General features: G+C 51.0%; 52 protein-coding genes, 1 tRNA gene and 1 pseudogene (1 of these 54 running past the window's edge). 29 read left to right on the forward strand and 25 right to left on the reverse strand.

What is annotated here, in order from left to right:
* Positions 1 to 138: 138 nt before the first annotated feature.
* The 6 genes from EDD77_RS11370 to EDD77_RS11395 all read right to left on the reverse strand — a co-directional run bounded on the left by EDD77_RS11370 (position 139) and on the right by EDD77_RS11395 (position 4,688).
* Positions 139 to 411, reverse strand: coding sequence for a DUF6110 family protein (locus EDD77_RS11370; RefSeq protein WP_058964341.1), 273 nt, complete (start codon positions 409 to 411; stop codon positions 139 to 141).
* Positions 412 to 582: 171 nt separating this feature from the next.
* Positions 583 to 1,503 carry a helix-turn-helix domain-containing protein gene (locus EDD77_RS11375; RefSeq protein ID WP_058964342.1) on the reverse strand — a complete coding sequence of 307 codons (921 nt, stop codon included), beginning with the start codon at positions 1,501 to 1,503 and terminating at the stop codon, positions 583 to 585.
* Positions 1,504 to 1,545: 42 nt separating this feature from the next.
* Positions 1,546 to 1,911: a metal-dependent transcriptional regulator gene (locus EDD77_RS11380; RefSeq protein ID WP_058964343.1), complete on the reverse strand. Its 366-nt coding sequence runs from the start codon at positions 1,909 to 1,911 to the stop codon at positions 1,546 to 1,548.
* Between the two features lie 267 nt (positions 1,912 to 2,178).
* A complete protein-coding gene (locus tag EDD77_RS11385; RefSeq protein ID WP_132587392.1) occupies positions 2,179 to 2,355 on the reverse strand; it encodes a FeoB-associated Cys-rich membrane protein in 177 nt (58 codons plus the stop codon).
* The gene (feoB, locus tag EDD77_RS11390; protein WP_058964344.1) at positions 2,355 to 4,361 is read right to left on the reverse strand and encodes a ferrous iron transporter B; all 2,007 of its coding nucleotides are present in this window, start codon (positions 4,359 to 4,361) and stop codon (positions 2,355 to 2,357) included. Before feoB ends, EDD77_RS11385 begins: the two co-directional genes overlap by 1 nt.
* A 114-nt stretch (positions 4,362 to 4,475) precedes the next feature.
* Complete coding sequence (locus EDD77_RS11395) at positions 4,476 to 4,688, reverse strand: FeoA family protein (protein WP_058964345.1); 213 nt, start codon at positions 4,686 to 4,688, stop codon at positions 4,476 to 4,478.
* A gap of 256 nt (positions 4,689 to 4,944) precedes the next feature.
* Here EDD77_RS11395 and EDD77_RS11400 point away from each other — a divergent pair, with 256 nt between their 5' ends.
* The 3 genes from EDD77_RS11400 to EDD77_RS18525 all read left to right on the forward strand — a co-directional run bounded on the left by EDD77_RS11400 (position 4,945) and on the right by EDD77_RS18525 (position 6,023).
* Complete coding sequence (locus tag EDD77_RS11400; RefSeq protein ID WP_058964346.1) at positions 4,945 to 5,331, forward strand: metal-dependent transcriptional regulator; 387 nt, start codon at positions 4,945 to 4,947, stop codon at positions 5,329 to 5,331.
* A gap of 102 nt (positions 5,332 to 5,433) precedes the next feature.
* Positions 5,434 to 5,790, forward strand: coding sequence for an SAM-dependent methyltransferase (locus EDD77_RS18520; protein ID WP_242868385.1), 357 nt, complete (start codon positions 5,434 to 5,436; stop codon positions 5,788 to 5,790).
* Complete coding sequence (locus EDD77_RS18525; protein ID WP_058964348.1) at positions 5,787 to 6,023, forward strand: hypothetical protein; 237 nt, start codon at positions 5,787 to 5,789, stop codon at positions 6,021 to 6,023. The genes EDD77_RS18520 and EDD77_RS18525 overlap by 4 nt, the downstream gene beginning before the upstream one ends.
* Positions 6,024 to 6,473: 450 nt before the next feature.
* Here EDD77_RS18525 and EDD77_RS11410 read toward each other — a convergent pair whose 3' ends face one another.
* Both EDD77_RS11410 and EDD77_RS11415 read right to left on the reverse strand, forming a co-directional pair.
* Positions 6,474 to 8,345, reverse strand: a complete 1,872-nt coding sequence (locus EDD77_RS11410; protein ID WP_058964349.1) for a heavy metal translocating P-type ATPase — start codon at positions 8,343 to 8,345, stop codon at positions 6,474 to 6,476.
* 110 nt (positions 8,346 to 8,455) lie between these two features.
* Positions 8,456 to 8,731, reverse strand: a complete 276-nt coding sequence (locus EDD77_RS11415) for a metal-sensing transcriptional repressor (protein WP_058964350.1) — start codon at positions 8,729 to 8,731, stop codon at positions 8,456 to 8,458.
* A 263-nt stretch (positions 8,732 to 8,994) separates the two neighbouring features.
* Between EDD77_RS11415 and zupT the strand changes: the two genes are divergently transcribed.
* Positions 8,995 to 9,798 carry a zinc transporter ZupT gene (gene zupT / locus EDD77_RS11420; RefSeq protein ID WP_058964351.1) on the forward strand — a complete coding sequence of 268 codons (804 nt, stop codon included), beginning with the start codon at positions 8,995 to 8,997 and terminating at the stop codon, positions 9,796 to 9,798.
* 132 nt (positions 9,799 to 9,930) lie between these two features.
* Positions 9,931 to 10,110 carry a hypothetical protein gene (locus tag EDD77_RS11425; RefSeq protein WP_132587393.1) on the forward strand — a complete coding sequence of 60 codons (180 nt, stop codon included), beginning with the start codon at positions 9,931 to 9,933 and terminating at the stop codon, positions 10,108 to 10,110.
* 181 nt (positions 10,111 to 10,291) lie between these two features.
* On the opposite strand, the gene EDD77_RS11430 is transcribed toward EDD77_RS11425, so the two are convergent.
* Positions 10,292 to 10,741 (reverse strand): zinc ribbon domain-containing protein, encoded by a 450-nt coding sequence (locus tag EDD77_RS11430; RefSeq protein ID WP_058964353.1) that lies wholly within the window; start codon positions 10,739 to 10,741, stop codon positions 10,292 to 10,294.
* 431 nt (positions 10,742 to 11,172) lie between these two features.
* Here EDD77_RS11430 and EDD77_RS11435 point away from each other — a divergent pair, with 431 nt between their 5' ends.
* From EDD77_RS11435 to EDD77_RS11460, 6 genes are all read left to right on the forward strand, one after another.
* Positions 11,173 to 11,892 (forward strand): L-2-amino-thiazoline-4-carboxylic acid hydrolase, encoded by a 720-nt coding sequence (locus EDD77_RS11435; RefSeq protein ID WP_058964354.1) that lies wholly within the window; start codon positions 11,173 to 11,175, stop codon positions 11,890 to 11,892.
* A 62-nt stretch (positions 11,893 to 11,954) separates the two neighbouring features.
* Positions 11,955 to 12,179, forward strand: a complete 225-nt coding sequence (locus tag EDD77_RS11440) for a hypothetical protein (protein ID WP_058964355.1) — start codon at positions 11,955 to 11,957, stop codon at positions 12,177 to 12,179.
* A gap of 220 nt (positions 12,180 to 12,399) precedes the next feature.
* Positions 12,400 to 12,915, forward strand: coding sequence for a hypothetical protein (locus EDD77_RS11445; protein WP_058964356.1), 516 nt, complete (start codon positions 12,400 to 12,402; stop codon positions 12,913 to 12,915).
* A gap of 88 nt (positions 12,916 to 13,003) precedes the next feature.
* A complete protein-coding gene (locus tag EDD77_RS11450; protein WP_242868386.1) occupies positions 13,004 to 13,522 on the forward strand; it encodes an ABC transporter permease in 519 nt (172 codons plus the stop codon).
* Between the two features lie 169 nt (positions 13,523 to 13,691).
* Positions 13,692 to 14,558 (forward strand): class I SAM-dependent methyltransferase, encoded by an 867-nt coding sequence (locus tag EDD77_RS11455; protein WP_394326282.1) that lies wholly within the window; start codon positions 13,692 to 13,694, stop codon positions 14,556 to 14,558.
* A gap of 10 nt (positions 14,559 to 14,568) precedes the next feature.
* Positions 14,569 to 15,432 (forward strand): alpha/beta hydrolase, encoded by an 864-nt coding sequence (locus EDD77_RS11460; protein WP_058964358.1) that lies wholly within the window; start codon positions 14,569 to 14,571, stop codon positions 15,430 to 15,432.
* Positions 15,433 to 15,861: 429 nt separating this feature from the next.
* On the opposite strand, the gene EDD77_RS11465 is transcribed toward EDD77_RS11460, so the two are convergent.
* The 8 genes from EDD77_RS11465 to EDD77_RS11500 form a co-directional block, all read right to left on the reverse strand.
* Positions 15,862 to 16,245 (reverse strand): YbaN family protein, encoded by a 384-nt coding sequence (locus tag EDD77_RS11465; RefSeq protein WP_058964359.1) that lies wholly within the window; start codon positions 16,243 to 16,245, stop codon positions 15,862 to 15,864.
* A 14-nt stretch (positions 16,246 to 16,259) separates the two neighbouring features.
* Complete coding sequence (locus EDD77_RS11470; RefSeq protein WP_058964360.1) at positions 16,260 to 17,042, reverse strand: ABC transporter ATP-binding protein; 783 nt, start codon at positions 17,040 to 17,042, stop codon at positions 16,260 to 16,262.
* The gene (locus EDD77_RS11475; protein WP_082669601.1) at positions 17,032 to 18,042 is read right to left on the reverse strand and encodes a FecCD family ABC transporter permease; all 1,011 of its coding nucleotides are present in this window, start codon (positions 18,040 to 18,042) and stop codon (positions 17,032 to 17,034) included. The genes EDD77_RS11470 and EDD77_RS11475 overlap by 11 nt, the downstream gene beginning before the upstream one ends.
* Positions 18,039 to 18,965: a heme ABC transporter substrate-binding protein IsdE gene (gene isdE, locus EDD77_RS11480; protein WP_058964361.1), complete on the reverse strand. Its 927-nt coding sequence runs from the start codon at positions 18,963 to 18,965 to the stop codon at positions 18,039 to 18,041. Before isdE ends, EDD77_RS11475 begins: the two co-directional genes overlap by 4 nt.
* Positions 18,955 to 19,824, reverse strand: a complete 870-nt coding sequence (locus EDD77_RS11485; protein ID WP_058964362.1) for a heme-binding Shp domain-containing protein — start codon at positions 19,822 to 19,824, stop codon at positions 18,955 to 18,957. The genes isdE and EDD77_RS11485 overlap by 11 nt, the downstream gene beginning before the upstream one ends.
* A complete protein-coding gene (locus tag EDD77_RS11490; protein ID WP_058964363.1) occupies positions 19,821 to 22,988 on the reverse strand; it encodes an NEAT domain-containing protein in 3,168 nt (1,055 codons plus the stop codon). The genes EDD77_RS11485 and EDD77_RS11490 overlap by 4 nt, the downstream gene beginning before the upstream one ends.
* An 84-nt stretch (positions 22,989 to 23,072) precedes the next feature.
* Positions 23,073 to 24,017: a hypothetical protein gene (locus EDD77_RS11495; protein WP_058964364.1), complete on the reverse strand. Its 945-nt coding sequence runs from the start codon at positions 24,015 to 24,017 to the stop codon at positions 23,073 to 23,075.
* Positions 24,018 to 24,089: 72 nt separating this feature from the next.
* Positions 24,090 to 24,557, reverse strand: a complete 468-nt coding sequence (locus EDD77_RS11500) for a hypothetical protein (RefSeq protein ID WP_058964365.1) — start codon at positions 24,555 to 24,557, stop codon at positions 24,090 to 24,092.
* A 537-nt stretch (positions 24,558 to 25,094) separates the two neighbouring features.
* Between EDD77_RS11500 and EDD77_RS11505 the strand changes: the two genes are divergently transcribed.
* The 3 genes from EDD77_RS11505 to EDD77_RS11515 are packed head-to-tail and all read left to right on the forward strand — an operon-like array spanning position 25,095 to position 29,323.
* Positions 25,095 to 25,712 (forward strand): TetR/AcrR family transcriptional regulator, encoded by a 618-nt coding sequence (locus EDD77_RS11505; RefSeq protein ID WP_058964366.1) that lies wholly within the window; start codon positions 25,095 to 25,097, stop codon positions 25,710 to 25,712.
* Positions 25,713 to 25,770: 58 nt separating this feature from the next.
* Complete coding sequence (locus EDD77_RS11510; protein ID WP_058964367.1) at positions 25,771 to 27,564, forward strand: ABC transporter ATP-binding protein; 1,794 nt, start codon at positions 25,771 to 25,773, stop codon at positions 27,562 to 27,564.
* 16 nt (positions 27,565 to 27,580) lie between these two features.
* Positions 27,581 to 29,323, forward strand: coding sequence for an ABC transporter ATP-binding protein (locus tag EDD77_RS11515; protein ID WP_058964368.1), 1,743 nt, complete (start codon positions 27,581 to 27,583; stop codon positions 29,321 to 29,323).
* 415 nt (positions 29,324 to 29,738) lie between these two features.
* On the opposite strand, the gene EDD77_RS11520 is transcribed toward EDD77_RS11515, so the two are convergent.
* Both EDD77_RS11520 and adhE read right to left on the reverse strand, forming a co-directional pair.
* A tRNA-Pro gene (locus EDD77_RS11520) sits at positions 29,739 to 29,815 on the reverse strand.
* Between the two features lie 214 nt (positions 29,816 to 30,029).
* Positions 30,030 to 32,651 carry a bifunctional acetaldehyde-CoA/alcohol dehydrogenase gene (adhE, locus tag EDD77_RS11525; protein WP_058964369.1) on the reverse strand — a complete coding sequence of 874 codons (2,622 nt, stop codon included), beginning with the start codon at positions 32,649 to 32,651 and terminating at the stop codon, positions 30,030 to 30,032.
* 311 nt (positions 32,652 to 32,962) lie between these two features.
* Here adhE and EDD77_RS11530 point away from each other — a divergent pair, with 311 nt between their 5' ends.
* Positions 32,963 to 33,703 (forward strand): DUF975 family protein, encoded by a 741-nt coding sequence (locus EDD77_RS11530; RefSeq protein WP_058964370.1) that lies wholly within the window; start codon positions 32,963 to 32,965, stop codon positions 33,701 to 33,703.
* A gap of 202 nt (positions 33,704 to 33,905) precedes the next feature.
* Entirely contained in the window at positions 33,906 to 35,282 is a 1,377-nt protein-coding gene (locus EDD77_RS11535) for a uracil-xanthine permease family protein (RefSeq protein WP_058964371.1), read from the forward strand.
* 126 nt (positions 35,283 to 35,408) lie between these two features.
* Here EDD77_RS11535 and EDD77_RS11540 read toward each other — a convergent pair whose 3' ends face one another.
* From EDD77_RS11540 to EDD77_RS11550, 3 genes are all read right to left on the reverse strand, one after another.
* Positions 35,409 to 35,684 (reverse strand): DUF1294 domain-containing protein, encoded by a 276-nt coding sequence (locus EDD77_RS11540; protein WP_242962355.1) that lies wholly within the window; start codon positions 35,682 to 35,684, stop codon positions 35,409 to 35,411.
* A 20-nt stretch (positions 35,685 to 35,704) separates the two neighbouring features.
* Entirely contained in the window at positions 35,705 to 38,650 is a 2,946-nt protein-coding gene (locus tag EDD77_RS11545; RefSeq protein ID WP_058964372.1) for an EAL domain-containing protein, read from the reverse strand.
* 137 nt (positions 38,651 to 38,787) lie between these two features.
* Positions 38,788 to 39,111 carry a helix-turn-helix domain-containing protein gene (locus EDD77_RS11550; RefSeq protein ID WP_058964373.1) on the reverse strand — a complete coding sequence of 108 codons (324 nt, stop codon included), beginning with the start codon at positions 39,109 to 39,111 and terminating at the stop codon, positions 38,788 to 38,790.
* 370 nt (positions 39,112 to 39,481) lie between these two features.
* Between EDD77_RS11550 and EDD77_RS18760 the strand changes: the two genes are divergently transcribed.
* The 8 genes from EDD77_RS18760 (at position 39,482) to EDD77_RS11590 (ending at position 48,590) form a co-directional block, all read left to right on the forward strand.
* Positions 39,482 to 40,666: a LuxR C-terminal-related transcriptional regulator gene (locus EDD77_RS18760; protein ID WP_058964374.1), complete on the forward strand. Its 1,185-nt coding sequence runs from the start codon at positions 39,482 to 39,484 to the stop codon at positions 40,664 to 40,666.
* Positions 40,667 to 40,848: 182 nt separating this feature from the next.
* Positions 40,849 to 44,217 (forward strand): Ig-like domain-containing protein, encoded by a 3,369-nt coding sequence (locus EDD77_RS11560; RefSeq protein ID WP_058964375.1) that lies wholly within the window; start codon positions 40,849 to 40,851, stop codon positions 44,215 to 44,217.
* A gap of 310 nt (positions 44,218 to 44,527) precedes the next feature.
* Positions 44,528 to 44,923, forward strand: a complete 396-nt coding sequence (locus tag EDD77_RS11565) for a Fur family transcriptional regulator (protein ID WP_058964376.1) — start codon at positions 44,528 to 44,530, stop codon at positions 44,921 to 44,923.
* Between the two features lie 36 nt (positions 44,924 to 44,959).
* The gene (locus EDD77_RS11570; protein ID WP_058964377.1) at positions 44,960 to 45,256 is read left to right on the forward strand and encodes a hypothetical protein; all 297 of its coding nucleotides are present in this window, start codon (positions 44,960 to 44,962) and stop codon (positions 45,254 to 45,256) included.
* 124 nt (positions 45,257 to 45,380) lie between these two features.
* Positions 45,381 to 46,418: a metal ABC transporter substrate-binding protein gene (locus EDD77_RS11575; protein WP_058964378.1), complete on the forward strand. Its 1,038-nt coding sequence runs from the start codon at positions 45,381 to 45,383 to the stop codon at positions 46,416 to 46,418.
* Positions 46,419 to 46,429: 11 nt separating this feature from the next.
* Positions 46,430 to 47,152: a metal ABC transporter ATP-binding protein gene (locus tag EDD77_RS11580; RefSeq protein ID WP_058964379.1), complete on the forward strand. Its 723-nt coding sequence runs from the start codon at positions 46,430 to 46,432 to the stop codon at positions 47,150 to 47,152.
* A complete protein-coding gene (locus EDD77_RS11585; RefSeq protein ID WP_172733320.1) occupies positions 47,136 to 47,981 on the forward strand; it encodes a metal ABC transporter permease in 846 nt (281 codons plus the stop codon). The genes EDD77_RS11580 and EDD77_RS11585 overlap by 17 nt, the downstream gene beginning before the upstream one ends.
* A gap of 6 nt (positions 47,982 to 47,987) precedes the next feature.
* The gene (locus EDD77_RS11590) at positions 47,988 to 48,590 is read left to right on the forward strand and encodes a hypothetical protein (protein WP_058964380.1); all 603 of its coding nucleotides are present in this window, start codon (positions 47,988 to 47,990) and stop codon (positions 48,588 to 48,590) included.
* A 180-nt stretch (positions 48,591 to 48,770) separates the two neighbouring features.
* Here EDD77_RS11590 and tnpA read toward each other — a convergent pair.
* Positions 48,771 to 49,210: pseudogene (gene tnpA / locus EDD77_RS18540) on the reverse strand (IS200/IS605 family transposase).
* Positions 49,211 to 49,217: 7 nt separating this feature from the next.
* Positions 49,218 to 49,790, reverse strand: coding sequence for a cysteine hydrolase family protein (locus EDD77_RS11600; RefSeq protein WP_058964382.1), 573 nt, complete (start codon positions 49,788 to 49,790; stop codon positions 49,218 to 49,220).
* Positions 49,791 to 49,956: 166 nt separating this feature from the next.
* Between EDD77_RS11600 and EDD77_RS11605 the strand changes: the two genes are divergently transcribed.
* From EDD77_RS11605 to EDD77_RS18095, 5 genes are all read left to right on the forward strand, one after another.
* Positions 49,957 to 50,694: a nucleoside phosphorylase gene (locus tag EDD77_RS11605; RefSeq protein ID WP_058964383.1), complete on the forward strand. Its 738-nt coding sequence runs from the start codon at positions 49,957 to 49,959 to the stop codon at positions 50,692 to 50,694.
* Positions 50,695 to 50,738: 44 nt separating this feature from the next.
* Positions 50,739 to 51,338, forward strand: coding sequence for an ECF transporter S component (locus tag EDD77_RS11610; RefSeq protein ID WP_363315494.1), 600 nt, complete (start codon positions 50,739 to 50,741; stop codon positions 51,336 to 51,338).
* A 3-nt stretch (positions 51,339 to 51,341) separates the two neighbouring features.
* Positions 51,342 to 52,115: an energy-coupling factor transporter transmembrane component T family protein gene (locus EDD77_RS11615; RefSeq protein WP_058964385.1), complete on the forward strand. Its 774-nt coding sequence runs from the start codon at positions 51,342 to 51,344 to the stop codon at positions 52,113 to 52,115.
* Positions 52,106 to 53,782, forward strand: coding sequence for an ABC transporter ATP-binding protein (locus EDD77_RS11620; RefSeq protein WP_058964386.1), 1,677 nt, complete (start codon positions 52,106 to 52,108; stop codon positions 53,780 to 53,782). The genes EDD77_RS11615 and EDD77_RS11620 overlap by 10 nt, the downstream gene beginning before the upstream one ends.
* A 1,266-nt stretch (positions 53,783 to 55,048) precedes the next feature.
* Positions 55,049 to 55,189 (forward strand): hypothetical protein, encoded by a 141-nt coding sequence (locus EDD77_RS18095; RefSeq protein WP_156417378.1) that lies wholly within the window; start codon positions 55,049 to 55,051, stop codon positions 55,187 to 55,189.
* A 126-nt stretch (positions 55,190 to 55,315) separates the two neighbouring features.
* Here the strand turns inward: EDD77_RS18095 and EDD77_RS11625 are convergent, their stop codons facing one another.
* Positions 55,316 to 57,671, reverse strand: partial view of a DEAD/DEAH box helicase family protein gene (locus EDD77_RS11625; RefSeq protein WP_242868388.1) — the 3' portion only. 860 nt of this gene lie beyond the right edge of the window; 2,356 of the gene's 3,216 nt are visible here — the last part of the coding sequence; its start codon lies beyond the right edge, outside the window; it ends in the stop codon at positions 55,316 to 55,318.

A 57,671-nucleotide genomic window follows, 5' to 3' on the forward strand; every position in this document is an offset into this window, starting at 1 on the left:
CTTGCGCGGCGGTCTTTTTGTTTTGCTCTCTTTCGCCTCCTACTAAGGTTGCAAACTTTCCTCAATTCCCTGTTGACTTTTTATTTGCAGACTTCATGAAAAAAGGGAGCCGCGTGGGGGCGGCTCCCTCTGCTGATGTCAGGCTTCCACGTCTTCCACTTTGGCTGCTGCATTCTCTTCAGCTTCCTTAGCGGCGCGCTCTTCATTGAGATCTTTGGCAGAGGCAAGAATGTCGGCTGCATTCTCCTGCACATTAGTAACCGTTTCCATTACGGAATCTTTCATGCGCAATCCTGCAGCAGTTGCATGCACATATACGTTTTTCGCATCTTTGCTCGCCAGAAGCTTGACTCCGAAAGAGCCAAACAGAGCACCGCCCACAAAGCACGCCAGTTTAGAGTACATTCCCATTTTAGTTCTTCCTTTCTATCATTTCCGCTTGTAGCCCGTGACCATAACCATGATCATGCAAATTACTGCACCCCAGGCCCAGAAACGATGTTGTTTCACTGAGATCACTCCTTTTGCATCAAGATGGTGTTGAGTGTCCAATTATTATACATGGGCCTTCTCTGCCTGTCATTATTGAAACGGACACCTTGTTATGGTTTTTGACATTTTTTTAAATTGTCCCGGCGTAACGCCATAATGCTTTTTAAAAACCGTACTGAATTGACTCATACCCTCGTATCCGACTTCTTGTGCAATTTGGTAAATAGGCTGATCCGTACAGCAAATCAATTCTTCGGCTCTCCGCATACGTAATTCCATCAGCCAGCGGTGAATAGACATTCCGTGTATGCGACGAAATTCCGCCTTCAAATAGGTAGGCGAAACAGAAAGCATTCTGCTTAATTGAATTATGGTGATCTTCTCAGATAAGTGCTCCTCCATATATCGTTTGGCATCCAATACACTTCGGCACATACGCCTACTTTCTTCAGCCCGATCATTACCGCTTTCTCCGCAATTCCTTGCAGACAGAACATACAACAGTTCCAAAGATTTCAAAAAGCAATACTTTCCGGCCGCTTCCTCAGGCATAAAGTCCAAGAGCTCAAACAGGGACTGTGTCCAGCTATTGTTAACGATTATTATACTCTCGGGCCACTCCCTCATTTCAGATTTTAATTGTTCCAGGTCTAATTTTAAAATATCGCAGAGAGAAAAAAATTGTTTACTAATTCGGCAGTTATCGATTGCTACCAGAATTCCTTGCATGTTTTTGCTGATATTGATCGAAGTATACTCTGTCATATTAGTCAAAAGCAGAACATTTCCTTTTACCGCCCTGTACGGAATATCGTTCGCACGCTGTATGATGATTTCGCCTTCCGTGCAAAAGAGAGCTTCAACAAACCGTGGAGTTTTCTCCATAGGAAAAGGGAGTAGAATTTTATCGGATACTCCCGCCCCTTTAAACCGACAGATGTAAATCCCTGGTATATCATCGAGCCGGACTGCACTTGCCTGTATATCCTTCTTCAGACATTCAATTAACATACCCCGTCCTCATTTCCAAATAAGTGCAAAACACTCAGTCACTTAATCAGGATCTCTAACCAGCGATTGCAAAGCCAAAAAACTCTCTTCTCCAAGCCCATGTTCCATTTTGCATGCATCTCTGGAAGCGATTTCTTCATCAACTCCAACCATAACCAACAACTCATATAGTACTCGATGCTTGGCCTCCACTTTTTGCGCCAATTTTATCCCCTTCTCGGTCAGATAAATATTTTTGAGGTCATCCTGATATACCAGCCCCTCTTCCGAAAGAATTCTAATCGACATCAATGCCGTAGGCCGGGACACAGACAAACACTTAGCTATCTGACAACAACGAACCTTTCCCTTTTGTGACAGCTGGTAAATAGTTTTTACATAGTCTTCTGTGGCACGTTTGCTTTTCACAAAACCTCCCGTCCTTCTGCTCTTTAATTTATAGCCGCAGGATTCATCAGAAGCCCACGTGGTTAGTTCAAACTAACATCAAGGCAAAAGCAATGGTTAGCATTGGCTAACTATTGCCATGGTATCATTTCTCCATATGACTGTCAAAGCGAAAGCTAGTCTTTTATATTAAGATACAGATATGTTTTCTCTTCGGGTTCTTGTTGTGATCTTTCTAAGAAAAGCTGCGGCTCCCCCTATTGGAGAACCGCAGCTTTTTGTCCTGTATTACTTATGTTTATGCGCGCCGCAGCTGCAATGGGAACCATTCTTTTTTGCATTGCATGCCGAACAGCCATCCGGACACCCAATACATTTCTTTCCGCTTTTTTTTGCTTTGTAAACATAAAAAGCTGCTGCTGCAACAATCACCAAAATGATTGCGATTAAAATGTAATCAATCATTACGCATTTGCTCCACTCAGCGCATATTCACGCTTCAGGTCCTTCTCAGTCTTCGTGCACAGATAAACCAGTACAGCAGCAAAAGCAACCACTGCAACCAAACCAGGGATAAAGCCTACGCCCACCGAACCAGTGGTAATCAGGGTACCGATTTGGTATACGAGATAGCCCACAGTATAACCGGTACCCAGCTGCAGACCGATGCCAGCCCAAAGCCACTTGGCGCTCTTCATCTCAGAATTCATGGCACCAATGGCGGCAAAGCAGGGAGGCGTGTACAGATTGAACATCAGATAGGCCAAGGCAGCAACCTTTGTAATAGCGATAACACCTGCTACCTCAGCGCCGGCACCTTCCATCATTTCCAGAGCATCGGTGTCGATAAGGTTCTCCAGACCAACAAAGCAAACAGCCAGAGTACCAACCACGTTCTCCTTGGCGATGAAACCAGTGACGGCCGCGGCAGCCAGCTGCCAGCTGAGGACACCGACAATGGGCACCAGCAGGTATGCAAAGGGATGGGCAATGGAAGCCAGAATAGAGCTATCAGCGGTCTCTGCTACCTGGAAGCTCCAGTTGAAGGTCTGCATAATCTGCACGGCAGTATTGCACAGCAGGATGATCGTGGCAGCCTTTACGATGTAGGCCCAGCCCCGGGCACACATAGCTTTCAGGGCAAAGAGCAGAGAGGGAACTTTATACTCGGGCAGCTCGATGATGAAGAAAGACTTGCGGTTCTTGTAACCGGCAATTTTGTTGACCAGCAGAGCACCCAGGAAAATCAGAACGATGCCGGTGAAGTACATGGTAAAACTCACCCAGCCCGCATCGTCAAAGAATGCGCCGGCAAAAAGGGCGATCACGGGGATCTTTGCGCCGCAGGGCATGAAAGGAGTCAGCATAGCGGTAGCACGGCGCTCACGCTCGTTGCGGATGGTACGGCTGGCCATAACGCCGGGGATGGCACAACCAGTACCGATAACAAAGGGAATGACCGATTTGCCGGAAAGACCTACCTTTTTGAAGATGGGGTCCAGAACCACCGAAACGCGGGACATATAGCCGCAGTCCTCCAGCAGCGCGATCAGGAAATACATGATCATAACCAGAGGCAGGAAGCCCACGACAGCGCCCACACCGCCGATGATGCCGTCGGCCAGCAGCGCGGTCAGCAGAGGATTGGCGTCAGCCAGCAGCACCTCGCCGACGTAGCCCTGGAAGGTCTCGATCCAGGCCACCAGCGTGTCCGCAATCAGCGGACCCACCCAGACCTGCGAGATCTGAAACACCAGGAACATGACCACGGCAAAGATGGGAATGCCCAGGAACTTGTTGGTCAGCACGGCGTCAATGGCGTCCCCCGTGCCCTTGTCCTTGGTGAGGACCTTCCGCTTCTCCACCTGGGAGACCAGGGAATTGACAAACGCGAAACGCTTACGGTCGGCTTCCTCCACAACCTTCTTGTCAGTCAGATCAATGTCGCCCTGGACATAAGGAGCTCTTTGGATTTTACCGCTTTGTGCAACAGCGGCATCCACTACGGCCTTCAGCCCTTCCGCGGCGGTGGAGACGGTCTCTACCACGGGACAGCCCAGTTTGGCAGAGAGAGACGCTACATCAATGACGGTCTGCTTTTTTGCATTGATATCGCTCTTGTTCAGGGCGACCACCACGGGGATGCCCAATTCCAGCAGCTGAGTCGTGAAAAACAGGCTGCGGCTCAAGTTCGTGGCATCCACAATATTGATAATAACATCCGGATGCTCGTTCCGCACATAAGAACTGGTAATACTCTCTTCAGAAGTAAAGGGTGACATGGAGTAGGCACCGGGCAGATCCACCGCAATCAGTTCTTCGGTACCGCTGAAATACGCTTTCTTAATGGGATGTTCCTTCTTTTCTACCGTAACACCAGCCCAGTTGCCCACCTTTTCATTTCGCCCAGTCAGAGCGTTGTACATGGTGGTCTTGCCGGAGTTCGGGTTGCCGGTTAAGGCAATACGCATGGTAATTTCCTCCTCTATTCTGTTTTGCTGTTTTTATCACAACACACGGCAGTTGTCTTATGCTAACCGACATGTGCAGCAACCTATGCCTTCTATGGACTGGGCGAGGCAATATCAGATTAGAATTGCCTCGGCCAGTTGATTATCGATATTGTAGCGCCCGTCTTTAATAGAAACAACGCAGCCACCTTTCAAGTGGGAGATCACCGTAATCGGCTCTCCTTCATAGCACCCAAGAGAAAATAAAAACGCGTTCAATTCCTCATCATCCGTATTAATTTGCCGGACGAAATACTCTTTTCCTTCCAAGGCATCTTTCAAAGTCATTCTTCTCACCTATCATCAAAATATCAGTTAGCATAAAGCAACCAGTGTACGATAAAAAATGGTTAGCATCTTCTAATCGGTCTCCCAAATAATACATCATCCTTCTTACGTTGTCAAGGTGAAATCAAAACAAATTTCGACGAATCAAAACAACATGAATTTCGACGAATCAAAACAACATGAATCAATTTGAATCTTGATGGCTGTTTGTGGTATAATAAAAGAATTAGATCAACACACAGACAGGGGGGTCCCTATGGCGATTCATGAATCCGGTCAAATGTATCTGGAGACGATTTATATTCTCTCAAAAACAAAAAGCCTTGTGCGCGCCATTGATGTTGGGGAGCATTTGGAATACTCGAAACCCAGCGTCAGCAGAGCTCTGTCCATTCTGAAGAAAGACGGATATGTTCTGGTGGATTCAGATGGTGCAATCAAATTGACGAAAACCGGTCTGGAGATTGCGCAAACGATGTACACACGTCATACCGTCCTTTCTGAGATGCTGATGCGCTTGGGTGTAGATGAAAAAACAGCAACGGAAGATGCATGTCGAATCGAGCATGTGATCAGTGCAGCGTCCTTTTCTGCAATTCAGCAACACGTGAAGCAGTCTTTGGAAAAAAAGGCGAAGGAATAGCCCATGAGCGTCACTCATTCCCTTTTTACGTGAAAATATGCGGGGTCCAAATATCCGGATACCTGCCGAGAAGCTCATGCACGACTTGCCCATAAAAAAGGAATGCGAATTCTGGATTTGGGATGCAGCCGAGGTCTTTCCTCCATATTTTTAGCCCAAAAATATGAAGCCGAAGTCTTTGCCGTCGATTTATGGATTTCATCCAGCGATAATTATGTCAGATTCCAGAAAAAAGGCGTAGCGCAACGGACGATTCCGTTGCAACTCGATGCCACCAAACTTCCATTTGCGGAAAACTTTTTTGACGCAGTGGTCAGTATAGATTCCTACCATTATTTCGGTAACAACAATACTTATTTTGAAAAGATACTGAAGCCCACTTTAAAAAAGGGAGCTATGGTAGCATTCGCTTTTCCCGGCATGAAAAAGAACTCCATGAGAATATTCCAGAAGAAATGAAGCTACTATGGGATAACGACGCATTACAAATGTGGCATTCCATTGACTGGTGGAAGCCTAAATTTGAAGCACACCTCGAAAACTTTAATATCAGCGAAATGGATTGTTTTTCCTGTGCATGGAATGACTGGCTTACCTGTGACAACCCATACGCCGCTGAGGACCGTTTAATGCTTGAAGCTGATCGCGGTCGATTTATGAATTTAATAAAACTCACCGGTACCATTCGTTAAAATAATCAAAACCACCGGCTTAGCCGGTGGTTTGAGTAAGCCCTATAAGGGCATTATACTAGCAAAGCCCCTTAAGGGGCCACGAAAAATTCTGCCATCTGCATTTCTTGCCCTACGGCTCGTAAACGAGCAAAATCCCAAAACCATATTTTCTCTCTATATGGTAGGCAATTAGTTTGTCATCTCGCTTCGCTCGCAAACTAAATGCTAAAGCAAGTAATTCGCACCAGCGTAGCTGGTGGTTGCTTTACACTCAAAGCAATAAAAGAAGTCGGACAGCATAACCGCCGTCCGACTTCTTTTATTGTATTCTCTCAGGTAACAACTCATCCATTCGCTATCTCTCTGGCTGCAAGAGACAAACCGCTCGATATTTCGTCACGTATCTTCCCTCTCACAATCCAGAGCCGATAATTTCAGAACACTTTACTAGCAGATAGTCTCTTTTTATTAAGATTTCTTCCATCGAAGCAGTAATGCAGAATTGGCAATCACAACAACAGATCCAGCATTGTGAACCAATGCACCGACAACCGGCCCTAGTATACCAGTAATAGCCAGGGTAATTGCCAGAAAGTTTAACCCCATAGAGAAGGCAAGATTCAATTTGATTGTTTTCATCATCTTCTTGGACAGTGCCAGTAAATGAGGAAGCTCTTTTATCTCGTCATCCACCAACGCGATATCTGCGGCATCCACTGCAATATCGCTTCCTATTCCTCCCATGGCAATTCCCACATTGGCCTTTTTGAGTGCCGGCGCATCATTGATGCCATCCCCAATCATGCACACGTCATTTCCGGCCGCTTGAAACTCTCCGATCTGTTTCAATTTGTCCTCCGGCAAACAATTTGCGTGGATTTCCTGAATCCCCACCTGTCTGCCGATTACATTGGCTGCATTTGGATGGTCTCCAGTAAGAAGCACAGGCTGAATACCCAATTCACAAATTTCACGAACCATACTGGCGCATTCCTGTCGCACCGTATCAGACAATACAATGTAACCCGCCAGGATTTCGTCAACGGAAACATAAATAACTGTCCCGCCTTCCAGAAGATATTTTCCCACCGCTGCAGCGACAAAATGAGAAATCGGAACATCCTTCAGCAACTTTAGATTACCAGCTTTTACAGTCTTTCCATTTACGAGTGCTGTCACTCCTTCGCCAGGGAGCATAGTAAATTGCTCCGCCAGTGCTATAACAGCATTCGATTGCTTCTTATAGCAGGAAGCAATCGCTTTCCCCAGGGGATGCTCGGAAAGCTGTTCAGCGGCGGCAGCATAAGCATAAACTTCCTGCTGGGTAAAATCCGAAACACTGTCCACTGCCGTAACCTTCGGAGTTCCGCATGTCAGGGTTCCGGTTTTGTCAAAGGTGATCTTAGATACGTTGGCAAGGCGTTCCAAAGCATCTCCTTCCCGCACCAAAAATCCATGCTTCGTGGCATTGCCGATGGAAGCCATAATCGCTGTAGGCGTAGCCAGTACTAGCGCGCACGGACAGAACACAACCAAAATAGTTACCGCACGAATAATTTCTCCAGTAAAGAACCAGGTCAGTGCAGTGGCACTCAGTGCAATGACAACAATCCAAGTCGCCCATCGATCTGCCAGCCCAACAATTTTGGCTTTCTCCGCATCCGCCGACTGTACCAATCGGATCATTCTCTGAATGGAGCTGTCATCACCAACCTTGGTCGCTTTCATTTCAAACGCTCCAAACTGATTAACAGTACCGGAAGAAACCTCATCGCCAATAACTTTATCAACAGGCAGGGATTCTCCTGTCATAATCGCCTGATTAATAGAGGTCTGCCCAGACACGATTACACCATCCACAGGAATCGTTTCTCCTGGTAAAACACGAATTCTATCACCGACCACTACCCGTTCGGCCGGGATTATCTTCGCCCCGTTCTCAGTTAGGACTCTTGCTGTCCGTGGAGTAAGATGAATCAGTTTCTCAATCCCTGCTCTGGCTTTGGAAACCGTTAACTCTTCCAGCAATGCGCCCAACTGCATGATAAAGGCAACCTCGCCAGCCGCAAAATTTTCCCCAATCAAAACAGATGCAACAAGAGCAAGGGATACAAGAACATCTGCTTTGATATCAAAGGCGGTAACAAGTCCGATAATAGCCTCCAAAATAATAGGAAGCCCACACAGGATGATTGCTATCCAGGCTGCATCAAAAGGAAGGGGTATAAGATCAAAAATGCTGACAACCAGAGAGGCCCCGCCAAGCAGCAAACAGATAATATCTTTAGTGATTCCTCCCCACTCCAGAAATCCTTCCAGTTTTTCTATCAACGCCTTCATAGTATACCTTCTTTCCATACCTACCGGGGTATAATGCCATTATACGTATAGGGGTATAGGTTTGTCAAGGGAAAATAAAAATAGCGACCTATGACGGCCGCTGTCTAATTTTATCTCATATTAGCAAAACGCTCGACTGCTTTTGTGAAGTTTTCGATTGTTTTATCTGCGTCACCGTGCTCAATGCCATCTCGAACACAATGCTTGATATGTCCCTCCAGAACGACTTGGCCAACTCGATGCAAAGCGGATTTCGCCGCATTGATCTGGGAGAGAATATCCTCGCAGGCCACATCTTCATCGACCATTCTGTCAATTGCCTGAACTTGCCCGATAATTTTCTTTAAGCGACGGTGTAAGTTTTCTGCGTCCATACATTGTCTCATAGATACACCTCCATACCATTAGGGGTATATACAATATGATATGTCATCTTCATTTCATTGTCAATAAAATCGCTCTGTGAATTTCATCTGATAGAGTCTTTTATGCTGAGACCACCTTGTTCTTATCCTGCAAAGGAACAGATAAGATCGCAAATACATTTAAACATATCCCGTTTTGTAAATGTCAACCATTGACATGCTATATTCAAAGTGATAAAATCAAGTTAGTTAGTCGTGCCTAACCAGCTTGAAGGAGGTATTCTTTGGATCATACCGTTTTACTCGCCCTTTTTCTTACGCTGCTAGCTGGACTTAGTACCGGAATCGGCAGCTGCATCGCATTTCTCAGCCGACACACCAATCGCAAGTTCTTGTCGATTTCTCTGGGCTTCTCTGCTGGTGTCATGATTTACGTCTCATTGATCGAGATATTTTTCAAAGCACAGGATGCGCTGATCACCGAGATGGGCACTCGACTAGGCAGCTGGATAACGGTTGCAGCTTTTTTTGGCGGTATGCTGGTGATTGCGATAATCGACAAACTGATTCCAGCTGCAGAAAATCCACACGAAGTAAGACTCATGGAGGACTCGGAGACGGGTTCCATACAGCCTGAGCGTTTGATGCGTATGGGTGTTTTCACTGCGCTTGCAATCGCTATACACAACTTCCCGGAAGGCCTTGCCACATTCGTTTCGGCTTTGCAGGAACCAAAAGTAGCCATCCCCATTGTTGTAGCCATTGCAATTCATAATATTCCCGAGGGAATCGCAGTGTCCGTTCCCATTTATCAGGCCACAGGTTCACGGCAAAAGGCCTTTTATTATTCTTTCCTTTCAGGACTCGCAGAGCCCTTAGGCGCTCTTCTTGGCTGGCTGGTTCTGTGCCCCGTTATGAGTGCCTCTGTATTTGGGATCCTGTTTGCCGGCGTAGCAGGTATCATGGTGTTTATTTCCTTTGATGAACTTCTTCCGGCTGCCCGGGAATATGGCGAGCACCATCTATCTCTCTACGGTCTTATTTCAGGCATGGTCGTTATGGCGATCAGTCTATTACTGTTTTTGTAAAAGTCCTACCGTGAAGCATACAGTTTTACAAATTATGTGCTTGATCCAATAACAGCTATCCTTTATCTAAGCTCAAGCATAACTTTAGTTTCAGAGCAAAAATACTATGAGTTATAAGTAAGGAGTGTTTATATGTTTGAATACAAAGGTATCCCCATGGTCAATATTCCGGTTCCTGCGGAAAAAGTGGATTTGTTTCATTTTGACCCCTTTAATCCTGATGGTCACTGCCGCTGTGGGCACGATGGAAATCACGGTTGCCGAAAGTGTTGTCATAAGCATGAAAGCAACGCGAACGAAGCGTCCCAATGATTCTACATCGTTTGGAGACTACTGTGAATAAAATGCTTTCCTGACAAATTGCTTTTCTGCTGTGTTCAGGGCTATAAAACAATAACTTTAACGCAAATACAGAAGCGCAGACATTGTCCCCCTAATGCCTGCGCTTCTGTATTTTCACACCAATGATATCGTATTTTCCTCATAGGAATGTTCATGTCTCTGGCTTTTTCCAATGGCTCAACTTCGACAGCCGCGCTTCTAAATAGACTCTGACCTGGTCCGGTGACCATGTCTCATTGGACATATGACTCTCCAGGAAATTCAGTAGTTCGTTAAGGCTTGTGTAAACAAATTTTCCGTCTGCATAGCACCACTTACAGTATGTTTCATTGAAGGAACCATCCGGCTCCCGACTAATGTTGGTGTCCTCCAGCGGCATGCCGCAGCATTGACAGACCAACTGTCGAGGCGAGCCCAACAGCGTATTAATGGACACATCAAACAGCCTGGAAAGCAGCTTCAAAGTTTCTGTATTGGGCACTGTTTCGCCAGTCTCCCAACGGGAAACCGCCTGTCGGGTCACATGGACCTGCTGCGCCAGCTGCTCTTGGGAGAGTCCGTGGTTAGTGCGTAGTTCCAGAAGAATTTCTTTTGTATCCATGTCAATCACCACCTTACCTGGATTGTACCACAGCAGGAGCCAAAAGCAAAGCAACCATCCGTTGCTCTACCCCTGTTCCCACAAACGAACTAACAAGACATATGTATACTTTAAGTTGGATTTGACGACTTCTGTCGTTGCGGTCACAGCGAAATCGGAAAAAACGCACCCAAACCACTCACTGCGATGAATTTATTGAAAATTACTGAACGGATACCATCCGTTTTATAATAAAAATATCCGGTAGTGAGCGACAGCAGCCATCCATTACAAAGGCCCCTGTCGAAAAAATCCCCACTTGTTCTTGGTGACAAAAACTCAACAAAGCGATTGATTGCAACGCAAGAATGCAGTATAGTAAAGATGGTTAGCAATAGGCAACCGTTAACCGGAAACATCGCTGAAAGATACAGGGATACGGAGGCAGTTATATGCACGCGTATTATCAAAAAAGCAAGAATAAGCTCCAGCGGGAAATGAACAATTATCTGAAACTTATCAAGCCTGAACTGGAGGAGATTTTCCGAAAGCCTTATCCCCAGATTTTCGCTGAGGTTTGGGAGTATTACGAGCAGGAGATGCTGGAGCATTTTCCTTTTATCGGCGGCGACAGAAGCAGCGGCACCAAAAATCTAACTGGCTGTATGTTCTTTATTGCCATTGGTGTTGTGGGAAAACGATACGGTCTCTCCATCCAAGACTGGGGACGTTTGTCCACCATCCTCTATGAGCGGTACTTTGACAGAGTTCCCCGACCGTTGCGCCGGCTGATTGGCGGAGTGTTCAACCATTGCCCCGGTCTTGTCAACAATGCCTTGCGTCGAAAAGACAGAAAGAATGCGGAAAACGCCGCAAGAAATCCAGGAGGCTTTGTAACACAGACCATGCCCCCCACAGAAGAATACCCCGTCATCTATCACAACCAGGTTTGCCCCATCTATGAGTTTTGCAAAGCGAGAGACTACATGGAGTATCTGCCTTACATGTGCAATCTGGACTATGTAATGTTCCATGCCTTTGGTGTTGCTCTATACCGGGAAAAAACCTGTGCAACCGGAGATGACGTGTGCGACTTCAAGATGAAGCGGGGTGCAACGCCCCCTGCTGTGTGGCCTCCGCATATTTTAGATGAATCTGATCCACTGAAATGATAGCAGTAGTATAAAAAGTATCTTTCCTCGCGTTAGGAGTACCATAAAAGGAGAAAACCATTATGAAAAGATTGATTAAAGGCGGATTTTTGACACTGAGCGGTACGATTGGAATTACTGGAACGATGATGGTTGCGATGCAAACCCCAGCAAACGCATGGGTAACACCGCCGGGAAGAATGATTATAAGTATTTTGGAAAACGGGTTATCCCTTCCTGCAATTCTGTTTCTTGTACTGTTCGTTTGCGGATTGTTTTTTATCCTGACAGACAATATAACAGATTAACTGGTCTTCGCATATCGGAAGCTGAGTTATGCCGCAAAACAGTAGAACCAATCGACATCATCATGTCGGTTCTTCTTGTGAGCGTTATGATTCCAGTTCTCCTCTGCTCCTCTGAGCTTGCTGTCGGATTAATAAGCTACACTTGGGCGGCGAGATAAGAGATGGTACTTAACGCACAACTGTTTAGCAACAACTCTCTTGTAGATGAAAGGGGATGCATATGAACTGGATGCGCACTTTTTTAGATGGGTTCGCTATGGCAGCTTACTTTAACCTGCTTGCCGGGTTGACAGCACTGTATTGTCCCAGGCTGATGTTCCCTTGTTATCCCCCCGCCATCATCAAGGCGGCGAAAGAGCCGCCTACCGCGACAGAAAAACGTTCTTACTGGCTTTGGATCTGTTTCGGAGAACTTCTGCCCCTTCTTATTTATGGTGCGATTAGTACTTTGGATGGCGGGACAACAGGATTCTGGCATCTGACCCTGACCGGGTATATCCAGTGGATGATGGTCAATTTCTGTGATCTGCTCTTCCTGGATTTCTGGCTGATCCAAAAGAAGGCAAAACACCGGTTTGTCATTCCCGGTACGGAGGGACATCCTGATTATACGTTCAAAAACTGGATGAGGAATTACGCTCTGCCGGAGCACCTTCTTCAATGGCCGTTTTTGATGTGTCCCGTCCTGGCAATGGCTCAGGCGGGACTGGGGCTGCTTCTCAATATATTTTGGTGAACTGTAAGAATTGAGGCGCACAAGATATCCGGATGTACTGTTTTTTGACACCGTTCGGGAGGTCTTGGGCTTTTGCCGACGAGCGGCAATGATCATTCTGAAGATGGAAATGGAGATGATTCAAATACTACTAATCGAAGGCGTTTTCCTGTGTATCGTGTTTTGGGGCGTTTGCTGGCTTGGTACCGGGAGCGATGAGAAAAACATCCGTAATTTCTCGTCTTATCCGCGTGCAGTGCAGAAGATTGTATCCACCCGTCCGGAGCTGGCAAAAAAAATTCTGCAACGGAGTCCTGTGGCCGTCTTCACAAACAATCTGCTGCTGTTTAGCTTTCTACTGTTTGCGCTGGGTATTTTTACTCGCCAGGAAAACTTTGCAGGAAACTTTTTAAACGCCTTGCTTTTGGGGCAGGCGCTGAATCTGTTTGATTTATTAGTAATCGACCTAATCTGGTGGCGACACACCCAGCGAGTGCGGTTCACCGGCACGGAAAATCAGCCGGAGCTGTACGCTGATCCGGGAAAGCACATTTCATCTTTTCTGCGTGGAATTGTGATGTTTCTGCTTGTTGCGCTCATCGATGGCTGTTTGCTCTCTTTGTTTTGAGAGGAAAATCTTTATGATGCTTACAGCACTCGTTGGCTCTGTTCCACAGTAACTTTTACGGTCAAGAGCGGTACCACCTTCTCTCCGGCTTACAAAGCGTAATCGGGTTGATCTGTCGCCTAATTCACGGCGGTGATGGACCGGACCGGCGGGCATTTGGCGCGGACGGATGAATATTCAAATTAATTACAGAATTCATCAAAACTTAAACAGGAGGATAACCATGTCTAAGTTGGGTATTGTTGAGGACACACTGTTTGTCCCTATGCTGGGAAGAATCTATGCCAGTGAGCATTGCCAGCAGATCTTATTCGACCAAAAGGCGCTGGAGCTGAAGGAAAAGCTGCCGTCCAGCCTGCTGAAGGCTGGACGGCAGAGCCAGTATACCTTGCTGGCCTCCGCCGTCCGATCCTCCAATATGGATCGAACCGTTCAGGCCTTTCTGGAGCGCAGTCCGGACGGCGTGATTGTTCAACTCGGCTGCGGCCTGGAGACAGCTTATTATCGCTGTGACAACGGGCATACACACTGGTATGCTGTGGATCTGCCTCATGTGATGGAATATCGACGGAAACTGCTGCCGGAGCCGGAGAGGGAAACCTACCTTGCCGGGGACGCCTTTGCAGAGGACTGGATCAGACAAGTTCGCGCCGATGTACCAAATGCGCCGATTCTGGTCACCGCCGGGGGGCTGTTCCATTATTTTGAGGAGGCCAAGGTTGTATGCCTGTTGCAAACACTGCAGCAATATGGAGAGATAACGCTTGTTTTTGATACTGTAAACAAAAGTGGCATGGCTATGATGCGAAAAAAATACATGAAGCAATTGGGCCATGCCGATGCGCAGATGTTTTTCTATGTAGATTCGGCAACGGAGCTGACCAAAAAAATCGGCGGTAAAGTCAAGGTTCTTGCGGAGGAACCATACTATTACCACATCCCCAGGAATGGTCTGAAATTGTCTACAAAAATCAGCATGACAGTTTCTGATGCTTTGCGCATGGTGAAAATGATACAGCTGAAATTGTTAAAGTGAGGAAGCGACAATGAATATCGCAGAATTTCGTCAAAAATATCCGGCAGACACACTGGTATTACCCAGCGGAAAACCCTTTCCCTACCGCTACTATAAAAATCCTCAAGCAAAAGCGACCGTTGTTCTCCTGACTGGCGGAATCGGTTTGTCCGATCTGCTCTATCTGCATTTTGACCGACTGGCCAAAGATTTCTCTGTCCTTACTTTTGATTACCCCATCTGCTTTGCCGACAACAAGGAGCTTGCACAGGCCGTGGCTGCGCTTTTACAGCACCTTGGCGAGAAAGCCTGGTTTGTAGGGCAATCTCTTGGCGGTGTTGTGGCGCAGATCATCGCCTCCCTTTATCCGGAAGTGGTGGACGGTTTGATACTTTCCAACACCTGCTCGCTTGCTAAGGATATGAGTCCTTCTGCATATGCACATTTAATGAATATGCTCAAAAGCCAAGAGAAGTTTAAAAAACTTCTCTCCGTCCTTCCATTTTCTGCGGTAAAACACTCTATAAAACGAGTTGTGTTAAATCAAAAAAAAGATGGATTGACATCACAAGAAAAAAAGACCTTGGAAGCATTCTGTGCTATTATGATGGATTTGCTGACAAAGGAATATGAGCGTCATATGGTTGATCTTTTAATCGATACGCAAAACTATTTGGGGATGACAAAAGAGACCTTTACCACATGGAACGACAGAGTTTTGCTGATGTTATCTGCGGATGATGCCACGTTCACACAAGACTGCAAGGATGCCCTCATATCCGTGATGCCAAACCCTACCGTATACACCAATCTTACCGGAGGACACCTTTCCCTGCTGTTTCGACTGGAAGAATATGTAGAATATATCACTGCATATATTTCTGAGCGTACATAGAGAAAATTGTTGCACATTTCTCTGTCCATCCACAGCCCGTTTGCATGCGCCTGTATGCAGAGTTTCAACAAGCGACTTTCCTTTAATTGAAATATGGAATAACCGCTCGCTACTGTATTTAGAGAGTTTTTAACTGAATACTTATAGACAGAAAAGACCGCTGACTTTTGTACAACTGCACGTCAGCGGTCTTTTCATTCAATTGTGCAAAAAAAGCAAGCCTATTTGTCGGTTTCTTCACTGCTTTTTTCGGAAATGATTTGAGTGCACGCCCTGGAAAGAGAGGAAAGTACTCCACTCACAATGTGAAAACTGACGATTACACTAGACGTTCCGCTTCCTATATAAGTGTGTGATCCCCCCGAAGATATTGCCCTCGCCCCATACTGCTCCGGCCAAGGCTTTCTTCTTCACATTGCTATTTCTCCGTCATTCTGCCTCTTCCGGCATTGTTTTCACTCCAAAGAAGAAATACAGGACATGAAAGATCCAGACTGCGGACAACACAGCACACCCAATAAAAATCCCCTTTCCAAACATAATCAGAAAGCCAATACTCATCAGTACAGTGACCGTAATAACAACCCGAATTTTGGCTTTCCGCGTCATCCCCCGTCCACTGACATAGTCCTCAAGATTATCCTTGTACAACTTTGTATTGCGAAACCATTGATCCAAACGTTCCGAGCTTTTTCCGAAGCAATAGGCCGCCAACATTAAAAACGGAAACGCTGGCAGCATCGGCATCACCGCTCCAACTGCTCCAAGGCCCAAACCGATGATCCCAACAGATATGTACAGCCACTTTCTCATAAATCACCTTTTCGTCAGATCGTCAGAACAATCCGACGCTCCTGCGCTTCTACTGTTTCCAGTTCTACACCATAGACTCGTTTCAAAACCGGTTTAGATATCACATCTTCCGGAACTCCTTGCGCTACCAGATCTCCTTGTGGAGACAACGCCACAATTTCATCGCTGTAGTTGACGGCCTGATTGATATCATGCAGAACCATAATAATCGTCATTCCAAGTTTTTCATTCAACTGACGCACCAAGCGTAGAATTTGCAGTTGATAACGCACATCCAAAAAGGTGGTTGGTTCATCCAGAAACAGCACCTTGGTTCCCTGTGCAAGTGCCATGGCGATCCATACGCGCTGCCTTTGACCGCCAGACAATGCATACACCGGTTTTTTTCGAAGTGAGGTTATCCCTGTAATTTTCATCGCCCGTTCAATCATTTTCTCGTCATTTTCCCGTGATTCGGCTTTGCCTAAATAACTGAAGGGGATTCTCCCATAAGCCACCAGCTGCTCCACAAGGATATCTCCGGGTGCGGTATTGTTTTGGTGTACAATGGCAACTTTACGTGCAAACTGCTTCAGACCGATCTGGTCAAGTTGCTGCCCATTCAGAAAAATTTTTCCACCGGTTGCTTTCAGATTTTTCGTCAAAATCTGGAACAGCGTGGATTTTCCACAGCCATTTCCTCCCAATATTGTGGTAATTTTCCCCTGTGGCAGCGAGAGATTGAGATCCCGGAAAATCTGCTTATTCCCATAAGAAAAATTCAAATGTCTTATTTCAAAGCAATCATTATTTTCCATGAATCATACCACTCCTTTGCAGCAGAATTACGAATGCAATACCACCCGCCACCGACATAATGATGGATGCACTGATTTCATACGGATAAGCAATACTCCGCCCCAGTGTATCTGCCAGCAAAAAGCAAAATGCTCCCAGAAGCATTGTGAAGGGAATCAGTTTACGGTGATCGCTTCCCACAATGATTCGCCCAATATGCGGCGCAATCAGTCCCAGAAAGCTCACCGTTCCCACAATAGCTGTGCATCCGCTTACCAAAAACACTGCTATCAGACTCACCAACATCCGAACTTTGTCAACCTGTATTCCCAGACCTCGAACCGTCTTATCTTCCAATGCCAGTAGATTGCACCACCGGCTGCACACAATAGCCAGAATCAATCCCAGAAGGCTGAAAAAGGCCAGTATCCGAACATCCTGCCAGGTTTTCATGGTGATATTCCCATTGACAATAGAAGCTACCGTCGATGTGGTTCCACTGCTTGTTGCACCAAATGCAGCAGACAATCCCCCGAACAAAGACTGTACTGCAACGCCCAGCAAAATAATACGCAACGGAGAAAGCCTGCCTGTCCACGCCAGGCGATATACGACAACGAAGGCAAGAATTCCTCCCAGAAAGCTGAATGCCGGCACAAAACTATAAAGTTGTGGAACCAAGGCTGTTGCCAAAACTGCCGCAAACTCTGCCCCGCTGGCAACACCCAAAATTCCCGGATCTGCCAAAGGGTTACGCAAAACGGCCTGAAACAGCGTTCCCGCTGCCGCCAGAGTAGCTCCTGCCATCAGTGAAATGAGGATGCGCGGAAATCTCAGATCATATACAGCTGCCACATCAGGGTCGTATTCCACAAACAGACCATTCCAAAGCTGTGCAATTCCCAGGTGAATGCTGCCTGTATTGACCGCTGCAAAAAACAGGAACAGCAGTGCTGTTGCCAGTACTCCAAAACTGACACAAAACATTCCGGCTGACCTGACTTTCACCGTATGTCTCATCCTGTTTCGCCTCCTTCTAACTGCTTTATATCCAAATCAGACTGATAAAAAAGCTGATCCAGGTGTTCAAGCGCTTGCGGATATTCAAATGTCGCACTCATGCCAAACAATCCGGACGGCAGATCATACACCTGCCCTTTTTCCACAGCGCGAAAATGCTGCCAGATATCATTTGTTGCAAATTCTTCCGCAAACATTTCCATAACAGATTCCGGCAGAGCATGTGCCGTACGCAGAATAATGTCTGGGTCCCGGGCTAACATATCCTCTGTATTCACATTGATAAACTCGGCATCTTCCCCCGCATACACATTGATACCGCCGGCCATTTGAACCAGACTACCTACATAAGAATTCTCCGTAGCTACCACATAGGACCCTGGTAGCCCCATCAAAATCAATACTCTGGGCGCACTTTTATCCTGATGTTCTGAGGAATACTCTGTATAGTATTCCTCAAACTCTTCAATCATCGCTGCCGCCTGCTCCTCACGATCCAGCAGCAGCCCCAATTCCTCAATCGACTTATACATTCCAAATACGCTTTTGAGGTTCAGGAAGGCATATTGAAACCCTGCCGCTTCGTATTTCGGCTGAAGATCACTGATCAGACTGGACGGGCTAAGAACCCAGGAGGGGGAAAGCTGCTTAAGAATCTCCAGGTCCGGGCTCATTGGTGACCCCAGTTCTACCGCTTGTGCATATCTCTCCGGGATAGTTGTCAAACTTGTTGTGGGCACCCCAACAAGATCCAAATCAAGCCGCTCACATATCTCCATGCATGCCACACTTGTAGCAGCGATTCTACCGCTCGTTCTATCTGTATCTGCAGCTGAACCGCCGCTTTGATCCACGCAGGACGAAAAAAGGAGCGTCGTCATCAATGCTGCCATAACCGGCAAAAATTTTCGCTTATTCCTCATTGTTCCAATCATCCAATTCAATTACGGAATCAAAGTCATCCTCTGCGGAATGTTCTGCAAAGTTTTCCTCTGGGTCTACCGGCCTTTTTTTGTAATGCACCAGCATCCAATATACGGCCAGCAGCAAGCCGCCTGCGAGAAAAGCCGCAACGAACACCACTACAAATAGTGTGAACCAGGCGCTGACATCCAGAGAAATTGTTGTTTTCGTATTGTCTGCCGCAGTTTCAGATTCTTCGTCTCCGGCTGCCAATGCTGCGCTGCCTCCTGTTGTCAGCCCCTGTACTTTCTCCAAAAGCTGACTTCCACCTTCATTCACTTGCTGCGTGTCTTCTTCGCTCATCGGAACGAACCCGCCGGTATTTCCTTCCTCCCAATCATCAACGGTGATGTAGAAAATAACACTGCGTCCCATTGCCTCCACATAGCACTCTGCCCGCAGAATCGCATCCCGGCCCGGAACTTTGACACGGTAGTCTGCTGTATCTTCTCCTTGTGCCGTACATACAGCTTCTCCATCCGTCCAGGTGGAATCGCCCGGAGATTGAACCTGAATACTTACAGAGGAAATATTGCTCATCAGTCCAAATCGAAGGGATATATACTGATTCCCCGACTCATCTGTTTCCAGCATTGCCTGAGAAGTTACCACACTCCCCACCATGGATTGCCCCAGCGCCTCGCTGGCTTCTCCCCCCGAATCCTCAATGACTCCTGTTTCGGGGTGGCGATAGCTGCCATGTGCTGTACCACTTTCAAAGGTCAGGCTGTCTGCCCAGGCTCGTACCGAAAATGTCACGAGCAGGCAGATCAGCAAGGCAATTCCAACAATACTTTTCGCCTGTTTGCTCAGTTTCATTTCATTCTCCTCTTATACCATACATATCCGGCTGCGCACCCGGCACCACAAAGAACGATCACCATACAAATCGCAGCCGGTATTGCAGCACTGCTGTGGAAAAGAATTTCGGATATCTCCTTTGCTGCATTGCCCACTACAGAAATTGCTCCACCTGCTTCGTTTTCATCCAAATTTGCACCAGAATTGCTGTTGCTGCTTTCAACATATTCATCGGCCGGTTTCATTGACTCGAAATCCAGCAGAAGACGCGCTTTTACCTCTATGCTCATTGCATTGATGTACATTGTCATCAGCATAGGTGATTCCAGCGTATTGTTGTCAAATGCAAATGCGAAACTATCATAGTCGATGCCATCTTTGGTCAGTGCATTTTCTTTCTTCGTGGCTTGAATCCCATTATATTTTATATATTTGGGTCCGCCCCCTTCGATTCCAGCAACAGTATGTTGGATATAAATCGTCAGTGTGGCCTTTCCGTCTGTAACCACGATATCCGCATCAGGCAGCATATAATCCGCCATCATGCTGGCTTCGTCGCTGGCTTCTTTAACGGCCGTAACTGGAAGACGATATTCTCCATCCTCCAACTGTTCACTGGTGATCGCCTGCGTCGAGAAACTTCCGTTGCCTGCCTCAATCGTTCCACTGGTTGCACTCGGCGTCGGGGTAGGTGTTGCAGATACCTGTGCCGAGGTAGTGCTTCCCGAAGCGAAGTCCGACAGTACCACATAGAAGGTCTGTGTGCTCTTCATTACCGCATTTACATATGCCTGACACTTCAGTGTTTGATTTGAAGAGTTGGTTATCGCCTGTGTGGACACAGTGACTGTTATGATCGTGGTAGGATAATTTCCGGCGCTGCTGATAAACGCGCTGTTCGCATCAAAATGGTAATACGGATCGCTGGTGGTATCCAGTGTCGCGGAATACTGTTTCCCCGCGTTATCAATAAATACAACATCCCTCAGCGGAGTACCTTCCGATGCATAATTGGGAATCGGATCGATTACATACAGCTTTAATTTTGCAGTATCGCCATCCACCGCTATGTCAGCGTAATTATAGAACAGCGGATCACACATGCTTTCACTGGAGAAATTGGTGCCATTACGCATAGAAGCTTTCGCTGTATAATTGCCATTCTCCAATGTACCATTTGGCACCGGTGTGGTGGTGGGTGCCGGGCTGGCAGTGGGAAGCGGACTGGCAGTAGGTGTTGGAGTGGTAGTGGGAGTCGGTGTTTGCTCAGAGTCAGTGCTTCCCGATGTAAAGTCAGACAACACCACATAGAAGGTCTGCGTAGTATTCATCACTGCATCTACATAAGCCTGGCATTTCAACGTCTGATTTTCAGATTCGCTCACCGCCTGTGTGGGTACATTAACCGTTATGATCGTAGTGGGGTAATTTCCGGCGCTGCTGATAAACGCGCTGTTCGCATCAAAATGGTAATATGGATCGCTGGTGGTATCCAGTGTCGCGGAATACTGTTTCCCCGCGTTATCAATAAATACAACATCCTTCAACGGAGTGCCTTCCGATGCGTAATTGGGAATCGGATCGATTACATACAGCTTTAATTTTGCAGTATCGCCATCTACCGCTATATCAGCATAGCTATAGAACAACGGATCACACATGCTTTCACTGGAGAAATTAGTGCCATTGCGCATCGACACCTTGGCCGTATAATTTCCATCCGACAGCATACCTCCTGGTGTAGAAGTAGGCTTAACAGTAGGTACTGGGGTGGCGGTAGGTGCAGTCGTCGGTTTAGGTGTCGCCGTAGGAGCCACAGTAGGTATGGGGGTGGGTGTCACTGTTGTCCCTTCCGTTTTCTTAAACATCCAGGTCGAGAATTTGTTGGTATAGATGTAAACCGCGTCGTTTTCTCGATCCAGATAGTATGTTCCATCCCTGAAATCCGTAACCGGCCGACCGTTTTCTGTGATTTCTTCAAACTCTGTTACCACATCATTATGCAATCGCCAAACCTGTAACTCCCCGTCTGCTTCCAACGGATAATCTAGTTTTACTTCCAGTACAATGTCTTCCTCGCTATTATCGCCATATTCAAACCTGTTCCAGTTGTCCTCCAACTGGGTGCCATCCTCGCTGTACTTCTTATATTGTAACGACAAGTCCAGAAAATCTGCTCCGCCTGCATCAACTCCGGCCCGTTCAGCCAGTTCCTGTGCTTCTTCCGAATCACTTGCCAGCTCTGATGCAGAAAACGCATAATGCTTTCCTGTATTTTGAGCCTCCTCTTGCTTATGAGCCAGCTGATCCAATCCGTAAATTGTCGCACCGGTCACGGTATCACCGGAAACAATGCCAATTTCCTGACTTGTATTGTATTCCTGCTCATTCCCCTGATACTCGATTACAAAGTTCAAGGTACCAGTATAATTTCCCTCCTGTGCTGCGGCCACATCTTCCGCCATCACGGAGATTCTGCCAGTGGATTGCTGACTGTATTCCGTCAGACGAGCCCACTGCAAGGAGTTGTAGCTGTTCAATTTCTGCCCTTGCTCTGTCGCAAGCACTGCAGTTGCAGCTGCTGTTACCCGGATGCTGCCTCCTTGCAAATCTTTCCCTCCACTTAGGGATACTGTATAATCCACAGCGGTATTGTGCACCGGACTCAGTTCCCCTAAGGTAGTAGCCGCCGGAATCGTCACGCTATAATCAGAGGTCTTCGGCGCAACCACGGCATTCAAATCCGTACCTTCCATCACAATTTCCCACTGCTCTTCCGCTGCATTGGGACTAATCGAGTCACTATCATCCGGATTAAATTCTTTTGCGACAGGTTCTTCCGTTTGTATCGGAGTCCCACCCTGCTCTTGCGGATTTTGTTTTTCAGATGCAGACGGCACAGATACTTCTTGCTTGGCCAGGTCCTCAGCACCCTGTTGTTCGTTCGAATCGGTCGGCTCCGGTACAACCGTTTGCTGCAAAGAATCCCTTTCATCGCTTTGCGCCGTTTTCACCGTTTCGGATGATGACCGCTGAGATTCCAAAGACTCATCTTCTTCCATTATCAAGGCTTCGCCACCGGAAACAGGCAGGTCCTGTTCCGCAGCAAAGGTCGGCAAAGCGTTTCCCCACGCGATCAGCCCCGCCAACATGATTGCTGTTATACGATGTAGCAATTTCATAAGCATCCTCGCCATCTTCACAATAAAAGTGGTGGATACCCGCCGACTGTGCAGCGGGTATCCACAGGTCATTAAACTGTTATATTATGCGGCAGCATAGTAATTAATGGTAAAGTTTGCGGTACCGGTATAATTGCCTGCCGCCGCATTCGCAACATCTGCAGCCTTCACGGTGATCTGACCGGTCAGAGTGCTCTCGGCAGAAGCCTGCTGCGTACCGAAGCTGTTGGTATAAGAAATGGTATTACCCTCACTGGACAGTTTACCTTCAGCCTCCGCGGAAACCTCGATATAACTGCCCTCGGTCAGATTGTTTGCGGAAACCTGTACGGAGATATCCTTCACAGTATCCTGCTCAGTGCTCAGTTCGCCCAGTGCAACACTGGCAGGCACGGTGACGCTGTAGGTGGGCTGTACCGCAACCTGTGCGGTGATTTCCATGCTCTGAGTACTGGTTTCAGTTGCATCAGACCCAGAAGAGGCGGCCTGAAGGTTAGTGATTTTAACCACGAAATTCTGAGTAGTATTCATGACTACATTCACGAACGCACTGCAGTCGAGCCCTTCTTCAAAGCTGTCCACAGCGGAGCGAGGGAGGGTAAATTTCACCGCCTGGGTAGACAACTCATCACCCGCATTGATCCCGAACAAAGCGCCAGTGGTATCGAATGTTTTCACCGCTTTTGTAGTGATGTCAGATTCGCCGTTATAGGTATCTTCTCCAATGGTGATCGTCACATCTTTAATCGTTCCGTCAGTGCCCTGATCCGAGAAAGCAGGAACCGGATACGCCACATAAACAGTCAGCTCCGCATTGGCATCCGTGAGCACAACATCCGCTTCATGCGCAAAAATAGGATCGCACATGCTATAGTTGGCAGGATTTGAGGCATTGTGGAAATGTACTGTGCCCTTGTAATCCCCATTTGCAAGGCCGGCATCGGCTGCAAATGCACTGATGCTGCTCATGCTGGCCAACATACCGATAGCCAGCACGGAACTAGCCAGGCGTTTGAAGTTAAATTTCATTGTGTCTACACTCCTTTTGATTTGATGGTGGATTTGCGTTTATGATTCAGCGCATTCGCGCAAAACCCATATTCATGTTACCTTCAGAATACAGTTGACCGTTGCCCCATTTCGAGGGGAATAGGTCTCATCCATGGAAAAGGTATCGTACTGTATCGTCAGCTCATACTCACCTGCTTCCAAAGCTCTATCCAGCGTAATGTCATACAAATGATCCCCCGGACGTATGAGCTTGGACTGATAGATTTGCTCTTCTCCGATTAAAAATGTGATCTGGAAATACACTTCGTTTTCTTCCGGGTTAGTCAGTTCTATTTGAACATCCGTTGTATCGGCCGGAATTGAAATTGTAGAGTACCCCGGAATTTCAATCCCTTTTTCAGTGCTTTCCTCGGTTGTTTGCCAGCTCTGCGCCTGTTCAAATTCCGGCACAAAACTTGTAACCTCTTTGGGTCTGGTGTTTTGGTATATTGCTGCAGCTGCCAAAATCACCGCAACACCAATAAGCACAATGACTTTTGCTCTACATTTTATCCACATATATATTTCCTCTTTTCAGTTAGTATTAGCTAACCATGTGCTCAAAATAAACCGCCCCTTTTGCAGGCGGTTTCACTGTACGTATACATTTTTTCAATAGTTAGTTTAAGCTAACTATCACCTGAAAAAGAAGCGGCTCACGCCGTTTTCTCAATCATCCTGTTATTTGACTAAAGAATAACACCGTTATTTGCCCACGTCAACACTCTGTCGCTTTTATTATCATAAAGCGATATAATACCACAATATTAAAAAATTTTGTTTCTCTTTAAAATACAGTCCAATTTACACAACTACCAAATTATTCCATCACACTTATGTCGATAGTGACAAGTACCATGCCATACAATCGTATCAAAATCGGCTCTCTGGAAAAGCAAAATTCATTTCGTTACTTCATCAATATCTCCAACTGTTCACCTGAATCTAAAAGAGATATTTCCATAGCACTTGCAGAATGTTTTCGGTCGTCTTGACAGCATATTAAAAGAGATGTATTATAGCAGTGTTACATAACGGTGTTATAAGGAGAATATTATGGAAGAAAAATCAACTGGCACTCTTGAGAGCATCCAGGAGGCTGCTATGCAAGAATTTCTAGAAAAAGGCTTTCAAGGTGCCTCCCTGCGCCAGATTGTGAAAAACGCCGGTGTAACCACTGGTGCTTTCTATGGATATTTCTCCAGCAAAGAAGCTCTTTTCAACGCCCTTGTAGAGCCCCACGCCGTTGCCCTTATGGGAAAGTTTATGGAAGCCCAATCCTCTTTTGCCGAGTTGCCTGAAGAAGAACAGGCTACTTGCATGGGGAATGCGTCTGGAGCCTGTGTAAGGTGGATGGTGGATTATATCTGTCAGCATCGGGAACCGGTTAAACTGCTGCTCTGCAGATCGGAGGGAACCAGTTATGAACACTTTGTCCACAACATGGTAGAAGTGGAGGTGGAGTATACGCTCCGCTACATGGATGTTCTCCGACGTTTGGGGCAAACTCTTCCGGAACTGAGTCAGTCTCTCTGCCATATCATCGCCAGCGGAATGTTCAATGGACTTTTTGAGATCGTCGTACATGATATGCCGAAAGAACAGGCTCTGCGGGATGTAGAACAGTTCCGCACTTTCTACACGGGTGGATGGCTGAAATTGATGGGGGGATGACCCCTATCTTTTTTGAATATTAGTTAGTTATTGCTAACTTGCAGAAGGAGGTTTTTTCATGAAGCAGAAGAAAAAGAGTGATGTTGCGGTCCTGCTGGACTACGCAGGCAGTCACAAGGGGCTGACCTTCCTGGGGCTGACCCTGTCGGCGGTGTCCATGCTGTTGAGCATGGCACCCTACATCTGCATCTGGCTGGTGGCTCGGGATCTGATCGCCGTAGCGCCGGACTGGACCCGGGCGCAGGACATCGCACAATACGGCTGGCTGGCGTTTGCCTTTGCGGTGGCCGGCATCGTCCTGTACTTTGCAGGATTGATGTGTACCCATCTGGCGGCCTTCCGCACAGCAGCCAACATCCGCAAGCGAGGCGTTGCCCATGTGATGAAAGCCCCGCTGGGCTTCTTCGACTCCAATGCCTCCGGCCTCATCCGGGGACGGCTGGATGCGGCGGCGGCCGATACGGAGACCTTGCTGGCCCACAATCTGGCGGACATCGTAGGCACCATCACCCTGTTCGTGTCCATGCTGGTGCTGATGTTCGTCTTTGATTGGCGGATGGGCGCGGCCTGCCTGCTGGCGGCGGTGATTTCCATGATTGCCATGTTCTCCATGATGGGCGGCAAAAACGCCAAACTGATGGCAGAGTATCAGGCAGCCCAGGATCGCATGACCAAGGCAGGCACCGAGTATGTCCGGGGCATTCCGGTGGTCAAGATTTTCCAGCAGACCGTTTATTCCTTCAAAGCCTTTCAGGAGGCCATTGAGGATTACAGTTCCAAAGCGGAGCACTATCAGGGCGATGTGTGCCGTGTGCCCCAGTCCATCAATCTGACCTTTACCGAGGGCGCTTTTGTGTTCCTGGTGCCTGCGGCTCTTTTCCTGGCTCCCGGAGCTCTGGCCGGCGGTGACTTTGCGGGATTTATTGCAAACTTCGCCTTTTACGCAGTGTTCTCCGCCATCATTTCCACCGCGCTTGCCAAAATCATGTTTGCCGCATCCGGTATGATGCTGGCCAGTACTGCGCTGGGGCGCATTGACCAGGTCATGTGCGCTCCTGAACTGAAAGTGCCTGAACACCCCCAATCCCCCGGAAGCAGCCGTGTAGAATTTGAAGATGTGAGCTTTACTTACGACGGGGCCCAGACCTCCGCCCTCTCCCATGTGTCCTTCACAGCGGAGCCGGGACAGACCGTAGCCCTGGTAGGACCCTCCGGCGGCGGCAAGACCACCGCTGCCAGCCTGATCCCCCGCTTCTGGGACGCCACCTCTGGCGTAGTGAAGGTGGGCGGCGTGGATGTGCGGCAGATCGATCCCCATGTGCTCATGGATCAAATCGCCTTTGTGTTCCAGAACAGCCGCCTATTCAAAGCCTCCATTTTGGAGAATGTCCGGGCTGCCCGTCCCAACGCCACCCGGGAGCAGGTGCTCTCGGCGTTGAAGGCCGCCCAGTGTGAGGACATTCTGGAGAAACTGCCCCAGGGCATGGACACCCTGATCGGCTCCGAGGGGACTTATCTTTCCGGCGGCGAGCAGCAGCGCATCGCCCTGGCCCGGGCCATCCTGAAGGATGCACCCATCGTGGTTCTCGATGAAGCCACCGCCTTTGCTGACCCTGAGAACGAGGCGTTAATCCAAAAGGCCTTTACCGAGTTGACCCGTGGCCGCACCGTTATCATGATTGCCCACCGTCTGTCTACTGTGGTCGGTGCGGACAAGATTCTGGTGCTGGAGGAGGGACGCATCGTGGAGCAGGGCTCCCATCAGGAGCTGACTGCCGCCGGCGGCCTCTATGCTCGGATGTGGGCGGATTACAACCAGGCGGTCCAGTGGAAAATCACCAGCGAACAGTGAGAGAGGGGTGAAGAATATGTTCAGCAAAAAGGTTCAGAGGAAATACGCCCTCACCGACCAGGGCGTAAAAAATGTCAAAAAGGGCGCATTCTGGACGGTCATCGTCAACCTTGTCGTCATGGGCGGCATGAGCATCCTGTATCTGCTGATGTACGGCCTGATGGGAACCTTCACAGACGACCAGCCGCTGCCCAACGCAGCCCTCCCGCTCGGGCTGGTGGTTGTGTTCCTGATTCTTTCCTTTGTGACTCATCTGCAGCAGTACTACGCCACCTATGGACTGGTCTATAACGAGGTGAAATCCACCCGTCTCAGTCTGGCGGAGCGGCTGCGCAAACTGCCTTTGGGCTACTTCGGCAAGCGTGATCTCGCAGATCTGACCGAGACCATTATGGGCGATGTAAACCGCATGGAGCATGTCTGGTCCCATGTGCTGGGCTATCTGTACGGGGCCTATCTCTCCACGGCGATTATCGCGGTGTGCCTGCTGGTGTATGACTGGCGGCTGGCCATCGCCTGCCTGTGGGGTGTGCCGGTGGCCTTCGGTCTGTTGTTCGGCACCCGGAGGATTTCCGCCCGGACCTCCGAGCGGACGAAAAAAGCCGCGATCCGTGTCTCCGACGGAATTCAGGAAGCCCTGGAAAATGTTCGGGAGATCCGCGCCACCAATCAGGAGGAGCGCTATCTGGCCGGGCTCAATCAGAAGATCGACGGCCATGAGAAGGTCACCATCCAGGGTGAGCTGGGAACCGGCATCTTCGTCAATGCGGCCAGCGTCATCATGCGTCTAGGGGTAGCCACCACCATCCTGGTGGGAGCCAGCCTGATTCTTTCCGGGCAAATCGACTTCATGCTGCTGTTTTTGTTCCTGCTGGTTATCACCCGCGTGTATGCGCCTTTTGACCAGAGCCTGGCTCTCATCGCTGAAATGTTTGTGTCCCAAGTATCCGCCGACCGCATGAACGAGATCTACGACACTCCCACGGCTGAGGGTGCAGAGGTGTTTCAGCCCAAGGGACACGATATTGAGTTCGACCATGTGGGTTTTGCCTATGACAAGAAAAAAGTGCTGAACGGTGTGAGCTTTACCGCCCGGGAGGGCGAAGTGACCGCCTTGGTAGGTCCCTCCGGATCCGGTAAAAGTACCTGTGCCCGACTGGCCGCCCGACTGTGGGATGTAACAGAAGGAAACATCAAAGTAGGCGGCGTGGACATTTCTACGGTGGATCCGGAAGCATTGCTGACCGATTACTCTATGGTGTTCCAGGACGTGGTGCTCTTTGACGACACAGTGATGGAAAACATTCGTTTGGGCAAGCGAGGTGCCTCCGACGAAGAAGTACGGGCCGCAGCCGCAGCCGCAAACTGTGAAGAATTCATCTGTCGCCTGCCCCAGGGGTATGATACTCCCATCGGGGAAAATGGTACAAAACTCTCTGGCGGAGAGCGGCAGCGCATCTCCATTGCCCGAGCTCTTTTGAAGAATGCCCCCATCGTCCTGCTGGATGAGGCTACCGCCAGCCTGGATGTAGAAAACGAGACAAAGGTGCAGAGTGCACTCTCCCGCCTTTTGGCAGGAAAAACAGTTTTGGTTATTGCCCACCGAATGCGAACTGTGGCAGGGGCCGATCACATTGTAGTTCTGGAAAACGGCCATGTAGCTGAGCAAGGCACACCTGCAGAACTGCTAAAGCACGGAGGACTCTACCGTCGTATGGTGGAACTTCAAAACGAGAGTGCCCATTGGCAACTGAGCTAATTATTTCGTCTATTCAAGTTCAGTCAGCCTTTTCTTTGGCAACACATCATCCTCTGGCCGTTTTACTGTGGTTTTAGTTGAGGATATCATCCTGTGACAATTCGATACCGACCATCTCTACAATATATACAGAGGAGAACAACTGTGACTTTCCCCTTGCTCAGGAGTGCCAAGATATTCAATCTCCATTTGCAAAAAGCAGGCGATGCGGCCTATTTTATGGACTTTTGTTAATAAGACCGGCACAGGCCGCACAACGCAATGAATCCATTCATTATTGATTCATTATGGCCCCCAAAACAGGGGAAAAATAGCCAGGAAAAAGAAAAGGGTTGCGGGCAGTTCCCACCTCGGAACCGCCCGCAAACCCGCATTACAGCAACAAAAAAGCCACCAGCCTTTCGGCTGATGGCTTTGGTCCGAGTGGCGAGAGTCGAACTCACGGCCTCTTGAACCCCATTCAAGCGCGCTACCAAACTGCGCTACACCCGGACATCTGGCCCGGTGTTCTCACCGGCGACGCTTTTTATTATAGCGCATCCCTCGACAGATGTCAACTCTTTTTTCAAAGAATTTTCAAAAAATTTAACGCGTTCGATTTTTCTCTTTTCTCCCCTGTTGTGGGCCTGAATCCGAGCGCCGCTTTGCCGGAGCATTCAAAAAGAGGCAGCCTTGCGGCTGCCTCTTTTTGTGTTTATGCGATCGATTAGTTGCCGTAGTAAGCCTTCAGGTACAGCTCCTTGATCTCGCTGACCAGGGGGTACACCGGGTTAGCGGTGGTGCACTGGTCCTCGAAAGCCTTGTAGGACAGCTCGTCCACCTTGGCCAGGAACTCTTCCTCAGAGATGCCGCAATCGCGGATGGTCATGGGACGATCGGTAGCCTTCATCAGGTTGCGAACGGCCTCGATCAGGCTGTTCACAGCGGTCTGGGTCTCGGTGCCCACGTTGCACAGGCCGCAGCGCCAAGCCAGCTTAGCGTAACGCTCGTCGGCGATGTACTCCTTGTACTTGGGGAACGCAGCAAACTTGGTGGGACGGGTCGCATTGTAAGCGATCACGTAGGGCAGCAGGATGGCGTTGGCACGACCATGGGGGATGTGGAACTCACCGCCCAGCTTATGAGCCATGGAGTGGTTCAGGCCCAGGAAGGCGTTGGTGAAGGCCATACCGGCGATGCAGGAAGCGTTGTGCATCTTCTCGCGGGCCAGGTTGTCACCGTTGTAGGAAGCCTTCAGGTAGTGGAATACCATCTCGGTGGCCTGCAGAGCCAGACCATCGGTGTAGTCGCTGGCCATAACGGAAACGTAAGCCTCGATGGCGTGGGTCAGAACGTCCAGACCAGTGTCGGCAACGATGCTCTTGGGCATGCTGCGGGTGAACTGAGGATCGATGATGGCCACGTCGGGAGTCAGAGCGTAATCGGCCAGAGGATACTTGATGTTGCCATTCTTCTTGTCGGTGATAACGGAGAAGCTGGTAACCTCGGAACCGGTACCGGAAGTGGTGGGGATAGCGACCAGCTTGGTCTTGGCGCCCAGCTTGGGGAACTTGAAGGCGCGCTTACGGATATCCAGGAAGCGCTGACGCAGACCGTCGAAGCTGGTTTCGGGATGCTCGTAGAACAGCCACATACCCTTGGCAGCGTCGATGGCGCTACCACCGCCGATGGCGATGATCACGTCGGGATTGAAGGCACGCATGGCCTCCACGCCGCGCATGATGCACTCTACGCTGGGATCGCTCTCAACGTCGGAGTAGATCTCGCTGTGGCAGTACTGCTCACGCTTACGCAGGTAATGCAGGATCTTGTTCACGTTGCCCAGCTGAACCATTACGGGGTCAGTTACGATGAAGGCGCGGCTGATGCCCTCCATCTTCTCCAGGTACTGGATGGAATCTTCCTCGAAATAGATCTTCGGGGGAACCTTGAACCACTGCATATTAACTCTCCGTTTCGCAATGCGCTTTTTGTTGACCAGGTTGACGGTAGTAACGTTCTGGCTCACGGAGTTCTTACCGTAGCTGCCGCAGCCCAGGGTCAGAGAAGGAGTATTGGTGTTGTAGATATCACCGATAGCACCCTGAGAAGAGGGGCTGTTCACGATGATACGACCAACGCGCATTGCGATGCCGTACTCGTCGGCAACCTTCATGTCGCCGGTGTGGATAACAGCAGAATGGCCCAGGCCGCCCAGCTCCAGCATCTTGTTGGCGTAAGCGAAGCCCTGCTCGTTGTCCTTGGCTACGAAGTAGGCCAGAACGGGGCTCAGCTTCTCCTTGCTCAGGGGGTACTGCTCGGAGGGTTCGGGCAGAGGAGCGATCAGGATCTTGGTCTTCTCGGGAACCTTCAGACCAGCCTGCTCAGCGATCCAGTTAGCGGACTTACCAACAACGGGAGCGAACACGCCCTTGTTGGGGTCGGGGAACATGTACTTGGTCAGCTTCTCAACTTCTTCGGGATTCAGGAAGTAGCAGTTGTTCTTCTTCATGTAATCCTCGAAGTCCTTGGTCAGCTCCTTGGCAACGATGACAGCCTGCTCGGAAGCGCAGATCATGCCGTTGTCGAAGGTCTTGGACATCATCAGGTCGGTGCAAGCGCGATGCAGGTCCGCAGTCTTCTCGATGAAGCAGGGCACGTTGCCGGCGCCAACGCCCAGAGCGGGCTTGCCGCAGGAGTAAGCAGCCTGTACCATGCCGGGGCCACCGGTGGCCAGGATGGTGGCAACGCCGGGATGATTCATCAGAGCACCGGTAGCCTCGATGCTGGGCTTGTCGATCCACTGGATGCAGTTCTCGGGGGCGCCGGCCTTAACAGCAGCCTCGTAAACGATGCGGGCGGCCTCGGCGCTGCACTTCTGAGCGGAGGGATGGAAGCCGAAGATGATGGGGTTGCGGGTCTTAACCGCGATCAGACATTTGAACAGGGTGGTGGAGGTGGGGTTGGTGGTGGGAGTAACACCGCAGATTACGCCCACGGGCTCAGCAACTTCCACATAGCCTTCCATGTCGTTCTCTTCCAGGATGCCAGCGGTCTTTTCCTTCTTGATGTTGTGCCAGATGTACTCGGTGGCAAACATGTTCTTGATAACTTTATCTTCATACACGCCGCGGCCGGTCTCTTCCACAGCCATGCGTGCCAGTTCCTGGTGCTTGTCCAGGCCGGCCAGAGCCATCTCGTGAACGATGTGGTCGATGGTCTCCTGATCATAGCTCAAAAACTCCTGAAGAGCCTTCTGGGCCTTTTCGACCAGACCGTCGATCATTACCTGAACTTCGGACTTGCCGTTCTCTACGGTTTCAACCTTAGCTTTCTTCTGTTCTGCCATTGGTTCTGCCATCCTTTCAAACGATTGATTCAAAACAACCGGGGCGACATTTTTCCTGCCCTGCCCCACTGACAACATGATACCATATTGTTAATTGAATAACAATGCACCAGTTTCCCAAACATTGTTAGAACGATAACAATGTTTTTGTCAAACTATACAACACCTCGCTTTCTGCATTTCCGAATCAATTCCTGCTGCCCGGGCTGCAATCGCTTTCCGGCCTCCTTTCTTTTTCACAGCTCCTAGGCAGAAAACGCACTTCATGCTATAATGATACAACAAACAGCAACCTTTGAGGAGGCGATTTTATGTATTGGTCTCGTAAACTTTTAAAAAGCAACGCACGCAATGTGCTGCGCGGCAGCTATTGGCGGGTATTTGTGGCCTGTCTGGTATGTGGTCTGCTGGGTGCCGGCTCCAGTGGTGCGGTGAATATCAATCTGCCAACCCAGCTTCTGGAGTTGGACAATTTTGGTTATGATCCCTACTGGTCACTTATCTTCTCTGTCTTATGGGTCATTGTTATCGTAGTCGGCCTGCTGGGCCTGGCCTGGGGAATCTTCGTGGGCGGCCCCATGCGGGTGGCACAGTGCCGCTATATGATGGAAAACCGCTGCGGCACTCCCCCGTTCAACAGCCTGTTCTCGGTGTTCAGCAACAAGGACGCCTACCTGAATGTGGTCAAGGTCATGTTCCTGCGGAATCTGTTCATCTTTCTGTGGAGTCTGCTTTGCCTGATTCCCGGCATTTATAAGGAATATCAATATTATTATATTCCCTATCTGCTGGCAGAAAACCCCTACATGAGTTTTGACCGCGCCAAGGAACTGAGCATTGCCATGACCGACGGCGAGAAAATGGACATCTTTGTTCTGGATCTTTCCTTCATCGGATGGTACCTGCTGGGCGCGATTATCCTGATTGGTGGATTTTTTGTAAATCCCTATGCACAGGCCACCTACGCGGAGCTGTACGCCGCGGCCCGCAGCAAGGCCATGGATACCGGCATCACCGGGCCGGACGAGCTGAGCGGATTTGCACAGTACTGATCATCATTCAATTGAAAGAAGGGCTTTGCCTGCGGTTGTGATCAACCGGGGCAAGGCCCTTCTTTTTGGCTGATTCACCAATTTTTCGTCCTTGTTTTTTCCAAAAGCAACCTTGTATCAAGGCTCTGTTTTTGATAGGATAAGTTGACTATATACGGCACGGTTCGGAACGTCCGTATAAAAATGAGGAGGCTTTTATTTTATGAGTAAGGAAGAAAAAAACACATCACCATCCAGCGACTATTCTCAGGGCATCTACGATGCAACCTCGCTGGGCAAGCCCCGCATGCTGGTTCTTGGCCTGCAGCACATGTTTGCCATGTTCGGCGCAACTGTGCTTGTGCCCCTGATCACCGGCCTGAGCGTTTCCACCACGCTGCTGTGTGCCGGTCTGGGCACGCTGCTGTTCCATCTGATCACCGGCGGCAAGGTTCCCGCTTTTCTGGGTTCCTCGTTTGCCTATCTGGGCGGTTTTGCCATTGTCGCACCCATGCTGATGGATGAAAGCGGCCAGCAGACCGTTTCCAACACCGAAATGCTGCCCTACGCCTGTGCGGGTGTGGCGCTGAGCGGTCTGGTGTATGTGGTGTTCAGCCTGCTGATTTCCGTATTCGGCATCCGCCGCATCATGAAGCTGTTCCCTCCTGTGGTGACCGGCCCCATCATTATTGCCATCGGTCTGATTCTGGCTCCTTCCGCCATCACCAACTGCCAGAGCAACTGGCTGCTGGCCTTTGTGGCTCTGGGCACCGTAATCGTGTGCAACATCTGGGGCAAGGGCATGATCAAAATCCTTCCCATCCTGCTGGGCGTTCTCGTTTCCTATGTGGTGGCGCTGGTCACCGGTGCGGTGGACTTCTCCGGCGTAATGCAAGCAGACTGGTTCGGCATCCCCCTGAGCCCCAAGGCCATGGGCCTGTTTGCCATTGATGGAAGCCCCGAATTCATCAGTGCAGTGCTGACCATCGTGCCCATTGCTCTGGCTACCATGATGGAGCATGTGGGCGACGTGGCTTCCATCAGCGCCACTGTGGGCAAAAACTTCATCCGCGACCCCGGCCTGAACCGCACCCTGCTGGGCGATGGCCTTGCCACCAGCATGGCCGGTCTGCTCGGCGGCCCCTCCAACACCACCTACGGCGAAAACACCGGCGTTCTGGCTCTGACCAAAATTTACGATCCCCGGGTGATCCGCATTGCGGCCGTATTCGCCATGATCCTGAGCTTCAGCCCCAAGTTCGATGCCATCATCAATTCCATCCCCGCCGGCATCATCGGCGGCATCAGCTTTGTGCTGTATGGCATGATCTCCGCGATCGGCGTGCGCAACGTGGTGGAAAATCAGGTGGACTTCACCAACTCCCGCAACCTGATCATCGCCGCGGTCATTCTGGTCTGCGCCCTGGGCTTCAACTCGGTGGGCGGTCTGAGCTTCACCGTCGCCAATGTGACCATCAACCTGTCCGGTCTGGCCATCGCCGCCATTGCCGGCATTCTGCTCAACGCGGTGCTGCCCGGCAACACCTATGAGTTTGATGACAGCACCGGCACCGGCGAAGGCGCCAGCCTGCGTGTCTGATTGTCTGCCAGCCGCAGCAGGCGGCGGAGCCAGGCAATTGAAAAACTGAATCGCATAAAAGGAAATCCGGAACCGTATTCGCTGCGGCTCCGGATTTCTTTTATATTATTATATGTATTCCGCACATCAGCGAACCAGAAGCCAGATTGCAATTGCAACCTGCGCAAGTAAAATGGCCGGAACGCCCAGATAAAATTTCGGCTTGCGGGTCTTGTGGTGGAAACGATACATCGCCGCCCAGAACGCGGCGCTTCCGCCCAGCACACAAAGCAGCAGCAGGGTGTTTTCCGGAACTCTGCGCCCGCCTTTTTTCGCCTGACGTTTATCCCAGGCGCATACGGCCACGGAAATCAGGCTGATCAGCACCCAGTATACCAGTAATCCAATCAGTATCTGCTTCAAATAATGTTCTCCTTTGTCTATCAATCGACCAGACGGCAATACCCTTTCCATTTGCAGTATTGCTCACCGTCTTCAAGAACCAGCCCGGAAAAGCGCAGGGTGACCCGGCCAAGCCGGGGATGGTTCCAGGGGAAACACACCTGCACCACCGTGCCGGCGGTTCGCATTTGTTCCAGCGCCCGATCCACCGTTTTTCTTTCCTCCTCGGGAATCCGATCATACCAGTAGCTGTAGCGCTGAACCGGCGTATCGGACTGCTCGAATTCCAGCACCTTTTCCATGGTGTCGTTCACGATCATCCGGGAAGCCTTTCCCTGATCCCGCCGGATGCTCCAGAAGCCCACCTGAAGGCTTTGCAGCAGATCCTCGTTGCTATGCTGCAAAAGCACCTGATAGCGGTGCTCGTTCCGATCCTGCCGGATTCGGGCCAGCAAAAAGCTGGCAAGCACCCGAACATGGGTATCATCGTGGATGCAGGTGCGGGGATTGTCCACGCCGATGAAGCCGATGGTTGTTCCGTTTTCCCGCAGGGGGGCCACAATCAGCCGCTGGATATTCTGGCGTTCCAGCACCGCCCATTCGTGCGGCGAAGCCTGCTGGAGCGGGGCCAGATTCAGAATGATTACCGACTGCTCCTTCTTGAAGATCTCCATCCAGCGGCTCACAGCCTGAGACGGCACCCGCTGCAGGGCATCTCTTTGGGGAACGACGCCCTGCGCGCACCATTCAAAGGTGTTGTTCCAGTGGCCGTCGTGCTCCGACGCCGGTTCAAACAGATAAGCGCGATCCGCCTGATAAAAATCGCCCACCGACGCCAGCACCTGATTCACAGCCTTTTCAAAGTCTGCATGGCGGGACAGTGTATCCAGATAATCCGCAATTTTCTCGGCAAAGAACAGCCGTTCCCGCGCATTCTGGCTCACATATTCCTGCTTTGTCACATCCAGCGCAACTTCCATCCGGGTTGGGATGCCCCGATACTGAACGATTCGATCCTTCAGAAGGAAATGGCGGCCGCAGTACTCGTTCTGGTTTTCCCAGATATAAAAGGAATCCTTGCTGATCACATCGTTGGTGCAGAAATCGCAGGGTGCGTTTTTTCCATGCAGGATTTTATAGCATTTTTCGCCTTTGTAATCCTGCACGCCGAACAGGCGCTGCCCTGCGGGATTCAGATAGTAAAGCTCGTAGCTGGTCAGATCGCTCAGATAGAACACATCATTTTCCGCATTCAGAATGATCTCGGCCACATCATCCTGCACCCCGGCAAGCTCCTCGCCCGCCCCGGCTTCCGTTCTCTGCCGGGCCGGCAGCTCGGGCTCCTTTTTCAAATCCAGATTCCGGATTCTGATGCAGGCTTCCGCAAACTTGTCCTCCGGGCAGGGCTTTGCCAGCAAAAAGCCCTGAACCAGTTCCGGTTTGAGTTTCCGAAGAACCTCCAGCTCCTCCACCGTTTCCACGCCTTCGCAGCAGACGCGGATCTGCGAACCGTTTGCCAGCTCAATGATATTGCTCAGCAACCGGTAATTGTAGGCGCTTCTCTGGATATTGGTCACAAAACTGCGGTCGACCTTGATCTCGTCGACCTCCATGTTTTTCAAACGCCCCAGGCTGGAATAGCCGGTGCCGAAATCATCCACCGAAATCTCGATCCCCGCTTCCTTCCAGCGGTGGAAGATCTTGTTCAGGTAAGGGTAATCCTGCAGCTGCATGCTTTCGGTCACTTCGATGGTGAGCGCATCGCCCGGCAGGCCGCTGGAACGCAGCACCTCCAGCACATCTTCCTCAATGGATTCCTGTGTCAGCTGCACATAAGACATGTTCACGCTCACATGCAGACCCGGCATGACCTCCCGCCATTTTTTGCAGGCCTGCAGCGTCTCTTTCAGCACCCAGAGCCCCACTTCACAGATCAGACCGTTCTGTTCCAGCAGCGGAATGAACTCTGCGGGCGACACCCGCCCCTTTCGCGGAGAGGTAAACCGAAGCAGTGCTTCGGCCCCGTATACCGTGCAATCGCCCAGACCAAGCTGAGGCTGATACTCCAGCGAAAAGCCGGTAAAGCCCTCGTCAATACATCTGCGCAGCTCCTCTTTCAGCTCCAGGCTCCGCAGCTGCTCCTCGTAATTTTCCGGCGAGAAGAAGCTCATCCGGTCCTTGCCGTGGTTTTTGGCGTCCTCCAGCGAAAACTCCACATATTGCAGCAGTGTGTCCTTATCGTCCACATGATAGTCTGTGAAGGAAACGCATCCCGCCGAAATGGTGCACTGACCGCGCAGCCGCTCCCGGGCCTTTGCGAAAATACGGCTCACCTTTACCGCCGTCAGATCGGGCAGATTGACCGCAAACCAGTCGCCGCTGATCCGGTAAACCTCGCAGCCCTCGGGCACCTCATCCTGCAGGATAAATTTCACATCCCGCAAAAGGGCATCGCCAAAATCCCGCCCGTTTTTCAGATTCAGAGTGCGCAGATTATCCACACCAATCAAAAGAAGGAAACCGGGATGAGCCTGTGTCAGATAGCCTTCCAGCTCTTCCCGCAGCTTCTGGCTGTTGAACCTTTCCTCTTCACGGGCGGCACCGCTGGACAGGCGGCCCAGCGCATAGGCAATCTTGCCTTTTTCATTTTGGAATGCCTTTCCCCGGCTGTTAATCCAGACACTCTCTCCGCAACAGTTCTTGACCCGGTAATTAAAGGAATAGCTCTTGAGCCTTCCGTTCAAAAGATCCTCCACCACCCGTTTCAGGCGGGAAACATCCCGGTCATCCACATGTTCGCACCACTGCTCCAGTGTGCACACCGGTTTTTCCAGTTGAAAAATATGCGTCGCTTTCAGAGCATTCCGGGTGAAATGGACCAGCCCCGTGGAGAAATCATAGAAATAATAGTAGTCCCCTGTGCTCTGGCTGATCTGCTCCATCCATCCGGTCGGATCGCTCTGTGCCTGAAACTGCTCTAATTCCATTATTCAAACGCCTCGTCCTTCATACACGCCGCTCACGATTATTCAGCAGGATTGTGCATATTTTTTCCTGTAACGCGGTAAGTGCTCTAATGATATAAATATAGCACACGAACATACAAATATCCAGTTTTTTTAACCTATTGAATGGTTTGAAGAAGTGCATCCAGCACCGTGTAAACCTGATTCCGCTGAGGAACGCTCAGGCCATCCAGCTTTTCCGCCAGAAGGGATTCTTTAACGGTATAGCCTGCGGTAAGCACATCCGCCAGCAGCAGATCCGCCGATACCTCCAGTGCATTTGCGATCAAAATGAATGAACCAAGCGAGGGGAATTTTTCTCCCCGCTCCAGAGCGCCCACATAATTTACGCTCAACCCGGCTTTTTCGGCCAGATCCTCCAGCCGGAGACTGAGCGCATGCCGGAACTTCCGTATATTCTTCCCAATTGACGTAAGTTCCATGATCGCTGTTCCCTCCAAGTAATGCTGCAGTAACAGTATTAGTATAGGGGAAGGCCACAAAGCTATACACAATCACACAGGAAGAATACAACTCCAGAAGCGTTGCTCCTGCCCTGTTTGCTTTACAATTTTTGTTCAGATGCAGGCAAAACAGGGTCATGTTTCTCCCCCTCGGGGCAAAGCCGGCTTCTCTGTGCAGGCACTGGCCGGCACAAGCGAAAAAAGACGGCTGCCCTTGCGCCAAAGCGTTTGAACGCGCATAATGATATTATACGCAGCTGCGAAGTATTTTCCGGCAATTGTTTTTTTACAGCGCCGCCATATCCTTCGCCGTGACGAACCATATAATTTCTGTTCAGGAGGTGTTTTCATGACCTATATGACCGTACAGCAGGCCGCCGAAGCCTGGGGCGTTACCGTGCGGCAGGTGCAATCCTACTGCACCAGAGGCCGGGTGCCCGGCGCACAGAAATTTGGCATGGCCTGGCAGATTCCGGCCGACGCGGCAAAGCCTGCCGACGCCCGCCGCAAAACCCCTGCCCAGCCCCGGCCTGCCGGCCAGCCGGTGGGCGAAGCCCTGATGCCTCTGATGAACACCGCCTTCCAGCCGGGGCGGTGCCGGGCCGCCATTGCCGCCATGCCAAAGGGCCCCCGGCGGGACATTGCCACCGCGGAATACCTTTATTTCAGCGGGCAGGCCGAAAAGGCCGCCCGGCAGGCGGAGCTCTACCTGACCTGCCCGGATCGGGACGCCCGGCTTTCCGCCTGCCTGATTTATGCCTACGCCAACCTGACGCTGGGCCAGATCCAGCAGGCCCGGGTGGCGTTGGGCGAACTGCAAACCACTCTGGCCCGGGCCGGAAAGCAGAAGCAGGCTGCCGCCGCAGCCTTTGCGGCCGCTTCGGCGGCGGTGCTGCTTCATCTGCCCATGCCGGAGGAAATGCCGCTCGCCGGCGATTTTTTGCCCCTGCTGCCGCCGGGGCTGCGAGCCTTTGCCCTGTATGTGCAGGCCCACTACCTGTATCTGAAAGAGGAGTATGCCCTGAGCGCGGGCATGGTTGAGGGGGCGCTGGCCATGGGCGCGAAGGTCTGCCCCATTCCGGCGATTTATCTGCATCTGGTGGCGGTTATGGACTACATGAGCCTGAAACAGACCCGGCAGGCGCAGGATCACCTGCTGGCCGCCTGGGCACTGGCCCAACCCGATGACCTGATCGAAGGCTTTGGCGAGCACCACGGCCTGCTGGGCGGAATGCTGGAAGCAGTCATCAAGCCCCGGTGGCCCGGGGACTTCGACCGGATTATTCAGATCACCTATCAGTTCTCCGCCGGTTGGCGAAAGATTCACAACCCGGATACCGGAGACAACGTGGCGGACAACCTTTCCACCACCGAGTTCACCATTGCCATGCTGGCGGCACGGGGCTGGACGAATCAGGAGATTGCCGACCATCTGGGCTTTTCGCCCAACACGGTAAAACGATATATTTCCAACGCCATGAGCGCTTTGGGAATTCAGCACCGGCAGGATCTGAAGGGCTTCATGCTGCGCTGATTCCCCTTTGCCTGTACCCGATTTGGCCCCTGAAACGGGTACTCTCAAGCCGGTGGGGCGCATGTTATAATAATAATGGAGGAAAGCCTTCGCGTTTTCCCGGCATAAGCGGGCAGCAGACCACGGAAGAGAGGCAGGGTCTGCCGATTCCACTGCCAACAAAAACACGAGGAGGAAAGAATATGAAAGGACAAGCAAAACCGCTGCGCGGCCGATCACCCGGAAAGCGATTGTTTGCAGCAATTGTCAGCCTGTGCATGATCGTGTCCCTGCTGCCGACGACGGCGTTTTCCGAAGCTGGCGTACAAGATAGCATTGTGATCACCGGCACAAGCGGGCTGTGCGAACATCACACCGAACACACCGCCAATTGCGGTTACACCGAGGGGACGGCGGAAATTCCCTGTTCCCATGAACACGATGAGGGCTGCGGCGGGCTGACTGACCCGGAAGCCTGCAATCATACTCATGATGAAACCTGCGGCTATGTTCCCGCCACAGAGGGAACGCCTTGCACCTATGTTTGCGAGATTTGCAATGCACAGGACAACGGGAACCCCGTAGCTCCGTCCGACGCACAGCCGGAAGAATGTACCTGTGAAACCCTCTGCACCGGGGAAGAAATTAATGCGGATTGCCCGGTCTGCTCTGTGGAGGGTGCTGGACTGGACAAGGTTTGCGTCGGTGCAGCTCTTATGCTGCCCGTCACGGCGCTGGCGGTGGAAGGTGCGCCTAATAGTCTTTATGTTGGAGATCAGCAGGTTATCAATGGCAATAATACCACCTTCTGGACCACGGATAAATCAACAGGGGGACTGACAGAATACGAGGGTAACGATGACAATTGGAATGTCAAATACGACCCAAGCACCGCCACCCTTACGCTAAAAGGTGCGAAAATTTCAGGAAGTTATCATCAATACAATAATCCATACACTGCCGGAATCTATGCTCAGTGCAGCAACGGTCAATCAGTTACCCTGACTATCAAACTGATTGGTGAGAATACCATCACAGGCTACTATGGGATTTATGTGAATGCAGAGATAAGCGCGGACAGCAATGGTACAGACGCCTCCCTGACTATTACGGGTGAAAACAATGGCAACCTGGAAGTATCTGGTTCTAATCACGGAATATTTGTCAAAAGCGGAACAGGCAACGCCTCCCTGAACATCGAGAAAGTCGCTGTCACAAGCAGCACCAATGGCGATTATGCCGCCGGCGTCTATGTGATGTCCGGCGCGGGAGCCATCAACTCCCCGAATATCTCTCTTTCCGTCGACGGCGGCAGCCTGACCGCCAGCGGCACCGGAAGCAGTGATGGGATACTGTTTTATGTGGGATCGTCTCAAGCCACCGGTGCCACCACCAGCCTGACGGTCAGCGAAAATGCGATCGTGGACGCTAAAACAGGCGGGATCAAGGCATCTGATCCCAATCTTAACAATCTCAGTGATCAAATCGTTGTTGGTTCCGGTACCGGCACCAACGGCGGCATCGTCTTTGACGGTACGGAAGGCACCGTGTACGGCAATGTGACCCTGGACGAGAGCCTCACCATTAACCAGGGCGAAACCCTGACCGTCCCGGATGGCTCCTCGCTGAACTGCAACGGCAACCTGACCAACAACGGCACGATCATCGTGGAGAAGGGCGGCAACCTGACAGGTGACCCAGGCGGTACAGTGGTTAGTGCCCCCACCATCGGCACCCAGCCTGCAAGCCAGACTGTGACCAAGGGAAACACTGCCACCTTTTCCGTTGCGGCCACCGGCGAAAAACTGTCCTATCAGTGGCAGCAAAGCACTGACAACGACCAAAGCTGGACGGATATTTCTGGAGCAAACGCAGCCACCTATACCACAGCGGCTACCACTACCAGCATGAACGGCTATCAATATCGCTGTGTGGTGAGCAACAGCGCAGGTAGCGTCACCAGCAATGCCGTTACCCTGACGGTCAACGCTGCCACGGTTTCTGTCACCGGCGTGACCCTGGAACCAACCTCGCTCTCCCTGTTCACCGGGGATACCGCGCCCCTGACCGCTACGGTAAAGCCTGACAATGCCACAAATAAAAACGTGACTTGGGAAAGCAACAATACCACAGTTGCCACCGTGGACACTAACGGCAATGTTGCCGCTGTGGCTGCGGGCGAAGCTACCATAACGATCAAAACTGCGGACGGCAACCACACCGCTACCTGCCAGGTGAAGGTGACCCAACCAACATACGGCATTTCCGCCGACATCTCGGCTCTCGACTTTAGCATCGCTTGTCCCGGTTATGAGCGGCCTGCTGCCAAAACCGTGACCATCACCAACGCCGGCAACCAGGCCCTTACCCTAAACCAACCTGCTTCCACCAACAGTTTTGAGGTGGGGACCCTCTCCAAGACCAAGCTGGCCGCAGGCGAAACGGCTACCTTCACGGTGCAGCCCAAGGCCGGACTGGCCGAGGGGGCATACAGCGAAACCATCACTGTTAGCGGTTCCGAGAATACGACCGTAACGATCTCCGCCACCTTTACCGTGCAACACCAGCTGGAAAAGGTGGCCGCGAAAGCCCCCACCTGCACCGAGGTAGGAAACAAGGAATACTTTGTCTGTAAAGTCTGCGGCAAATATTTCGACATCGACGGCAAGACTGAGATTACTCAGGAAAGCACTGTGATTCCGGCCACCGGTCACAGCTATGGCGAACCGGAGTGGAGCTGGTCGGAGGACGGAAAGACCTGCACCGTAACCTTTACCTGCAAAAACGATGCAGCCCACAAGGAAACTCCGAAGGCAACTGTAACATCGGCAGAAAAGACCCCTGCCACCTGCACGGAAAAAGGCGTGACCACCTATACAGCGTCCCTTGAATTTAACGGCCAGACTTACAAGACTGCAAAGGATGTGACAGACATCCCGGCTACCGGCCACAGCTATGACAACGGCAAATGTACTGTCTGCGGCGCGATTGCTTCTGATTTCAAGGCCGTTATCACAGCCGGGGCAAACGGCAGCTGGCAGAAAGGCACAAAGGATGGTCTTTCCTTTACTTCCAATGCAGCTTATAAACACTTCCGGAAGGTACAGGTGGACGGCAAAGACCTGGATGCTGCCAACTACTCCGTAAAGGAAGGCAGCACCATTGTCACCCTGAAAGCCGAATATCTGGAAACCCTGTCTGTGGGCAAGCACACGCTGGCTGTCGTTTCCGATACCGGCACAGCTGTTGCGGAATTCACCATTCAGGCGGCTCCTGCCACCGATAACACCCGCTACTATACCTGCCAGAGCTGCGGCCACCACGACTGGACCGCCACCGATGCGGGTTACCGCTGCGACTACTGCGGAAGGGTTATCACCGAGCAGGTTTCCGGCTACCCGAATGTGAAGGGGGTCTACACTGCCCCCACCGCCAGCCCCGCTCCTTCCACCGCACCGGGCTCCCCCGCCACCGGCGATGAGAGCAATCTGGTTCTGTGGGTGGTTGTGCTGGCTGCCGGTTCGGCTGCACTGGCCGGGAGCTTCCTGATTCAGCGCAAAAAAGAACAATAACACCGAAGAGCGCCGCCACACACCCAGACTGCGGCGGCTGATCCCATCTGAATGAACTCGATTTCCCCTGATCGACCCTTTTCCAAGCCCTGTTCAGCCCTTTGCTGAGCAGGGCTTTTTTGCTCTGCGTAGGATATCCACACCGTTGAGTATGCCGCCCCCCTCTTTTTCGGCATCGCTCGGAATATTTCACGCAGAACCTGAATCGTCCCGGAAGCATACCGTTAAAGCGAACTTCCGCTTGACAAAACAGCATCGGGGATGCTATCCTAATTTGCAAATAATTCGCAAATTCAAAGAGGGTGCGTCAATGAAAAACTACGACACTCGCCAGCGGGACCTTTTGGTCGACTTTTTGGAACAGCACCCGGATCAGCTGCTCTCTGTGCAGCAGATCGCCCAGGCGCTGCACGAACAGCAGATCAGTCTCAGCGCCGTTTATCGGAATCTTTCCCAGCTGGAAACAAAAGGCCTTATCCGCAAGAGCATGAAATCCGGCGGCAGAGCAGCCTATTATCAGTATATCGGCACACCGGATTGCCACTCTCATCTGCACATGACCTGCACCTGCTGCGGAAAAACCTTCCACATGAATTCAGAGCATACCGCGCGGCTGACACGTGCCATGGCTGAACTGGATGGATTTGATCTGGATATTCTCAACACTGTTTTATACGGCACCTGCCAAAGCTGCCATCAAAAATAACCATCGCTTTGCGATGCCCGAAGGAGGGAGAAGAACATGCACCAGAAAAACCGCTTTGCTGCCATTTGCGCCACTGTGCTTGTGGCAGCTGCCCTGCTCTTCTCCGTCTTTTTCATTGCTCTGGAAACAAACCACGATTGCAGCAGAGAGCATTGCGCCATCTGCCACCAGATCCAGACCTGCCAGACCCTTTTATCTCAGCTTTCCAGCGCCTGCGCAAAACCCGCAGGCTTTGGTGTGCTGTGCTTCTTTGCTCTGCTGCTGATTCTGCGTCGTCCGTATGTATCCGTTGCATCTTCTCTGGTTTCCCAAAAAGTAAAACTGCTGAATTAAACAAAAACGAACCACAAGGGGAATACGTCTGCCCATTTTAAGCAGGTGTGCCCGGCACTGCCGGACCCCTTGTATTTTTGCGTCCTTTTTTCGTTTTTTGTTTGAATTCGGAGGTTTTCTTTTCATGAATCGAATCATTTCCATCCTTCTTTCCCTTGTCATAGCAGCCGGTTTTCTGACCGGTTGTCACCCTGCAGCCGCACCTGAAAATGACGGCAAAAAGCTGCGAATCGTCACCACCATTTTCCCGGAATACGATTGGGTACGGCAGATCCTGGGCGATCAAGCCGACCATGTGGAGCTGACCATGCTCTTGGATAATGGTGTTGACCTTCACAGCTTTCAGCCCACGGCCGACGATATGGTCACCATCTCCGGATGCGACCTGTTCATCTATACCGGCGGTGAATCGGACGCCTGGGTGGAGGATGCATTGTCTCACGCCACAAACCCCGACCTGGTGGCTGTAAATCTGATGGACCTGCTGGGCGATCAGGTAAAAGCCGAGGAGACCGTGGAAGGGATGCAGGAAACCGCGCACCTTCATTCTCACGAGGATGAACCCCATGATGAGCACACAGATGAGCATGATGAGCACGAGCATTCTGAAGAGTGTACCCATGCGCATAACGACGAACACATCTGGCTGTCTTTAAAGCACGCTGTTATTCTGTGCAATGCCATCGCCGACACGCTGGGGCAAATCGACCCTGACCATCGCGATGCTTATGCGGAAAATGCCAGCGCCTATATCCAAAAGCTGACTGAACTGGACGGGCAGTATCAGGCAGTTGTGGATTCCGCTTCCAACCATACCCTGCTCTTTGCGGACCGCTTCCCCTTCCGCTATCTGATGGATGATTACGGCCTTTCTTACTATGCAGCGTTTTCCGGCTGCTCGGCGGAAACGGAAGCCAGCTTTGAGACTGTTGCGTTTCTGGCCGAAAAAGTGGATGCGCTGTCGCTCCCCTGTGTGCTGACCACCGAAACCGCCACCCACAACATCGCCCGCACCGTGGTGGACAACACCACTGCCAAAAATCAGCAGATCCTTGTTCTCAACTCCATGCAGTCTGTTACCGCCGACGATGTGGCTGCAGGTGCGAGTTATCTGTCCATCATGGAGCAGAATCTTGAGACCTTAAAAACCGCACTGGCCTGAGAGGAGCGTTTATGATTCAGATCAATTGCCAGGGCCTGGCTCTGGGCTATCATTCCGCCCTGATGCGGGATCTTAACTTCACTGTCCACGCCGGAGACTACCTCTGCATTCTGGGAGAAAACGGCGCCGGAAAATCCACCCTGATGAAAACCATCCTGGGACTGCTGGCACCTTTGGAGGGTTCTGTGACCTTTGGCGATGGAGTGCGCGCCAATGAAATCGGTTACCTTCCCCAGCAGACGCAGACACAGCGGGACTTCCCCGCTACGGTCTGGGAGGTTGCACTCTCCGGGTGCCAGGGACGTTGCGGTCTGCGCCCTTTTTATACCCGGGCGGAAAAGGAACTGGCCCGGCAATCTCTTGCACGCATGGATATGGCGCATCTTTCCGGGCGCTGTTACCGGGAACTGTCCGGCGGACAGCAGCAGCGGGTATTGCTGGCACGGGCCCTGTGCGCTGCCCGGAAGATGCTTTTGCTGGATGAGCCTGTTACCGGTCTGGACCCCACAGCAAGCCGGGAGCTGTATCAGGTGATTGCCCGGCTGAACAAGGAGGATGGCATGACCATCCTTATGATCTCCCACGATACGAGCGCCGCGCTTCGTTATGCCAGTCACATTCTCTATCTGGGCGAACAGGTCTTTTTCGGAACACGAGAGGAGTTTATCCAAGCCAATCCCGGCTACCGGGATCGGGAGCTGAAAGGAGGCAGTCTGCATGGACATGATGATTGAAAAGCTGGCCCAGTACTGGGCTTACCCCTTTGTTCAATATGCCCTTGTAGTAGGTGTTCTGGTGGCCCTGTGTGCCTCCCTGCTGGGCGTTACGCTTGTACTCAAGCGTTTCTCCTTTATTGGCGACGGACTGTCTCATGTGGCCTTTGGTGCCATGGCGATCGCATCTGTTCTGAGTCTCAACAATGACATGCCCCTTGTTCTGAGCATCACTGTCCTGTGTGCTATTCTGCTGCTGTGCGCCGGTCAAAACACCAAAATCAAGGGAGATGCTGCCATCGCCATGCTCTCTGTGGGCGCGCTGGCCATCGGTTATCTGCTGATGAACGTGTTTTCCACCTCCTCCAATCTGAGCGGAGATGTTTGCAGCACCCTTTTCGGCTCCACCTCCATCCTCACCCTTACCAAAACCGAGGTGTGGCTGTGCGTGGTTCTGTCGGCAGTGGTCGTGTTCCTGTATTTCTTTTTCTACCACAAAATCTTTTCCGTCACCTTTGACGAGAGCTTTGCCGCCGCCACCGGCATCCGAGCAAAGGGCTACAATCTGCTTCTGGCTGTTGTGACCGCAGTGGTGATCGTGATGGCTATGAATCTGGTGGGTTCGCTGCTGATCTCTGCTCTGGTCACCTTCCCCGCCATGTCTGCCATGCGTCTGTTCCGCAGCTTCCGCTCGGTCACGCTTTGCGCCGCACTCCTTGCCGTATTCTGCGCCGCAGCCGGTATCCTCATTGCGATTCTGGCGGGAACCCCCGTAGGCTCTACCATCGTTGCCGTAGAAATTCTTCTTTTTGGCCTGTGCTCGCTTCTGGGCTGGGCCGTCAGGAGGTAACATTCCATGAAAAAAGCAATTCTTTTATTGGCTGCCGCTCTTCTTCTGACATGCACAGCCTGCGGTGAAAGCAGCAGTTCCATTCAATCCGGCACAGCGTCCTCCTCTTCTGCCGGGACAGATGAAGGTTCTCAGGCAGAAAGTATCCCTTCTTCCGAACCGGATGGCTCCAGCAGCTCCGCCACCACCCCGGAAGAATCCGCCGGGGATACATCCGCAGCTTCGGCTGAATCCTCCGATGGGGAACCGGATATCGATCTAACCACACTCAGCAGTATCATGGTATATTCCGAGGCCTTCAACATGTCGGTATCACCGGAGGAGTATATCGGTAAGACCATCCGGATGGCCGGCATTTTTACGACCAATCAGGACCCGGAAACAGAGCAGATCTCCTGCGCTGTGCTCGTGCAGGATGCCACAGCATGCTGTGCGCAGGGGTTTGAAATCATCATGCCGGAAGATGCGGTCTATCCACAGGATTATCCGGATTTCGGTTCGGAGGTAACTGTTGTTGGAGAACTGCAGGCAGACCGCTCCTTGGAGGAATATGGCATGATTTTTCTTCGTCTGGAAAATGTGACTTTCGAAACCCCTTCAGACTTGTAACCGGTCTCCCGTTTCAGGATATGGCCGGGATTTTCGACTTACAATCTGTCGCTTCCCCAGTAAAGCCGGGGGCTTGAGTAAGCCCTAGAAGGACACGATACGGACAATACCCCTCAAGGGGCCACGAATGGGTCGGCCAACTGCATTGCTGACTCATGACGGGCCCCTTAAGGGGCTTTTTTATGCCTTGGTATTCTTGCTACCCGTAACGAGTCTATGAATTCCTTCAAACTCATCTGATCTGCTATCTGGTCTGTTTCCAGTTGCTGTTTGATGTATTCGTTTCCGCCTTACCGTATTCACAAAACATCCTCTTGCGCCCCAAAATGCCGATCCCCGTATTTTAAACTAGCATGGCAATCAAAAATCATCAGACTACTCTTCTCTTTGAGATATCCCATAATTTGTGATACCGCCAATTTCGGCGGAAGCGATACGAGCATATGAATGTGGTCTGACATTGCATGTCCCTCAATGATTTCCACATGCTTGTAATCACAAAGCATCCTCAGGATTTTTCCAACGTTGACACAAAGAGCACCGGAACAGCCTGTGACCTGCTGCTCCGGTGCTCTTTGTTCTTTTCCATTCGTTTTTCCCTTTCGGGCAAACGCAGAGATTAACCCGTCACCGTCCGTTTTCCCGCATATACTCTTCGGTAGTCATTATCCGGGTGTGCAGCGGCGCCAGATAAGACAGCACTGCCTGTGCCTGCGCCTGGGATTCGGTGCTTAACCCGGCCACCGCGTCAGTCAGATAAACAATCCGATGCCCCAGATCGATTCCCGCCAGAGCTGTGGCCAGCACACAACATTCTGCCACCACACCGGTTACCACTACCTGCCGGGCACGCTGCGCCGCCTGCTTTACCTCCGGGATAGCAAAAGACGAATAAACCGATTTATCAAGCAAGGGATAACGCTCCAGATACGGGTCAAACTCCGGCATCATCGCATTGGCGAAAGGGTCCGCGTTGATAGCGGCGTTAACCTGATTGTATTCCGCCCACACCCCCACCGGATTTTCCGGCGGAAGGAATCGGGTAAACATCACCTGGCCGCACACCTGTGCATCCAGCAGCCGCCGAATGGCATCTGCTGCCTGCTCTATCCCGCAGCAGGCCCAGGGCTGACCATCGGTGTATACATTCTGCATATCGATCACAAGCAATAGATCTTCGTTTGGCTGATGACACGTCATATCAAAACCTCCTTGACAAAATAGTTCATCAAATTTAGTATAAACTGTAAAAAAATCTCTTTCAAGGTTTGACTTTCATTGACGGAAGTGCTACCTTTATTATGGTAAAGCGACATTTTGAATAATGGGAATTTTTACCCCACGCAATGAAAGGAAGTGTTGCAATATGAGTGTAACCATGCCGCATATCCAGCTTCCCGACAATCTGGGAATTCCGAACGTCATCCTGCCCGGTGACCCGGATCGTGTGGATCGGGTAGCTGCCTGCCTGGAGCAGCCCGAAGCACTGGCCTTCAACCGGGAATACAAAAGTGTGCGGGGGCTGTATCACGGTGTTCCCGTGCTGGTGATGTCCACCGGGATGGGCGGCCCTTCCACGGCCATCGCCGTGGAGGAGCTGGCACGCATCGGTGTGCAGCGTATGCTCCGCATCGGCAGCTGCGGAGCATTGACGGATCAATTAAATCTTGGGGATCTTGTTCTTGTGCAGGCTGCCGTTCGGGACGACGGCACCTCGGCGGGCTATGCCCCGCTTTCCTACCCCGCGGTGGCAGATCTCGAGGTTCTGACCGCCTGCCAGCGTGCGGCCACGGCACTGAGCGCTTTCCACATGGTCGGTCTGGCCCGCAGCCATGACTGCCTGTACGGAGACAACAATCCCTCGCTTTACGAGGAATGGTCCCGCCGTGGAGTCATTGCCTCGGATATGGAGACGGCATCCCTGTTTGTGGTGGGCAGGTTGCGCGGCGTACAGTGCGGCTCCATTCTGAATGTGGTGGCCGGTTTTCACAAGGACGTAGCCGAGAGCGTGGGCCTTTACCAGAGCGGCGCAGAGGCCACCGCCGCCGGTGAACATCGCGAAATTCTGACCGCGCTGGAAGCGCTGGTTTTGCTGAACCGGTAACACATGCCGGATTCCCCGGCACAACAATAAAGGAGGCATCAATTATGAATCTTTTCAAAACCAAATTCAATGCGGCAACCATCGTTCTGATCCCTGCATGTATCGGCATCAATTATTTGGGCAAAATGTTTGCCAGCCTGCTCAAACTTCCTCTGTGGCTGGACTCCATCGGCACCTGCATCGGTGGCTGTCTGGGCGGCCCGGTCATCGGCGCCATCTGCGGTGCGGCCAATAACCTGATCTACGGCTTCACTGCCGGCGACAACATCACCCTGATCTACGCACTGACCAGTCTGGGCATCGGTGTGGCAGCCGGCATCATGGCCCGGCTGGGCTTCATGAAATCCTTCCCCAAGGCGCTGCTCACCGCCGTAGTGGCCGGCCTTGTGGCGGTGCTCATCTCCACCCCGCTGAACGTAATCTTCTGGGGCGGCACCACCGGCAACGTCTGGGGCGATATGGTCTTTGCTGCTACGCAGGCCGCCGGCATGCCGGTTCTGCTGGGTTCGCTGCTGGACGAGATCGTTGTGGATGTGCCGGACAAGATCATTACCCTGATCGTTGTATTCTTTGTTCTGAAGGGCCTGCCCAAAAAGCTGACCGCCCTGTACGACGCCAATGCAAAAGTGGAACGCCTGGACTAAACCATGAAAAGTATCAGTCTTTATGTGGATAATGGCAGCTGGTTGTGCCGGGTTCACCCGTTCACCAAGCTGGCCTACATCGTCACCGCCATCAGTGTGCCTTTAATCGGCGGTACATTATGGCTGTTCGCAGCCTTTATCGCCCTCAGTCTGGCTGTGCTGGCCAGCGGGCATCTGCTGCGGCGGGTAACACCGCTGGTGGCGTTTTCCTTCACCATTCTTATCACCATTTTCCTGATTCACGGCCTGTTCAACCAGAACAATCAGACGCCCCTGTTCCAGATTGGGCCACTGCGTTTTTATCAGGAAGGATTGCTTTACGCTCTTCGCATCGGCTGCAACGTATTAAACATGCTGTTCTCGTTTGCGATACTGGTGCTGTCCACCAAGCCTTCTGAGCTGGTGGAGGAACTGGAAAAACGAGGCTTTTCCCGCCGGATTGGCTACATCATCATTTCGGTATTCCAGATTGTGCCCCAGATGATGGGCACCATGAGCACCATCACTGACGCCCAGCGCAGCCGCGGTATGGAGACCGAGGGCAACCTGCTCACCCGTGCCAAAGCATTTCTGCCGCTGATTTCGCCGGTGGTCATGAGCGCCCTGATCAACACCCGTGAGCGGGCGGTGGCGCTGGAGGTACGCGGCTTTGCGGCCAAACAGAAAAAGACTTATCTGGCTGATCGTACCCCTCACCGTGGCGACAAGCCGATTACAATCGCTTTGCTGGCCCTGATTGTGCTGGCGGCAGGATGGAGGATCGCCCAATGCCTGTGATTGCTGTGGAAAATCTTAAATACCGCTATCCCCATGCCGACGCGCTGGCACTGGACGGTCTGACCTTCACGGTGGAAAAAGGCGAATTCATTGGTATCGTGGGAGCGAATGGCGCCGGAAAAAGCACGTTGAGCCAGGCGCTGATCGGTCTGGTTCCCCAGTTCTATAACGGCGCCTACGGTGGTCGGGTGCTGATCGACGGCCTGCCCGCCGAAAGCACCCCCATTTCCGAGCTTTGCTGCAAGGTGGGTCTGGTGTTCCAAAACCCCTTCAACCAGCTGTCTGGCGCCAAGGACAACGTCTATGAGGAAGTAGCCTTCGGCATGCAGAACCTGGGAGTTCCCCGGGCCGAAATGCACCGCCGCACCGAAAATGCCCTGAAGCTGCTGGACATCTGGCAGTTCCGGGATCGCAATCCCTTTGACTTGTCGGGAGGTCAGATGCAGCGTGTGGCAATCGCCAGCATTCTGGTGATGGAGCCGGACATTATCGTGCTGGACGAACCCACTTCCCAGCTGGATCCTCAGGGCAGCGAAGAGGTATTCCGCACTGTGGACAAGCTGGCTCACAGTGGTATTACAATTCTGATGATCGAGCAGAAGATTGAAAAAATCGCCGCCTACTGCGACCGTATTCTGCTGCTGCATCAGGGCCATCAGATTGCCTTCGACACCCCGCAAAAGGTATTTTCCCGCCCGGATCTGGAGCAGTTGGGTGTGCAGGCACCGGTCTTTACCCGGATCTGCCGGGCATTGGGCACCACCCTTCCGGATGGCAGCTACCCGGTAACGGTGGAGGAGGCCGCCAACCAGCTGCGTCGCACCAGTGTGCTTCCACCGGTCTCTGCTCAGCAGGAGGAACGCCCGGAGCTGTTCGAAATCCGCAATCTGGAATTTTCCTATCGTCCCGGCACACCAGTGCTGCACGGCATCAATCTGCAGCTGGATGCCCGCCCCACCGCTATCATCGGCCAGAACGGAGCCGGCAAAACCACACTGGTCAAGCTGTTGAAGGGACTGCTGCGGCCCACCGGCCCCAGCATCTGGTTCCGGGGTGAGGATATTTCCCATAAAACGGTGGCCGCGCTGGCTGCTCAGGTGGGCTATGTATTCCAGAACCCGGATGACCAGATTTTCCGATACAACGTACTGGACGAGGTGATGTTCGGGCCGCTGAACATCGGCATGAGCGAAGAGCAGGCCCGGGAAAAATCCCGTGCGGCGCTGGCGCTGACCGGCCTGTCTGATCAGGAAAACAGCAATCCCTATGACTTGGAACTGAACGAGCGCAAAATGGTAGCCATCGCCTCTGTGCTGGCCATGGATCCGGATGTGCTGATTCTGGACGAGCCTACCATCGCGCAGGATATGATGGGACGCCGACGCATTGCAGATATTGTTCGCACCTTGTCTGCCCAGGGCAAGCTGGTTCTCGCCATCCTGCACGACATGGACTTCGTGGCAGAGTGCTTTGACCGGGTGGTGGTTATGGCGCAGGGTCAGGTGGTCGCCGACGGTTCGCCTCGGCAAGTGTTTGCCGACAGTGCCGCTCTTCAAGCCGCCCGCCTGGATCCTCCCCATGTCACACAGCTCTGCACCCGATTGGGTTATGACGGAGTTTTCCTGACCGTAGAGGAGTTTCTGGATGCCTGCGGCTGTCAGGCCTGACCCCCATTGAAACAAATCTTTTCCAAACAAAATATCCCGCGGAGGGACGATTCGCTGAAAGATCATTGTTCTTAAAGCAAAAGAGCTTGTTGTCTATGCAGACAACAAGCTCTTTTTTCTTCATCACCATCAGGCAGCCGCCCTTTTCCCCTGTTCCGTGTGCTGTCCACGCCTGTTTTCCATCATCCAACAGAATGCGGTTCCCCTATCGCTTCACAACGTTTGTGTCTTCCCTCATCTAAATCCCCCACAATCCCGCATACTGCCAGCCGCTCTGCTGTTTCATGCATTCTATAGAACAAAAAAGACCTGTGATCCTAAAATCACAGGTCTTTCTGGTGGAGATAAGCGGGATCGAACCGCTGACCTCTTGAATGCCATTTTATAGGACTATTAGTACAAACAGAAAAATCGGAAAATACCGCAGAATCAAGCCGTTTTCGGGCTCTTTTGTTTCTGTATTTTAGTCGCAAAACATGCCGATTCAATACCAGTTCATTACGACCTTTGGATGGACAAATTTTGCAGCGCACTTGGTACAGAACTCACTGCTTGATCAGTACACACCCACACCTCTCAAAGCTGGAGAACAAGGTTTGCGCGCCCCTGCCCCATAAAAAGCAGAGGGTATTTGTGAGGCCGGAGCGGGCAAAATCGGTGGGTATTTGTGGCAAGTCTGTACCGCTCGGCTGCCATCCGGAGTAGTGGCGGATTTTGCCAAAAATCAGTGGGTATCGCGGTGCCTTTATCCCGTGAACCTATTGTAACAAATCGCCACTAAAATGGGAAGCAAAAAAGCAAAATCGGTGGGTATTTCTGGCGGTTTTGCACCTACCGATTTGTACTGTTTTAGAGCGGTTTTATACCAGCCCTACCCACCGATTTTTTATGGTTCCTTAAATGTTATCCAACCGGACGTACGCGTTCTCAAGAGTGCCTTTAGAGAGCGGGTGGGGGTATGCCCGCCAGCCAAATCTTGCCGAAAAGGTACGCTGGATAGCCGAGCAAACCGCACGGCCTACCGGCCTTTCCGTTTTGGTCAGTATTTGACCCTGTTCTTTGAAGCGGATATGCTGGCCGGCAACGAGGACCGTCATCTGAACAACATCGCCGTGCTGCGCCAGGGCGAAGGTTTTGACTACTGTCCCCTCTTTGATTTTGGGGTGGGGCTGCTCTCCAATACGCGGGACTACCCGTTGGACATTGAGCCGCGCGCCCACCTACGGCTACTGCGCGCGCTTCCACTGGGCACTACTTTCGGCCGACATGTCCAGCCAGACCGTCTACGGCCCCCAGCTGGAGCGGGGCTTTACCGTCGATGACATCGTCGACGCGCTGGCCGGGCCGCTGAATTATGTCCAGCGGGATATGATCTTAAAAGCGACCGTGTATTCAGATGCAGCCTGAGACTCGCGGAACTTATCTTTCTAATCACTCAAAGAGCAGCCTCCAAATGCATTACTTTGCATCCAGGGGCTGCTCTCGCTTTTTGGTATGGTAAGTTACATCAGACTCGAAGCATCTTCTCGAACATCACATCAATACAATCATCATTATCAAGGCAAAGCACATGTTTTTCTTCTCGTTCAGGCTTTGACATATGCCACCATTTTTAAGCTCCACAGATTTTGTTCCAGACATGATGAACGAATTCAAAATGATTTGCTTGTCAGGCGCTGTTGGCTGCAGCCGTACTTCCAGTTCTTTGATTTTTTTGTAAAACTCTATCTTGGGATCATCCGCCCGGACACGGGTCAGTCCCTTGGGGTCTATAAAGCTGATATACTGCACATCAGGGGTATCGACCCATAATACATAATCCGGATAGAAATTTCCAGCTTCGAAAAAGCCCATGCCAACCTTACTTTTGTTCCGCAGCAGATAAAGTGTTCGACCTGCCAGGAGCTGAGGATGCGCGTCTAAATAATCATGCAACAAATCAACGAATAGTTTTTCATCATCATTTAGGCTGACCGGGGATATCTGTATTTTCAATCCGTTTTGTTTTGCGCAAATCAAAGGAGCGTACAGATGATGGTTGAAATCAAAAGCAAGTACCGCTCCAGAAAAAATACTTTTTTCATATCCCGGTATGCCTTTCCGGTCGCGGAGCAAGGCGGAAATATCCCGCACAAAGCCTTCAATGGTTTCCGGGCTTCTGTCACCTTCATGCTCTTGAATATACGAAAAACTATATTCGTCAACAAAATTATTATCTGTGGCGGAAAGTTCCTGATATTCAAGCAGCGGAGCTTCCCATTTTTCTTTTTCGTACTTATAGAATTTGTCCATGTAGCTTTTCAGCACCATGATGCAAAAATCCACCACAGATTCTAACTTGTCTACACTGTCGATCCTAAGATGCGATTGCGGAATAATCAACGCATACCAGCCATCTGTTTCCAGGATGGCCTGAATTTTCTGTTTAACAATACTTATGTTGTAATACAGCTTTTCGTTTTTGTATCGTTCCAGCTCTTCAAATATGTGGTCATAATCCAAATATGGCAGGAATTGCGAGTCAAGCGTGTGCTCATCGGTAACCGAGCGCAACTGCAGGCTCCCGTCTGATTCAATCGTTTGCACCTTGGAACGGCAATCAATCACTACACGATTTTTTAGGAGATACTGCATAAAGCCTTCATCGGGTGCATCCAATATCAGTCGCTTGGCCTGCTTTTTGAAATTGGCGCCGGCTCTGACTTTGATAACACGCAATTTTTTATCCTGCACCTGGTCATACCGGCTGATTACCGGCATCTTAAACTCGTAAACATTTTCGTTGGAGGGCATATCTTCCAATTCGAGATACTTCTTGAAATCCTCCATATATTGCGCTTTGATTCCAAAAATCGTAAGTGTTTCCAACACTTCAATATTACGAGGAATGTTTACAGACCGGTCATCCAGTTTGCGGCTTCGTTTCAGGCAGCCACCGTATCCGCGCAGGCGTACGCCACGGCCAAAAAGCTGAATCGCCTGGGAACCCTCACCCTTGGCAAAATTGATCAAGCCCATGGTCGAAACGCGCCAGCTATTCCAGCCCTCTGTAAACTTGCGCGAACCAATCAGAATTTTGATATTTGATGCCGCCGAATTGATAGCGCGGAACAACGATTCGGAGACAAATTCCTCCGTTTTGGCAACGATTCCCTTTTTATCGCAATTCTTGACCAACCCGGCTGTATCGCCAATGCTGATAACACCAAAATATTCACCGTCATCGCCAATACGCATGGCGATTTCCCCCGGCACCTGCCGTAGATTTTCTATGTGCAGACGGGGAGAATCCGAAGACGTGTCACTGTTGAACACGGTCCGCAAAATATCACGATAAACGTCCTCTGGGTTCGGAGACCCGCCAAACAGTGTTATCAGGGGCTGAAAGTTTTGAGAGAACAGTTCTCTGCCGCTTGCATCCATTAAGCCTGTATCTTCTCCCAAAACAGCACGCAAACGCCGGACGGTGACTTCTTTTTGATTTACGAACTTGTCCAGGAAATCCAGCACTTCCTCCACATCGGTCAGTTCTGCCGTACTGGTGGAAGCCGTCACCCTGTTGCCTACAAAAACAAGCAACGGCTTTTCAATTCGGAAAGGTGCAAACTCGCTTTTCCGTGCTTCAAACAGCTTTAGCTGCTGGTAGAAAGAGAGCAGACAGCCCGTCATATACAGATGACGCTGCTCCTCATCAATACCAGCACGCAGGTTATAGATGCGGTATTCTTTGCCATATCCATCCAAGTAGAAGAATTTATAGGAATAATCCATGATGATGGACTTGCAGTATTCTTCCAGCAAGGCCTGTTCTTTGGCCTTCTTAGGATTCAAGGTTCGCAATGCCTGCTTGAAGGTTGCAGAATATTCAAACGCAAAACCACCATCTGCC

The sequence above is a fragment of the Allofournierella massiliensis genome, from assembly GCF_004345265.1.
Taxonomy (GTDB): domain Bacteria; phylum Bacillota; class Clostridia; order Oscillospirales; family Ruminococcaceae; genus Allofournierella; species Allofournierella massiliensis.

Bases quoted from the DNA above. Each gene is read 5' to 3' on its own strand.
- EDD77_RS11590 (WP_058964380.1), top strand. From the start codon at position 47,988: ATGAAAAAAGCAATTCTTTTATTGGCTGCCGCTCTTCTTCTGACATGC.
- EDD77_RS11605 (WP_058964383.1), top strand. From the start codon at position 49,957: ATGAGTGTAACCATGCCGCATATCCAGCTTCCCGACAATCTGGGAATT.
- EDD77_RS18520 (WP_242868385.1), top strand. From the start codon at position 5,434: ATGCGAATTCTGGATTTGGGATGCAGCCGAGGTCTTTCCTCCATATTT.
- EDD77_RS11550 (WP_058964373.1), bottom strand. From the start codon at position 39,111: ATGGAACTTACGTCAATTGGGAAGAATATACGGAAGTTCCGGCATGCG.
- EDD77_RS11560 (WP_058964375.1), top strand. From the start codon at position 40,849: ATGAAAGGACAAGCAAAACCGCTGCGCGGCCGATCACCCGGAAAGCGA.
- isdE (WP_058964361.1), bottom strand. From the start codon at position 18,965: ATGAGGAATAAGCGAAAATTTTTGCCGGTTATGGCAGCATTGATGACG.
- EDD77_RS11545 (WP_058964372.1), bottom strand. From the start codon at position 38,650: ATGGAATTAGAGCAGTTTCAGGCACAGAGCGATCCGACCGGATGGATG.
- adhE (WP_058964369.1), bottom strand. From the start codon at position 32,651: ATGGCAGAACAGAAGAAAGCTAAGGTTGAAACCGTAGAGAACGGCAAG.
- feoB (WP_058964344.1), bottom strand. From the start codon at position 4,361: ATGCGTATTGCCTTAACCGGCAACCCGAACTCCGGCAAGACCACCATG.
- EDD77_RS11485 (WP_058964362.1), bottom strand. From the start codon at position 19,824: ATGAAACTGAGCAAACAGGCGAAAAGTATTGTTGGAATTGCCTTGCTG.
- EDD77_RS11470 (WP_058964360.1), bottom strand. From the start codon at position 17,042: ATGGAAAATAATGATTGCTTTGAAATAAGACATTTGAATTTTTCTTAT.
- EDD77_RS11435 (WP_058964354.1), top strand. From the start codon at position 11,173: ATGCACGCGTATTATCAAAAAAGCAAGAATAAGCTCCAGCGGGAAATG.
- EDD77_RS11400 (WP_058964346.1), top strand. From the start codon at position 4,945: ATGGCGATTCATGAATCCGGTCAAATGTATCTGGAGACGATTTATATT.
- EDD77_RS11615 (WP_058964385.1), top strand. From the start codon at position 51,342: ATGAAAAGTATCAGTCTTTATGTGGATAATGGCAGCTGGTTGTGCCGG.
- EDD77_RS11375 (WP_058964342.1), bottom strand. From the start codon at position 1,503: ATGTTAATTGAATGTCTGAAGAAGGATATACAGGCAAGTGCAGTCCGG.
- EDD77_RS11370 (WP_058964341.1), bottom strand. From the start codon at position 411: ATGGGAATGTACTCTAAACTGGCGTGCTTTGTGGGCGGTGCTCTGTTT.
- EDD77_RS11530 (WP_058964370.1), top strand. From the start codon at position 32,963: ATGTATTGGTCTCGTAAACTTTTAAAAAGCAACGCACGCAATGTGCTG.
- EDD77_RS11570 (WP_058964377.1), top strand. From the start codon at position 44,960: ATGCACCAGAAAAACCGCTTTGCTGCCATTTGCGCCACTGTGCTTGTG.
- EDD77_RS11610 (WP_363315494.1), top strand. From the start codon at position 50,739: ATGAATCTTTTCAAAACCAAATTCAATGCGGCAACCATCGTTCTGATC.
- EDD77_RS11450 (WP_242868386.1), top strand. From the start codon at position 13,004: ATGATCATTCTGAAGATGGAAATGGAGATGATTCAAATACTACTAATC.
- EDD77_RS11445 (WP_058964356.1), top strand. From the start codon at position 12,400: ATGAACTGGATGCGCACTTTTTTAGATGGGTTCGCTATGGCAGCTTAC.
- EDD77_RS11575 (WP_058964378.1), top strand. From the start codon at position 45,381: ATGAATCGAATCATTTCCATCCTTCTTTCCCTTGTCATAGCAGCCGGT.
- EDD77_RS11600 (WP_058964382.1), bottom strand. From the start codon at position 49,790: ATGACGTGTCATCAGCCAAACGAAGATCTATTGCTTGTGATCGATATG.
- EDD77_RS11580 (WP_058964379.1), top strand. From the start codon at position 46,430: ATGATTCAGATCAATTGCCAGGGCCTGGCTCTGGGCTATCATTCCGCC.
- EDD77_RS11490 (WP_058964363.1), bottom strand. From the start codon at position 22,988: ATGAAATTGCTACATCGTATAACAGCAATCATGTTGGCGGGGCTGATC.
- EDD77_RS11440 (WP_058964355.1), top strand. From the start codon at position 11,955: ATGAAAAGATTGATTAAAGGCGGATTTTTGACACTGAGCGGTACGATT.
- EDD77_RS11495 (WP_058964364.1), bottom strand. From the start codon at position 24,017: ATGAAATTTAACTTCAAACGCCTGGCTAGTTCCGTGCTGGCTATCGGT.
- EDD77_RS11565 (WP_058964376.1), top strand. From the start codon at position 44,528: ATGAAAAACTACGACACTCGCCAGCGGGACCTTTTGGTCGACTTTTTG.
- EDD77_RS11455 (WP_394326282.1), top strand. From the start codon at position 13,692: ATGAATATTCAAATTAATTACAGAATTCATCAAAACTTAAACAGGAGG.
- EDD77_RS11500 (WP_058964365.1), bottom strand. From the start codon at position 24,557: ATGTGGATAAAATGTAGAGCAAAAGTCATTGTGCTTATTGGTGTTGCG.
- EDD77_RS11395 (WP_058964345.1), bottom strand. From the start codon at position 4,688: ATGACTTTGAAAGATGCCTTGGAAGGAAAAGAGTATTTCGTCCGGCAA.
- EDD77_RS11510 (WP_058964367.1), top strand. From the start codon at position 25,771: ATGAAGCAGAAGAAAAAGAGTGATGTTGCGGTCCTGCTGGACTACGCA.
- EDD77_RS11585 (WP_172733320.1), top strand. From the start codon at position 47,136: ATGGACATGATGATTGAAAAGCTGGCCCAGTACTGGGCTTACCCCTTT.
- EDD77_RS11505 (WP_058964366.1), top strand. From the start codon at position 25,095: ATGGAAGAAAAATCAACTGGCACTCTTGAGAGCATCCAGGAGGCTGCT.
- EDD77_RS18095 (WP_156417378.1), top strand. From the start codon at position 55,049: ATGTCCAGCCAGACCGTCTACGGCCCCCAGCTGGAGCGGGGCTTTACC.
- EDD77_RS11425 (WP_132587393.1), top strand. From the start codon at position 9,931: ATGTTTGAATACAAAGGTATCCCCATGGTCAATATTCCGGTTCCTGCG.
- EDD77_RS18760 (WP_058964374.1), top strand. From the start codon at position 39,482: ATGACCTATATGACCGTACAGCAGGCCGCCGAAGCCTGGGGCGTTACC.
- EDD77_RS11515 (WP_058964368.1), top strand. From the start codon at position 27,581: ATGTTCAGCAAAAAGGTTCAGAGGAAATACGCCCTCACCGACCAGGGC.
- EDD77_RS11415 (WP_058964350.1), bottom strand. From the start codon at position 8,731: ATGAGACAATGTATGGACGCAGAAAACTTACACCGTCGCTTAAAGAAA.
- EDD77_RS11475 (WP_082669601.1), bottom strand. From the start codon at position 18,042: ATGAGACATACGGTGAAAGTCAGGTCAGCCGGAATGTTTTGTGTCAGT.
- EDD77_RS11430 (WP_058964353.1), bottom strand. From the start codon at position 10,741: ATGGATACAAAAGAAATTCTTCTGGAACTACGCACTAACCACGGACTC.
- EDD77_RS11410 (WP_058964349.1), bottom strand. From the start codon at position 8,345: ATGAAGGCGTTGATAGAAAAACTGGAAGGATTTCTGGAGTGGGGAGGA.
- EDD77_RS18525 (WP_058964348.1), top strand. From the start codon at position 5,787: ATGAAGCTACTATGGGATAACGACGCATTACAAATGTGGCATTCCATT.
- EDD77_RS11620 (WP_058964386.1), top strand. From the start codon at position 52,106: ATGCCTGTGATTGCTGTGGAAAATCTTAAATACCGCTATCCCCATGCC.
- EDD77_RS11385 (WP_132587392.1), bottom strand. From the start codon at position 2,355: ATGATTGATTACATTTTAATCGCAATCATTTTGGTGATTGTTGCAGCA.
- EDD77_RS11465 (WP_058964359.1), bottom strand. From the start codon at position 16,245: ATGAGAAAGTGGCTGTACATATCTGTTGGGATCATCGGTTTGGGCCTT.
- EDD77_RS11460 (WP_058964358.1), top strand. From the start codon at position 14,569: ATGAATATCGCAGAATTTCGTCAAAAATATCCGGCAGACACACTGGTA.
- EDD77_RS11535 (WP_058964371.1), top strand. From the start codon at position 33,906: ATGAGTAAGGAAGAAAAAAACACATCACCATCCAGCGACTATTCTCAG.